Here is a 42,224-nt window from a genome sequence, read left to right as displayed (position 1 = left end):
GAATGAGGGCCGTGCCAGCGCCGAAAGATCGCGAACACTCTGTTATCTCAACACCATCGGTCGAAACTCTCGCCCCGCTTGGAATCGCCGGATCTTTCGGCGCGACCTCATGAAATATCCGGGCTAAGTGCGCCGAGCAGGGGCGCACTTTCTTGCGATCACTCCTGCAAGGGCAATGAACTTGTAGGTGGGCCTGAGGCCCACCATCGTGGCGCCAACGGTGGGCCACCGGCCCACCCTACATCTACTGAACTTCAAGCCGCCGGATCACTACAGACTGACCTTCTTCCGGTTGTCATCCGATACCCGATCGATCAGCTTGTTATAGGGATCGATGCCGGCGTCGTAGGGCTGTTCGTCGACGACGATCTCCAATGTGGTTTGCTCGCTGTCGATCCGGTGCTTTTGCAGGTACAGCACCTTTTCATCTTGCTCCTTGCCACTGTCCGGCCGGGCGAACACACCGATCTCGATCTCATTGCCAAGTGCCAGGGGGGATTCTTTGCCCTTGCCGTCAGCTTCGAACTTGGCTGACTTCAGTTCCAGACTGACCACGTACTTGCCGTCGTCGCGCTTCTTGGCCTCGGCCTTCACCACCCGGTTGTCGTAGAACACGATCTTCTCGAACAGCTCTTCGATCAGCGGGTGGAACTTGGCATCGGTACCCTCGCGCAGATAGCGCAGAAACTCGCGCGAATTGGTGTATGGCGCCGACTGGAACTGGTTGTCCTGCAGGTAGCGCCGCAGCACAGCATTCAAGGCCTGCTCGCCCACCGCTTCTTTCAGCGCATAAAACACCATCGAGCCCTTGCGGTAGTGGATGTACTGCTGGTTCTCGACCAGGGCCAAAGGCAGCTCTTCCACCAACTCCCCGGCCCGGTCGCGCAGGTAACGATCCAGCTCGTACTTGAGGAATCGACGCATCTGCTGCTTGCCGTACTCCTTCTCCATCACCATCAAGGCCGAATACTGCGACAGCGACTCGATCAGCATGGTCGAGCCTTGCTGGTTCGCACCGACCACCTGGTGACCCCACCATTGATGAGCAATTTCGTGGGCGGTGACGTAGAACACGTAGTCGATGTCCTCCTTGTCACGCAGATCGGCGATAAAGCCTATGCCTTCAGAGAATGGCACCGTATTGGCGAAACTCTGAGCGAAGTTTGCGTAACGCGGGAACTCCAGTATGCGCAGCTGGCGGAACTGAAACGGAGTGAATTCACGCGTGAAGTAGTCAAAGCTCTTCTTGCTGGCTTCGATCATCCGATCGACATTCCAGTGATGCGCCGGGTGGTAGTACACCTCGAGAGCCACATCATTCCATTTGTCCTTCTTCACCGCCCAGTCGGCCGACAGCCAGGCGGCAAAGTTCACCATCGGTACGTCCATCTTGTAGTGGAAGTAGCGTCGACCATTCTCTTCCCACTCACGCTGCAGATAGCCCGGCGCCAGGGCAATCTGATCAGGATCGGTCGACACCGTGGTCTCGAACGCGATCCAGTCGGCATTGTTGCCCAGCACCATCTGCTGCCGTGCTGACTCGTCATCGATCTTCGGCATGCGCTCAGGCTCGCCCAGGCCACGCTTGCGGCGAGCACTGCGATCAGTGAGCTGGCGCTGCGCGTTGTAGCCAAAGGAGGGCAAGGCGCCGCTGTTGAAGAAGCTACCGTTGTGCACGACCTGGGTCGGCCCCGCGTCGTTGCCAAAGCCTTGCGGCTCAAACACCAGATCAAAGACGAACAAGCGCTTATCGCCCGGTTGCAGCGGCTGCGCCAATCGGTACTGTGTCAGGCCCTGAGTCTCATCGCGCAGCACCGGCTGCTCGGCCGGATCCAGCAGGTTCTGCTCGCCGATGGCCAGCGCATCGACACGCTGGCCGCCGGCGATTTCCACATGCAGCAGATCGATCGGCTGATCGCTGTCATTTTCCAGCTGATACTCGCCCACGATGCGCACCCGGCGCGGTTTCGGCTCGATATCGACCTGAGTGGTGATGGCGCGGATCTTCGGCTGAACCAGCGACTTGTACTGCGCATACTGCTTTTCATAGTCGGCCAGGCGATCTTCAGCCACATCATCGGGCACATAGGCATTGATCCCGGTCTGCTTCGCCAACACCATGGTGTTGTAGTAGGCAAAACTACCAATGGCCAGGAAAGCAAGCACCGATGCGGTCAGGCCGAATGCAACGGCCGGGCGCAAACGGCGCCGCGCCTCACGCAGGCGCTCTGTCAGGCTGGCACGATTGCCGCGCACCCAGAGCAACAGCCCGGCGAAGAACAGGATGGCCACAAGAGCGCCCCAGTAGGCGCGAAACCACAGGTGGCCAACCAGGAAGTGTCCAAAGCCGTTCATATCCGAGTACGGCAGTGGTGGCGCGCCCATTGGGCGATACAGGTTGTTGCTGTAGTCGAGCAGGTTCAGGGCGGTGCGGCCGGCGATATACAGCAGGGTCAGCAGATAGCCGATCGCCTTGTTATTGCTGAGCACATGCAGGAACAGCGCCAGAATGCCAGTGAGAATGAACGACAGGGTGTCGATCCCCATCCGCTGCAGATACAGGGTCAGCTCGAACTCGTAGTAACCACGCGCAATCTGATTACCAATACCAACCAGGATGCCGACGGAGTAGAACAGGTAGACCACCACGGTCAAGGCCACCGCCTTGGCTGCCAACGGTACCCAGTCGGAGTTGGCGAACGCGTCGGTGACTTCGGCGATTCGCTGCTGGCGCTCGCGAAACACCAGCTCACCAGCATAGAAGCCGACGATGATCAGCATGAACAGACCAAATGAGCCGAGGATGAGATCGGTCATGCGCCCGGTGGTCGGGTAGATCGTGGTGCCGAACAGCTGATCACCAAACACCAAGTTGATGATCAGGAAGAACAGGCCAATCAGCAGCATGGCCAGCAGCGGCACCCCCTTCAGCACGCCCTTGGTGTCGAACCAGGCCTGATGCAGAAACTGCTGCCATTGCGCGGCGAAATCACTGCGCAGGGTCACCCGCGGAATCACCACCGAAGCGGCGGCGGCTGACGCAGGTGCGGCGCCTGTACCGGCGCGCTTGCGTCGCCAGGTCAGCCCCTCGCGATCGGTGCGGAACCAGCGTGCGGTCGCCGCCAACAGTAGCAGACTGATGCCGATCCAGATCAGACGATTGGCGATCAGTACGCCGCCGAGCTCGGGCAATTGCGTGTTGCGTTGCTCGGCGGACCAATAGCGCACCACATCATCGATTGCCTGCTGACCAAACGGATCGAGCATGGCGGCGATCCAGCGCGTATCGAGATCGGCCGTCAGGGTGCCGCCAGCGATGCTGAGCGCAAAGAAGGCGATTACCCCGACATAGGTCATCAAGGTCGAGCGCGTCAGCACCGCCACCGTGAACAGCAAGGCCGAGATGAACAGCAGGTTCGGCAGCACCAATACGCCGAAGGCCCAGGCGTAGGCAGCGATCGGCGTCGGCCCCAGCCGCTCGACATCCACCCAGGGCATGCCGGTGCCGACAAACAGACCAAAGGCCACTGCCAGCATGATGCCGACGGTGCTGCTGTAGCCACCCAGGAAACGGCCAAGCAGATAGTCACGCCGTTTCACCGGCGAGGAAAAGAACAGCTCGGCGCTGCGGGTGTCGAAGTCGCGCAGCGCGGCACCCGCGACAAAGATCACCACCAGCAACATGCCGAATACAGAGAACACATTCAGCTGATTGATCACCACCACCGGCGCATTGCGCAGCACGTTGCCGATCGCGCCGCCGGCTTCCACGGCGTCGGAAGAACTGGCGCCGAAGGCAAGCAGACCGAACACCACGGCCACAATCCAGAACACTGGGTTGCCGAACTGCTGCCGCAGCTCGAAGGCAAAGATATGTTTAAGCATTGAGTTTCCCCGAAGTATGGGCGTGCATCAGGCGCGACGCGCCTCAGGCAGCTGCGCGCAGCTGGCCGAAATACACATCTTCGAGATCCGGCGGAATCGCTTCGAAACCAGCACCGGGATTGGCGTCCGAGAGCACGTGCACCACCGTCTGCCCGCCGACCAGACGAGTCGACAGCAGGGTCATGGTCTTGCCCATGTCCGCCAGCTCAGCCTTCGCCACGGTGCGCTTCCAGACCTTGCCTTCCAGCGAACGAATCGACTCGCGGGGCTCGCCGTGCAGACGCACTTCGCCCTTGCAGATGATCGCCATGCGCGGACACAGGTCGGTGACGTCTTCGACGATGTGGGTCGACAGAATGACCACCACGCTCTCGCCGATCTCAGCCAGCAGGTTGAGGAAGCGGTTGCGCTCTTCCGGATCGAGGCCGGCGGTGGGTTCGTCGACGATGATCAGCTTGGGCTGACCGATCAGCGCCTGGGCAATGCCAAAACGCTGACGCATGCCGCCTGAGAAGCCGCCCAGCTTCTGATTGCGCACCTCCCACAGATTCACCTGCTTGAGCAGTGCCTCGACCAGATCGCGCCGCTCGCCGGTGGCCAGCACGCCTTTCAGCACGGCGAAATGCTCCAGCATGTCGCGCGCACTCTCCTTTGGGTAGACGCCAAAATCCTGCGGCAGATAACCGAGCTGCTTGCGCGCTTCGTGCTTGTTGTTCAGCACATCCAGGCCATCGAGGGTGATGCTGCCGCTGTCTGGATCCTGCAGCGTTGCAATCGTGCGCATCAAGGTTGACTTGCCGGCACCGTTGGGCCCGAGCAGGCCAAACATGCCGGTGGGGATATCCAGATTGATCTGGTGCAGGGCCTTTACGCCGTTGGCGTAGGTTTTGGAGAGTTCACGGATGTGCAGCATGATCGGTCTCGGGTCTGACTAGCCGCGCACCATACTCCTAGTCGCGGCCACCGGCATAGGCCTTAAGGGCTAGTCACACTTTGCCATTCCATGCGTCGCCGCGCCGACTGCCTGCAGGGCAGATGCGCCGGATTCGCGCCGCAGCGGATCAGTGATCAGCCTGTTGCTCGTTTTCCGCTTGCTGGCGCAGCCGATCGAGATCGGCTTGCATGCCCTGCGCGTGGTGCAGAAACTCGGCGATGGTCTGGTTTTCCACCACACGTGAACTGGCTGGGGCGAGTTGGCCCAGGTAGCGCGGTGGAGCGATGCGTTCGGGCTGCTGCCACCAGTCATCGATACCCTGCACCAGCACAGCGGCAGCGGCCAGGCTGACAACGGCGGCGGCCTTGATCTTCAGATGTGCCGGGCTGACCGCGCGCAGATGGCGCCAGCAGACCCAGGCGAACAGCGCCCAGTAGCCAATAAAGGCGATGCGGTGCAGCAGCTCGAAATCGAATGAATAGGCCAACTGGTTGACCAGCAGTAGCAGCACACCGGCAATCGCACTGCCCAGAGCAGCGATCGACAGATGACGCGCGAATCGCAGCTCATGGGTAAACAAGCGGGTGGCGAGGCTCCAGCCAAAGCTCCAGCCCAGGGTCAGGATCAGCGCCATCAGGCTGCCCACGGCCAGAGCCTGATACGGCGGATACGGCGGCTCTCCAGTGACCTTCAGCCAGTCGCCCAGCGCGCCCAGGGCCACCGCCAGCAGCAGCAGGCCGAATGCCGACCAGGCGCTGACCCGACGCAAATCCATTGCCCGCTCCGGCCCCACCACCGGTGCACCGTCGTGAATGCGCAGCCGGGTGTGCCCGATCTGCACTTCCAGGCTGCCACGCACTTCCTGCGCCCCCTGCAAGCGGCGACCGCGGGCATCGCTCAGCCCGTTGCGGCTACCGGCATCCTCCAGCCATAGCCGCCCCTGCTCATCGCGCTTAACGTGCAGATGCAGCGGAGCTACATAGGCGTCGTCGAGTTGCAGATCGACATCGTAGCCGCGACCGATGCGCAGTTGATCATGTTGGCCGACCGTATGGCGTTGTCGCTCGGCCACCTCACCGCCGCGAGCGAAGCGCTCGATGATGACCAAGCGATTGCCCACACTTTGCTCGGTATTCATGGCTGCTCGGCCCAGCGGATGCCGTGCAGAAAGCGCTGCGCCGCAGCCATCGCATTGGGATAGCTGACTCCGCGCATACTCAGTTTGGCCACCAGGGCCTGATGGTTCTGATCCTGGGTGACGGCGGCCACTTCGACTTCGTACAGCTGCTCGAACTCCTTGTAGGCCTGGGCGCAGATCAGCGCCCGCAGCGGTGGCTGCCCGGGCTGTTCGCCGCGCACGAAACTGTCGTGACACTGGGTTGCAGTGAGCCGCTCGCCATCGTAGTAGCGCTGATTACCGGGCGAGTAGATGCGGCTCAGGAACTGTGCGAACTGCCAGTCATTCAGCTCGCTGGTGCGGGCATAGGCGTAGCTGGTTTCGACCAGACCGGTGTCCAGATCGCCGGCCACAAACACGCCATTCTGCATGGTGCAGCGATTGCTCTGAACACGCACTTTCGGCTTCGGTCGCTCGTCACTATTGGTGCTGGCCCAGCAGCTGAACCAGGGCAACTCGCTTTCTTCAACCCGGTAGTCGCCAAACTGCACCGAACGTGGCGATTGATCGGCCAGCAGTTGCTGATAGAGACGCTCCTGCCAGGCCAGCAACTGATTCGAAATCTCGGCCCGCACTTGCGGCAGGGACAATTCAGCCTTGCCCTGAGCCTCGGTCAGCAATTTCTCGGCGTAGCGGGCCGGCACCAGAAAGCTGACCAGCTCACCCGACAACAGCTTGGCTACGTTGATACCGGCCACCCGGCCCGACTCAGTCAGCGCCGGGCCACCGCTCATGCCTGGGTTGATCGCGCCAGAGAAGTGCACGCGTTCGACATAACTCTTCTCGACCAGGCCGTTGTGCACACCTTCCACGATGGTGAAGCCAAGATCGAGCGGGTTGCCGATCGAGTACAGGCGCTCGCCCTTGGCCACTTCACCGCGCAAGGCCGCTGGATCGAACTCCAGATACCGCGGAGCAGCGTCCTCAACAGCGAGTTTCACCACGGCAAGATCGGCCGCAATATCGATCGCCAGCAGGCTGAGCTCACCCTGCTCGCCGTTGGCGTTCAGATACTCGAGCAGATAGCTCTGCGGCTCCAGGGCGAATTGCGACACCACGTGATAGTTGGTAATCGCCAGGCCATCGGCACTGACCAGAAAGCCCGACCCGATGCTGCTTTGCCGCCCGCCTTCGCGCACCAGGGTACGGATCTGCACCAGGGCCGGCTTGGCCGCGGCAAATACCCGTTCGGCACCCGACCCGGCCGACACCGTCGGCAAGATCTGAGCCATCGCGCATGGCGTCAACAGCCCAAGCAGCACCCCGAGCACAGCACCAGAGCGGCGCCATGCCCCGGCCATCAGGCGAAACTGGGTGCTCAGGATGGCAGACGCCGAATCTTGGCGCCCAGCACACCCAGCTTCTCTTCGATACATTCGTAGCCACGATCGATGTGGTAGATGCGATCGACCTGGGTCTCGCCTTCAGCCACCAGGCCGGCCAGCACCAGACTGGCAGAGGCGCGCAGATCGGTCGCCATGACCGGCGCCGCCGTCATCCGCGGCACACCGCGAATGATTGCTGACTTGCCTTCGACGCGAATATCGGCGCCCAGCCGCTTCAACTCCTGCACATGCATGAAGCGGTTCTCGAACACCGTCTCGGTGATCACGCCGACGCCCTCGGCAACGGCATTGAGGGCGGTGAACTGGGCCTGCATATCGGTCGGAAACGCCGGGTAAGGCGCGGTGGTGATGTTCACCGCCTTCGGCCGATTGCCGCGCATGTCGACCTCAATGAAGTCATCGCCACTGTTGATGTGGGCACCTGCCTCTTCGAGCTTGACCAGCACCGCATCGAGGGTGGAGGGCCGCGCGCGCTTGGCCAGGACGCGACCACCGGTCATCGCCCCGGCCACCAGGAAGGTGCCCGTCTCGATCCGATCGGGCAGCACGTCATAGCGACCGCCGTTGAGGCGCTCAACGCCCTCAATCACCAGCGTATTGCTGCCGGCGCCTTCAATCTTGGCACCCATCGCATTGAGGCAGTTGGCCAGATCGACCACCTCGGGCTCCTGCGCGGCGTTTTCAATCACAGTGGTGCCGTGCGCCAGAGCCGCGGCCATCATGATGTTCTCGGTGCCGGTAACGGTCACCAGATCCATCACGATGCGGGTGCCCTTCAATCGCTTGGCCTTGGCGTGGATGTAACCGTTTTCCACCGAGATATCAGCGCCAAGCGCCTGCAGACCGCGAATATGCTGATCGACCGGACGCGAACCGATGGCGCAACCGCCGGGCAGGCTGACCACAGCCTCGCCGAAACGCGCCACCATCGGCCCCAGCACCAGGATCGACGCACGCATGGTCTTGACCAGGTCGTACGGCGCGTAATGCCGGTTGGCCGGTCGTGAATCGGCATGAATGCGCATCTTGTCATCGACAATCAGCTCCACCCCCATTTGTCCGAGCAATTCCATGGTGGTGGTGACATCGTGCAAATGCGGCACGTTGCCGATTTCCATCGGTCCGTCGGCCAGCAGGCTGGCGGCGAGAATCGGCAGCACCGCGTTCTTGGCGCCTGAGATCCATACCTCGCCGTTCAACGGCTCGCCGCCGGTAATCACGATGCTGGCCATCAGCGTGCTCCTGCCTCGTCGGGCGTTTGGGTCTTCAATGACAGCGCATGGATCTCGCCACCCATCTTGTCGCCAAGGGTGGCGTAGACCATGCGGTGCCGTGCCAGGGGCAACTTGCCGGCGAAGCCGGTGAAGATCACCCGCGCTTCGAAATGCACGCCGTCGTCGCCCGCGACTTCAGCCACTGCGCCGGGCAGACCGGCCTCGATCATCTGACGAATAGTTTCTGGATTCATGAAGGTCAAGAGTACCTGACCCGGCCCCGCACGCTGCACTCGGCGTCGGGACAGGGTCGGCTGGGATAGAATGAGGGGCGAATGATAGTCGATTGCGGGCTGCTGCAACGTGAGTCCCGCTCATCCCCTGGTTTTATGGCGTAGTCCCCTGCATGAATGCCCAGCTGTCTCCGGTCGCCCCGCCCAAGCCCAGCACCCCCGTGACTGATGAAGCGCTCAGCCGCAGCGGTCAGCGTGTGCTGGATGTCGAAGTCGAAGGTCTGCGCGCAATGCGCCAGCGAATCGGCCCGGAGTTCGCCGCGGCCTCGCGACTGATCCTGGATTGCCGCGGCCGGGTGGTCGCCATCGGCATGGGCAAATCCGGCCATATCGCGCGCAAGGTCGCCGCCACCATGGCCTCGACCGGCACCCCGGCGTTCTACGTGCACCCAGGCGAAGCCAGCCATGGCGATCTTGGCATGATCACCGATGCCGACGTGGTTCTGGCATTGTCCAATTCCGGCGAAACCGAAGAGCTGCTCACCCTGATGCCGACCCTGCGCCGGCAGGGCAATCGACTGATCGCCATGACCGGCCGCCCCTACTCCACGCTGGCCCGGCATGCCGACGTGCATCTGGATGTCAGCGTACCCGAGGAAGCCTGTCCGCTGGGGCTGGCACCGACCTCCAGCACCACCGCCGCCCTGGTCATGGGCGATGCGCTGGCCGTCGCCCTGCTCGAGGCGCGCGGCTTCACTGCCGAAGACTTTGCCCGGTCACACCCGGCCGGCAGCCTGGGCCGCCGTCTGCTGCTGCACATCAACGACATCATGCACAGTGGCGATGCCGTACCCAAGGTGAGCGCCGAGGCCAGCCTGAGCGACGCTCTGGTAGAAATGAGCCGGCAACGGCTGGGCATGACGGCCGTGGTCGACCAGGACAATCGACTGCTGGGCATTTTCACCGACGGCGATCTGCGCCGGGCACTGGACAACCGTCAGCTCGACATGCGCCATTGCAGCGTGACCGAAGCGATGACTCGCAACCCCAAGACCATCGGCGCCGACCGTCTGGCGGTGGAAGCGGCGCAGCTGATGGAATCGCACCAGATCAACGCACTGATCGTGGTCGATGCCGAGCAGCGTGTGGTCGGGGCACTGAATATTCACGACCTGCTGCGCGCCCGCGTTGTCTGAGCCGGCGAGAGCGCATGCACGACCTGCACCGACACCAGCCACCAAAGCTAAACGACGCGTTAAGGGAGAAGGCTCAGCGAATTCGCCTGATCGGCCTTGACATTGACGGCACCTTGACCAATGGCCAGCTGTTCATCGACGACGAAGGTGAAAGCCACAAGGCCTTTCACGTCAAGGATGGTCTGGGCATCAAACTGCTGATGCAGGCCGACATCGAAGTGGTCTGGATTACCGCCAGGCGCAGCAAGATTGCCGCAGCCCGGGCCGGCGAGCTCGGCGTGAAAGGCCTGATCCAAGGCTGTCGCGAGAAGCGCGATGCACTGGCCGAACTGGCTGATCAACGCGGCCTTGGCGCCGAACAGGTCGGCTTCATGGGCGATGATCTACCCGACCTGCCGGCCTTGGCCTGGGCCGGTTTCGCCGCGGGCCCCGCCGACGCCCACTGGGCCCTGAACTCGGCATTGGACTGGCGCTCGCAGTTCGACGGCGGATATGGAGCGGTGCGCGAATGGGCCGACCTGCTGCTGCTCGCGCAAGGCCGCTGGCAGGACGCAACGCGGGCCTTCCAGCAATGACCGACAGGCGTCATCCCTGGCTCATCGCGGTATTGTCGCTGGCGGTGATCATCACCGGCTGGTGGGCCTGGAGTCTGCATCAGCGCGAGCTGCCGCCCCCTCTGGTCGGCCCGCCGCGCTCGGACTACCAGATCGAACAGTTCGAATTGCTGGTGTTCGATGAGCAAGGCAAGGAGAGCTTCTCGATGCGCGGCCCGCGATTGGCCCGCCACCCCTCGCTCGGCACCCTGGACATCGAAGACCCGCGCATGCGGGCCCCCGACGGCGAAGGCAAGGTCTGGACCGGTCGCGCCGAGCGTGCCTGGGTCAGCCGCGACGGCGACCGCCTGCGCCTGCTGGAGAAGGTCGAACTGCGCGGACCGACCACCGCCGAGCGCGTGCCGATCCGCCTGCGCAGCGAGCAGCTCGACTTTCTACCCAAGGCCGACCAGATCGAGAGCGACGATTGGGTCACCATTACCGCGCCCGGCTCTATACTCCGCGGCAAAGGGCTGAAGGCCGAACTGGCCAGCCGCCGTATCGAACTGCTATCCGAGGTAACTGCACGTTATGAACCGATTGCTCGCTAGTGCGCTCTGTCTGCTGCTTCCGCTGCCCGCCATGGCGCTGAAGAGCGACCGCGAGAAGGAAATGAGTCTGGACGCCGGACACGGCGATATCGTGCTGAGCGACAACGGCCGTGCCCTGCTCAGCGAGGGCGTGAAAATCGAACAAGGCTCACTGCGGATCGAATCGCGCGACGCCGAAATCATCAGCCAGGCCGGCGAGATCAAGCAGGCCATTCTCACCGGCAGCCCGGCCACGGTACGACAGGATCTGGACACCGGCGGCCAGATGCAGGCGCGGGCCAACAGGATCGACTACGACCTGGCCAGCAATGTGCTGCTGCTGACGGGCAGCGTGGTCATCACCCAGCCGGAGGGCGAGCTTCGCGGTGAACGTGTGCGTTATGAGATCGACACCGGCCAGATGGAAGGCGGGGCGCCCGGCAGCCGAATCCAGATGACGATCAAGCCGAAGCAGAAGGCGCCGACCAACTAATGCTGGTTGCCCGCGGTCTGCGCAAGCGCTACCGGCAGCGCGAAGTCGTCAAGGATTTTGGCCTTTCCCTGGATGCCGGCGAAGTGGTCGGCCTGCTGGGGCCAAACGGCGCCGGCAAGACGACCTGCTTCTACATGATCGTCGGCCTGGTGGCCGCCGACGACGGGGAAATCCTGCTCGACGGCACCGACCTGCTGCCTTTGCCGATGCATCGAAGGGCCAAGCTCGGCGTCGGCTATCTGCCGCAGGAGGCTTCGATCTTTCGCAAGCTCAGCGTGGCGCAGAACATCATGGCCATTCTGGAGCTGCGCGAAGACCTCAACCGGCGCAGCCGGGAAACCGAACTGGCCGACCTGCTCGATGAGTTGCAGGTCGCCCATGTGGCCGACCAACTGGGTGCCAGCCTGTCCGGCGGCGAGCGGCGGCGAGTGGAAATCGCCCGCGCCTTGGCCATGAAGCCGCGCCTGATGCTGCTTGACGAGCCCTTCGCTGGCGTTGATCCAATCTCGGTGGGCGAGATCCAGAAAATCGTGCGCCATCTGAAAGCGCGCGGTATCGGCGTACTGATCACCGATCACAATGTCCGTGAAACCCTCGGCATCTGCGATCGGGCCTATATTCTCAATGACGGTCGGGTGCTGGCCCAGGGGGCCCCTGCCGCGGTGCTGGAAAACAGCGAGGTGCGTCGGGTATACCTGGGTGAAACGTTCCGCATGTAGGTCAAAGGCTCGGAATCGGAATCTGTCTTGAAACCCACTCTGCAACTTCGGCTTGGCCAAAGTCTGACGCTGACGCCGCAATTGCGTCAGGCTATCAGGTTGCTGCAGCTGTCCAGCATGGAACTGGAGCTGGAGATCAATCAGGCCCTGGAAAGCAACCCTCTGCTCGAACGCCCTGAAGACAGCGACTACGAGGCGGAGGCTGAGCGCAACGACGATAGTCAGAACGAACCTGAGCCGGTCGAGCACAGCGAATCGGAGGAATTCGAAGCCAGCGAGACGCAGTACGAGGATCTGGCCCCGGACTGGGAGCTGTCGCCCGGCGGCAGTGGTTCGGGCAGCGGCGAAGATGGCGAGCGGCCCGAACTGGGTTCGCCGGAAACCGAAACGCTGCACGACCATTTGCTCTGGCAACTGAATCTCACCCCGATGAACGAACGTGACCGGCAGATCGCGGTCACCCTGATCGACGCCATCGATGACGACGGTTATCTGCGCGCCGAACTGGCCGAATTGATTGAAGCGATCTCGCCTGCGTTCAAGGCGAATGAAGCCGAGATCGAAACCGTTCGCCACCGTTTACAGCACTTTGACCCCATCGGAGTGGCCTCGCGAACGCTAGCTGAATGCCTGCAGGTGCAACTGAATGCCCTGCCGACCGATACCGATGGCCGGGCATTGGCGCTGCGCCTGGCGCATGAGGCTCTGGAGACCCTGGCCAAGCTGGGCCCGGAACGATTGGCCGAGTCCTGGAAGGTCGAATCGCAAGCCATGTCAGTGGCAGTCGATCTGCTGCGCTCGCTCGACCCGAGACCGGGCGCCCAGGTGGCGCCAACTTCGGTTGAGTACGTGGTCCCCGACGCCTTTGCCTTTCGCCACCAAGGCCGCTGGGAAGTGCGATTGGGGCCCGGTTCGACGCCACGCCTGGGCATCAACCGTCACTACCAAGGTCTGATTGCGTCGGCATCGAGACAGGATGCCAACTACATGCGTGGCCAGTTGCAGGAAGCCAAATGGTTGATTCGCAGCCTGGAGACCCGCGCCGACACCTTGCTCAAGGTGGCCGGCTGCATCGTGCGCCATCAGGCCGGATTTCTTGATCGTGGGCCGGAAGCCATGAGGCCGCTGGTATTGCGTGAAGTCGCCGAGGAGGTGGGTCTGCATGAGTCCACCGTGTCTCGCGTGACCACTCGAAAGTACCTGCACACCCCGCGCGGCACCTTTGAATTCAAGCACTTCTTCTCTTCCGGCGTGCCGACCAGCGACGGCGGCGCCGCCTCGAGCACGGCGATCCAGGCGATGATCCGCCGGCTGGTCGACGCCGAAGATCCGAGGTCACCCTTGTCAGATGCGAAATTGACCACAGAATTGAAGGCAATGGGTGTCACTGTCGCCCGCCGAACCGTGGCAAAATACCGCGAAGCGATGAATATTCCCGCCTCCAACGAGCGTCAGCGGATAGGTTGAAGTGAAGTCCCGAATCCGTGCGTCTCTCAGCTCTCGGCGCCCTGCCGACTCTCCGGACACTGATTCCTGCAGGCTGCGTGCCGCCGCGCCTGTCAGTTGTTCCTGCGGCGTGTCATGAAGACCAAGGAGGTCCCCATGCGGATCGAGATCAGCGGTCACCAGATCGACGTTACCCCGGCCTTGCGCGACTACGTGCAGAACAAGCTGTCCAAGCTTGAGCGGCACGCCGACAAGTTGCTCGACGGTCACGTCATTCTCTCGGTCGACAAGCTCGAACAGAAGGCTGAAGGCACTATCAATCTGGCCGGCCGCACCTTGCATGCCGACTCTGTGGCGGAAGATATGTACGCTGCAATTGATCTGCTTGCCGACAAGCTCGATCGCCAAGTGCTGAAGTACAAGGAAAAACTTCACGACCACCACCGCGGCGAATCAGCCGCCCGCAATGCCAGTTTTGGCTGATTCTCTCTCACGCTCATGCATCTGATCGACCTGCTGACCCCCGGCCGCGTACAGGCCGGGGCCAGCGTAACCAGCAAGAAGCGACTGCTTGAACTGCTGGCTACGCTGCTTGGCGAAGGCCAAGGCAATGCCACCGAACGAGCCATCTTCGACAGCCTTTGCGCGCGTGAGAAGCTCGGCTCCACCGCACTTGGTGGTGGCGTGGCGATTCCCCACGGCCGTAGCGCTGAGCTGAGCTCGGCGGTGGGCGCCTTCGTGCGGCTCAGCGAGCCGCTCGATTTCGGTGCGCCGGATGGTCAGCCGGTCGATCTGCTGTTTGCTCTTGGCGTACCTGAGCATTTCACCAATCAACATCTGCTGCTGCTCTCCCAGCTGGCCGAGATGTTCAACGATGGCGAATTCACCCAGCAGTTGCGCGAGGTGGAAGAGTCAAGCAAGTTGTTCGCCCTGCTCAGCGACTGGCAGGCGCACCACGCCGCGGCCTGACCGAAGCCAACCCGGAGCGGGCCGCTGATGCACACTGATCGCTGCGCGCCATCCGATTCACCGTCCACAACACCACTCTTGCACTGAGAGCGACGACCCATGACTGAGGCATTGCAGATCAGGGTCAGCTCCAAGCAGCTGTTCGAACAGCTGCAGGAGCGCTTGCAGCTGCGCTGGATCGCCGGCCAGCGCGGCGAAAGCCGCAGCATTGAGCCCGGAGACAGCTCGGCCCGACGTCCGTCGCTAGCTGGCTATCTCAACACCATCTACCCGAACAAGGTGCAGATCATTGGCACCGAAGAACTGCAGTACCTCGACGGACTGGAGCCCAGGTTGCGCTGGGAGGTGCTGGCGAAGATCTGCCATGCCAAGCCGACCGCGCTGATCGTGGCTCACGACCAGAGTTGCCCACCCGACCTGCGTGATGCCGCCAACGAAACCGATACCCCACTTTGGGTTTCACCACGACGCAGCCACGAGCTGCAGACCTACCTGCAGTATCACCTCGCCCGGAATCTGGCGCGTCGCACCACCCTGCATGGCGTGTTCATGGAGGTCTATTCGATCGGCGTGTTGTTGACCGGAGACAGTGGCGCCGGCAAGAGCGAGTTGGCACTGGAACTGGTCACCCGCGGCCATCGCCTGGTGGCCGACGATGCCCCGGAGTTCACCCAGATTGCACCGGACGTGATCGACGGGACCTGCCCTGAGCTGCTGCAGGACCTGCTGGAAGTGCGCGGCCTTGGCATTCTCAATGTCAAGGAAATGTTCGGCGACACCGCGGTCAAGCGAAACAAGTATCTGCGCCTGATCGTGCACCTGGAGCAGCAAGAGCCGCAAACCAATCCCAAGCCGATCGATCGACTCTACGGCGACCAGGGCTCGCGTCGGGTGCTGGAACTGGATGTTCCGAAGATCACCCTACCGGTGGCCGCCGGGCGCAATCTGGCGGTGCTGGTCGAGGCCGCCGTCCGCTCGCATATCCTGAAGGGCAAGGGCATCGATGCCGCGCAAACCTTTATCGATCGTCAGGCGCACCAGATGCGCCGGCATAGTCCCTGGTGAAACGGAGCATTCGATTCTGGCGGGGTTTGCGGTAGAGTGACTCGGCGGTCGAGCGAAGCATCATGTCTGGCCGGTGCGTCCAAGACGCACCCTATCCGTGGACATGGGGTGCGCCTTGGACGCACCGATATCGATCTCACACACGGTCGTGCCCACCATGAGCAAAACGCATAGTTCCACTGCTCACGACGACACTCCCAAACTCGGCGGCGCCCCACTGATCATCGTCTCCGGGCTTTCCGGCTCGGGCAAGAGCATCGCGCTGCGCACCCTGGAAGATCTCGGCTGCTACTGCGTCGACAATCTGCCCTCCGACTTGTTGCCGGAGTTCGTCGCCAGCGTGTTGGGCGGCAGCAATCCGCCGAGCCGATTGGCCGTCGGCATCGACGTGCGCAACCGTGCCGAGGATCTCAGCCATCTGCCGCACGCTCTGTCCGAAGTCGGCAAGATGGGCCTGCAGCACCAGCTGATCTTTCTCGACTGTCGCGACGAAGTACTGCTCAAGCGCTATGCCGACACCCGCCGTCGGCACCCGCTCGGCCGTGAAGGCACCCGGCTCGCTGAAGCGATCGCGCTGGAGCGCCGCCTGCTCAAGCCGCTGGCCGCCATCGCCGACAAGGTGATCGACAGCAGCGATCTCAATGTCCATCAGCTGCGGCGCCTGATCATCACCGAGCTGGAGCTCAGCCTGCAGCAGGGACTGTCGATCCTGATCGAGTCGTTTGCCTTTCGGCGCGGGGTTCCCACCGATGCCGACTTCGTCTTCGACGGCCGCTGCCTGCCCAACCCGCACTGGAACCCGACCTTGCGCCCCTTGAGTGGCAGAGATGCAGCGGTGCGCGATTTCTTCGCCAGCGAAACCACCGTCGAAGCCTATTTTCAGCAAGTGGCGGACTTCATTGAAAACTGGCTGCCGCGGTTCGAAAGTGAAACCCGCAGTTACATCACCATTGCCTTTGGCTGCAGCGGTGGCCGGCACCGTTCGGTGTATCTGGCCGAGCGGCTGGCCGAACGGCTGCGCACCAACGGCCGCGATCACACCCTGACTTTTCACCGCGAGATCGAGTGATCGCCCTCAGGTGAACATCACCTGCCAGAGCTGGGCCAGGCAGGCCAGCACGAAACCGCTCAAGAAGAATACGTAGGCCCAGCGCAGATACGGGTACTTGTGCTGGGCCAGGTACTGGCCCAGCCCATAGACATCCATCAACACGGTTTCGTAGGCCTTGCCGGGCATCATGCGTTCGGCCATCTCGCGGATATAGCGCTCCGGTGGCAGCGCGGTGAAATGGCCAAAAAACATCATGTTGAAGCCGGGCGGAATCGGCCCATCGAGCCGCTTGACGCCGCGAAACTTCGGCAGCACGGCCATAATGGCCATCAGCAGTGCGAGCATGGTGAAAATGGTCAGCACGATCAGCGCAATCCGGTACTCGGAGTCGTGCAGGCGCCCGAGCGCAATGGTCAGCACAATCGAAGAAATGGTAATAATCATGCTGGCCTTGGTATCGGCCATGGTAGAAAGTTGAACGTGATGTTGTTGAAACAGGCGCAACAGGTGATCCGAGCTGCTCCGCTCAGGAATGGCGGCAGCCGGCGACACGTCGTCCGCATCTTGCGGCGCAGATGAAGGCGTAGTGCTCATGACTCCCCCGGCGAACATAGGGTCAATGGACAGACTAGCAAGCTTCCGAATCAAGATGGGATGGCGCCTCGTGCAACGCGCTGCCTTGGTCTGGGCAGTGCTGTTCGCCACCGGCTGCACGCATCTGTATTTCCTGGCGCTGAATGGCAGAGCCGATGCGCAGGAGGTGAGCACGGTGCAACCGATCGAGGGCCTGCCCTTGGGCATGGACATCTACCGGCCAGCGTCGACCGACACGCCAGCACCGGTGCTGGTGTTCTTCTACGGCGGCCGCTGGCAGGATGGCAACCGTGAGGACTATGCCTTCGTTGGTCGACGCCTGGCCGCACGCGGTCTGCTGGTCATGGTGCCGGACTACCGACTGTATCCAGAGGTGCGTTTTCCCGCCTTTGTCGAGGACGCCGCAGCGATCGCGGCCTGGGCCAAGGCCAATGCCGCCCGATTTGGCGGCGACCCCAATCAGATCCATCTGGCCGGACATTCCGCTGGCGCCCATATGGTGGCCCTGGTCGGCACCGATGCCCGCTACCTGGCCGCGCACGATCTCAAGCCATCCGACCTCGCCGGGGTGATTGGATTGGCCGGACCGTATGATTTCCTGCCGCTGACCGATGACGATCTGATCGACATCTTCGGCGACGAGCCGCAGGCCCAACAGGCCTCACAGCCGGTCAACTTCGCCGACGGTGACGAGCCGCCCTTCCTGCTGCTGCACGGCGGCAGCGACCTATTGGTCTGGCCACTCAATAGCGAACATCTGAAAGCCAAGCTGGAAGCGGCCGGCAGCCCGGTGCGCTACATCGAGTACCCGGGCGTCGGTCATATCCGAATCCTCGCTTCGCTGCGTTACCCGGGACTGGCCCCGACCCAGCAGGACATCCTGCAGTTCATCCGCCAACGGGATTCACTGGCGGTCGAACAAACGGCTGGGCCGCAGCAAGCCAGGGTGCTCAGCGCGCGCCACAGCGCTCCACGCGATGCGCCCCGCCGCGATTGAGGAATTGACCGGTCGATTGCGCCGCACACTCATCGACATCGACCAGACCGTGCCCGGTGATCGGCAGCCGCAGCCACTGAACATGGGGGTACGACTCAAGGGCCGCCACGCCTGGTTGAACCGGTGTGCGCGGGTCGAACTCGGCCGCCAGGGCCAGTACCGGAATATCGAATTGCGCTGCCGTCAGCGGTCTTGGCGACACACCGAGCTGCTCACACAACACAAAACTTCGCTTTGGGCTGCGGAGCGCACTGGCCCAACTCGGCTGCCGCGCCAGGGCAGCCGCTTCGACAGCCGGGTCCAGCGGCGGATTATCGCGACATTCAACCGCGTGCAGGGTGAGCATGTCGAAGTCGGGGTCCATGCTCACCCACAGCCACTCTTCGATCACCTCGCGCCAGGGCTCGAGATTACCCTCGGCGGAACCGCTCAGCATGTCGTGCAGATCGGCCAGATCCCAGGCGGCATACATGGCGTGTTCGACCAAGGTGATCATCACCGCATCATCGATCCTCAGGGTCACCGGTTTCTGCAGCCACGCCGCATTTACCGTGAATCGCTGCGGATGATCGCCGAGTCGCCTCAGTACGCGATCGAGCAGCTCCCGCAACTGCATCGATCCAGCGCAACGCTGCTGCTCGATGCAGTGCCGACCGGCAGCGTCGATGACCGCGGCAAAATGGTCGGCAAACGGGGCCACCAGATCGAGTCCCGGCGGGTACAGTGAATCCAACACCACAGCGTCCACCGAGACAGCCGCATCGGCCAGGGCGGTCATGGCGAGCCGGGTGCCGTAGGAAACGCCATAGACACTGATCTGCTGATAGCCCAGATCGCGTTTCAGGCTGGCGATCAGCTCACGCAGGTCACGGGCATTGGTGGCGGTCGAATACAGGCCCGCGGCCCGATCCGCGCTCGGAATCTGCTCGGCGCAGCCCTTGATCACCCGCTCGTATTCGGCCCACAGAGCATCACGATCGGCATCGGAATCCAGCTGATCCCATCCCAGCGACTCAAGTTCGGGGCACTCCAGCGGCGGCTGGCTGTATCCCGTGCCGCGCTGGTCGTAGAGCACCAGATCGTGGTCCAGCCCGAGCCGATGCGACCAGTCGGTCCAGCCGACAATTCCTTCGCTACTTAACCAACTACTCCCTCCTGGCCCACCCATCACGTAGACCGTGGCGCGCGAGGTGGGACGGCGAAAGCGTTGCTGATGCAGGATCACTACCGGCAGCGCAGCGCGTTGTCCCAGACTGTCGCGCGTGCTCGGATACAGCCAGCCGCAACTGCTGCGGGCAAAGCTGAGCCGGTCGATCCAGCTTTCCTCGAACCAGCAGTCGGCCCCCAGCCAGTCGACATCGAGCAGCGGATCGAACGAGCCAGAGGCCGGCACAGCAGGGGGTGGCGGCGGTCCTGAACCTGGGGTTCGCCACGCCCCGCCCCAGAGCAAAAGGACCAGAACCGCGGCGATCACCACGCCGGCTGCATTGCGCTTCCCCATCACGGCGCTCCGATCGCTTAGAGCTTCGATGCCGGCGGCACCCGCGGCGCCCGCGGCAAGCGTCCGGAAAGCAGCAACTGCACGGCAATACCGGCGTCACCGATATCGACTTTCTGGCCACTCAGGGCGGTGGCGTAGACAAACGACTCGCCCAATCGGGTCAGCAAGTAGGCCAGGGTGTCGATTGCCAAGGGCGGCGTCCATCCACGCCTGACTTCGGATTCCAATAGCTCGCGAAAGGTGGCGATGATTCGGCCCTGCACCGGGCTGGCACGCGAGGTCAACACACGTAGTGCCAGCTCGCCATCCTCTGCCACGAAGCGGCGAAAGCGCTCGAATCGCGAGATATCGCGCACCACCCGCTCACAGACCTCGGCGATCCGCGGCACGCCCTCGCCGCGCGATTCGGCCTTGGCCATCTGAATGGTCGGCTCGAACAGCGACCACAGCACTTCCGCGAGCAGCGCATCGCGGCTGCCGACCCAGCGAAAAAGCGTGGCCCGGGATACGCCGAGTTCGGTCGCCAGTTGGCCGATATCGAGCCGGTCGCCCTGCAGCCATTTCGATCGAGCGAGGCTGAGTGCGTCCTGCATGGTGGCTTTCGAGCGTCCACGTTTGGCTGCCGGGCTGACCGCCGCCGCTGCCTTGAGGTCTTTGGATGTTCTGGAACTTGGACTCATGTGCGAAGTGTAAAGCCAGTCAGGGCACTTGACTCCTGGTGAGTCATTTTGAATAAATGACGCATTACCGCATGGGAGTCTACCGTGAGCGATAGCCCGCTGCTCGATCGCCGCCACCTCGACCTGCTGCTCAACGAGATGCTTGATATCGAGGCCCTATTGGCCCTGCCGCGCTATGCCGGACAGGACCGCGAGACCCTGAACCAGACCATCGAGGCCGCCCATCAGCTGGCGCTGGATCAATACTTGCCGCACAACCGCAAGTCCGACTTGCAGGAACCGCAGATGGTCAACGGCAAAGTCGAGCTGATCCCGGAGATCGCTGCGGCCGTCGCGGCATTCAATGATGCCGGCTTCATTGGCATGTACGCCGACACCGACGACGGTGGACTGCAGATGCCCTTTCTCGCCACGTCGATCTGCGACGCCATTTTCGCTGCGGCCAACCCGGGCACGGTGGCCTACCCGTTGCTTGCCCGCGCCGCCGCCAATCTGCTCAAGGCGCATGCCAATGCCGATCAGCAGGCGCGTTACATGCGACCGATCATTGAAGGTCGCTTCTTCGGCACGATGTGTCTGTCGGAGCCGCAGGCCGGCTCTTCCCTCGGCGATATCAAGACCCTGGCCGAACCTATCGGCGATGGTCGCTACAAGATTCGTGGTGCCAAGATGTGGATCTCGGCTGGCGATCACGAACTGGGCGAAAACATCGTTCACCTCGTGCTGGCCAAGATCGTCGGGGCGCCACCTGGGGTCAAGGGCATCAGCCTGTTCATCGTGCCACGCTTTCGGCTCGATGACGAAGGTCGACCGGCCGAACGCAATGACGTAGTTCTGGCCGGACTTAACCACAAGATGGGTCAGCGTGGTAGCGTCAATACCTTCCTCAAGTTCGGCGAGAACGACGACTGCACCGGCGAACTGGTGGGCGAGCCGCATCAGGGCCTGGCCTACATGTTCCACATGATGAATGAAGAGCGCATCGGCGTTGGCATGGGCGCGGTGATGCAAGGCTATGTCGGCTACCGCTACTCGCTGCAGTACGCGCGCGAACGCCAACAGGGCCGCCATGCCGACCAGCGCGATCCCTCGGCAGCACCGGTGGCCATCATTGAGCATGCTGACATACGCCGCATGCTGCTGGCACAGCGCGCCGCCGTGGAAGGTTCGTTCGCGCTCGGCCTGTACGCGGCCTGGCTGGTTGATCGTACTGAACATGCCGGTCCATCCGAAGGTCGCGATGAAGAGGCCGAGCTGCTGGATCTGCTGACACCGGTGATCAAGGCCTGGTGTTCGGATCATTGCCTGCGTGCCAACGAGCTCGCCATCCAGATCCTGGGCGGCTACGGCTACACCCGCGAATATCCGGTCGAGCAGTGCTATCGCGACAACCGGATCAACCCGATCCACGAAGGCAGCAATGGCATCCAGGCCCTCGACCTGCTCGGCCGCAAAGCCGGACAGGCCAATGGCCGCGGCCTGCGTGCCCTACTGACTCGCATCGAGCAGTGCTGCGCCACGGCCAGCGAGTTCGACGACCTCAGGGCCCATGCCGAGGCTCTGAAGCGCTACGCAGCGGCACTCGGTCGCACGTCGGCAACCTTGCTGCAGGCAATGGCTGCCGGCCAGATACGCAGCACCTTGGCCAACGCCCACCACTATCTGCAGGCAGTCGGCGATCTTTGCATCGGCTGGATGTGGCTGTGGCAGGCCCTAGCCTTGAAACGCAGCCCTCGGCAACAGGAGCCCGGCTTTGTCGCCGGCAAACTCGGCACGCTGCGCTATTTCTTCCAGGTGGAACTACCCCGCATCGAGCATGCACTGGCTCTACTCGCCAGTGCCGATGACAGCGCACTCAGCATGCCTGTCGACGGCTTCTGATTACCGGAGATCATGCATGACCAATGCTGCGCTGACCGTCGAACGCCATGGCCATCTGCTGCTGATCGGTTTCAATCGCGCCGACAAGCGCAATGCTTTCGGCCTCGACAGCTACCGCGAACTGGCGCTGGCCTACGGCGAGCTGGATCGCGACCCCGAGTTGCGGTGCGGCGTGCTGTTTGGCCACGGGCCGCATTTTACTGCCGGGCTGGATCTGACCGCCTGGGCGCCCGAACTGGCCAAGGGTCGAATGCCTGATCTGCCCGAACAGGCGATCGAGCCGTTCGGTCTCGACGAACAGCGACGCCTGTCGAAGCCGATGGTGGTGGCGGCCAGCGGCGTGTCCTACACCGTAGCGGTCGAATTGATGTTGGCCGCCGATGTGCGAGTGGCGGCCAGTGACTGTCGCTTCGGCCAGTTGGAAGTGCGACGCGGCTTCTTCGCCTGTGGCGGTGCCACGGTTCGGCTGTCTCAGGAAATCGGCTGGGGCAATGCCATGGACGTACTGCTGAGCGGGCGTGAATTCAGTGCCGAGGAAGCCCATCGCTGGGGATTGGTGCAGCGTGTTTGCCCACCCGGCGAGCACTTGCCGCTGGCGATCGAAATCGCCAGCGGCATCGCGGCGGCAGCGCCGCTGGGGGTGCAGGCCAGTTTGCGCCTGGCACGGCTGGCGCGTCGCGATGGCCCGGAAGCCGGCATTGCCGCCCTGTTTCCGGCCCTCGATAAGGTCATGCGCAGTGAAGATGCCAGCGAGGCTGTGCGGGCGTTCGAACAGCGTCGTCAGGCCGTGTTTCGCGGCCGCTGAGGCCTGCGCTGCCTTTCCCTCAGTGCAGCCGAAGACGTCCTGAATTGGCAACACGGCATCTGATAGTCTTGATCTATCGGACACTGCCCTAGGCCAGCCATGAACATTCGTGATCTGCGTTATCTGGTGGCCTTGGCCGATCTCAAGCATTTCGGCCGCGCCGCCGAGGCCTGTCATATCAGCCAGCCCACCCTGTCGACCCAGCTGAAGAAGCTGGAGCTGGAGCTGGGTGTCGCCCTGATTGAGCGCGCGCCGCGTCGCGTGATGCTCACCGAAGCCGGCAAAGAAATCGCCGAGCGCGCGCGCAAGATTCTCAGCGAAGTCGAGCAATTGCGCGAAGCCGCCCGCCAGGCGGCTGACCCTGAAGCGGGCAGCATCCGTCTGGGCCTGTTTCCCACCCTCGGTCCCTACCTGCTGCCGCATGTGGTGCCGCGGCTGAAACTGCGCTTTCCGAGGCTCGAGCTGCTATTGGTGGAAGAAAAGACCGAAGTCATCTTGCGCATGCTGCGCGAGGGCAAGCTCGACGCAGGGATCCTCGCCCTGCCGATCCACGCCGATCAGCTGCATGTGGAGCCCTTGTTCGAAGAACCCTTCCTGCTCGCCGTTCCCGAGCATCACCGGCTGGCACAACGCAGCCATCTGCAATTGCGCGACCTAGCCGAGGAGAGCCTGTTGCTGCTGGAGGACGGCCATTGCCTGCGTGACCAGGCACTGGATATCTGTCATCTGGCCGGGGCCGGCGAGAAGCCGGGGTTTCGCGCCACCAGCCTGGAAACGCTGCGGCAGATGGTGGCCGCCAATGTCGGCATCACCCTGTTGCCCGTACTTGCCATCAAGCCACCGGTACCGCGCTCGGACAGCATTCGCCTGCTGCAGTTCGATGATGCCAAGCCGAGCCGTCAGGTCGCCATGGTCTGGCGCAAGAGCTCGGCCCTGGAGCCCTTTCTGTTCAAGCTGGTCGAGGTGCTGCGGCAACTACCCGAGCAGCTGCTCAGTGCCACCGCCGAATGCGGCAAGCCGGTCAAGGGTGCGCGTCGAGCGGGGCGTTCGACGTCGAACTATTGATCTCGGCAAGGCAGCCGATGCTGGACCGGCGACTCCGCCGTCGCCCGATCGGCGGCGGACCGCGATCGGCGACCGCTGATCCGTCGTTCTCTACCTGACGTCGATCAGGTCACTTTCTACCGCTCGTCGGATTGTGAGCCTATGCACGGATTTCACATCGAGCTGCCCCCTTGCGTCAGTTGTGACGTCTGGGTCACACTTCAGCGCCGCCGCTAAGCGTACAAAAGTGACGTGAGCTGTCAGCGGCAATGGGGTTTCGCAGAACCTGAATACCCAAAACCGAGTACAGCCACGGTAGTCGCTGCAGGGGAGCGATCTGCCCGTCGGTGTTGAGATTTTTTGACGAGGTGGAGCATGAAATACCTGACGCGCATGTTGGCACTGACCCGTTTTCTGCTGCTGCGCAAGCAGTGGAAAGACATCCGTGGCGTGCTGAATCTACTCACCCGCGATCAAGAGAACGTGCTGGGCGCGATGGTCTACGGTGAGCTGCAACGCGCCGCCAAGCACCCGGTGCCGCGGTTCTATGCCTCGCAGCAAATGGAAGCCTACAGCCCGTGGGGCGATGCGCTGACCGCGGCCTGGGACAAGATCTGCAGTGACGAGCCGCAGGTTCAGCTGCGTGGTCTGGCCGTATGGCTGGCCGTGGCCTTTCACGAGACCCACAACGCGGCGCTGCCGATGTTGTCGCGACTGAACAGCGAGATTTCCGACAGCGTCGCGCGCTATCGTCAGTTGCACGAACGCCTGCTGGCCATTCGCGCCGCGGCTTGACGATCTCGGAAGGGGCGAAAGCTACGAGCCTTTGCTCTCGCGGTTTCAGGCGATATCAGGTGCGGCCGCGCCGCACCCCCAGCAACTATCCGTAGGCAGCAACGAGCTATACGGTGCGCCTCGGCGCACCGAACGGGATCACCGCCGGGCACTCGCGCGAATTTCGGGAGCAGCGCGCACGATCATTGCGCCGCTCAGGCGACCCAATAGCGTTGAGCGATCGCGCGATATAGCCCCGGCAATGCCTCCAGAGCGGCCAGGTCGATCGCTTCATCGATCTTGTGAATGCTGGCATTGACCGGTCCGAGTTCGACCACCTCGGCGCCCAGCGGGGCCACAAAGCGGCCATCCGACGTGCCGCCACCGGTGTTCTCGTCGGGCACGCGACCCAACTGCTCGAGCAAGGCCTCGCGGACCGCGGTGCGCAGACGTCCTTCGCCGGTATAGAACGGCTCGCCCGAGCGATGCCAGTGAATCTCGAAGTTCAGGCCGTGCGTGCGCAGTAAGGTTTCGATCTCGGCGATCAGGGTGTCGGCGCGCCAATGTGGCGAATAGCGCAGATTGAACTGCACCTCGGCGCTACCCGGAATCACATTGCTGGCACCGGTACCGGCATTGAAATTGGCGATCTGCAGGCTGGTGGGCGGAAAGTCTGGATAGGGCTTCGGGTCCCACTGCCGCTCACACAAGGCCTGCAGCGCCGGCAAGGCGCGGTGGATGGGATTGACTGCCTTGTCCGGGTAGGCCACATGCCCCTGTACGCCCATCACGCGCAGATTGGCGGTCAAGGAGCCGCGTCGGCCGATACGCACCACATCGCCGAGCTCCTTGGCCGACGAGGGCTCACCGACCAGACAGGCATCGATGACCTGGCCTCGATGTCGGAACTCCTCGCACACGCGACGCACGCCATCCAGCGCGTCGCCCTCTTCGTCCGAGGTGAGCAGCAGGGCCAGGGTGCCCGGATGATCGGGCTGATCTCGCAGCAGGGCCTCGATCGCCAGCACGAAAGCCGCCACACTGCCCTTCATGTCGGCCGCACCTCGGCCGTGCAGCACCCCGTCACGAATGCTGGGCATAAACGGCGGAGAGGCCCAGTCCGAGGCCGGTCCGCTCGGCACCACATCGGTATGACCAAGAAAGCAGAGCACGGGCGATCCGCTGCCATGGGTTACCCACAGATTGCGCACCGCGCCGAACGGCAGATGCTCGATCGTGCAGCCAGCCGCTTCCAGACGCCGCGCAATCAGCTCCTGACAGCCGCCGTCTTCCGGCGTCACCGAGACGCGCCCGATCAGCTCCGAGGTCAGTGCCAATACATCTGATGCTGTCGACGCCACCATCAGCTCCGCAGCGAGAAGCGCAGTTTATAAGCCTTGTCGCTGAATCCCACCGCCACGGCGCCGCTCGCGTCAACCGCGACAGGCCGTTTCACCAAGGCCGGATACTCCTTGATCAGCAGTGTCCATTCGGCCGCCGTACCTGGGGATTTTCTGCTCTCGGGCAGGCCACGCCAGGTCATGGAAGCGCGGTTGACCAATTTCTCGAAGCCGCCCAGCTGCGCTGCCCATTCCTTGAGCGTCGCCGCGGCAACCGGATGTTCCCGGTAATCGACGAAACTGTGCTCGATCGTGTTGCGGTTCAGCCAGTTGCGCGCCTTCTGGCAGGTATCGCACTTGTTCAGCCCATAGAGTGTCAGGCTCATCGCATCTCCTTGCGTTGTCGTGGCCGGTCGCCGCCTTGCTCTTAACGCGGCGCTTCCTCACGGAGCAATTCGTTGATCGAAGTCTTGCTGCGGGTGCGCTGGTCGACCTGCTTGACGATCACCGCGCAGTACAGGCTGTGGCTGCCATCCTGGGCCGGCAATGCGCCCGACACCACGACCGACCCGGCCGGCACGCGACCGTAGCTGATCTCGCCGGTCATGCGGTTGTAGATCCGCGTACTTTGTCCGAGGAACACACCCATGCCGATCACCGAGCCGCGCTCGACAATCACGCCCTCCACCACTTCTGATCGTGCACCGACAAAGCAGTCGTCTTCGATGATGGTCGGGGCCGCCTGCAATGGCTCAAGCACACCGCCAATGCCCACTCCGCCGGACAGATGGCAGCGCGCGCCGATCTGCGCGCAGGAACCGACCGTGGCCCAGGTATCGACCATGGTGCCGGCGCCGACGAAACCACCGATGTTGATGAAACTCGGCATCAGCACCACATCGCGACCAATATGCGCACCGCGTCGCACCACCGCTCCCGGTACTACCCGCGCGCCCAGGGCGCGGAACTCCGCTTCGTCAAAGCCGGCAAAGCGCGCCGGCACCTTGTCCCAGAACGGCGCCGGGTCGGCATCGATCAGCTCCATGTCATTGACGCGGAAATACAGCAGCACCGCTTTCTTCAGCCATTGATTGACCTGCCACTGACCGGCTGCCAGCGGCTCGGCGACACGCAATTGCCCGGCCTCCAGCAGGGCCATCACGGTTTCCACCGCGGGCCGGGTGGAACCCTCGATCTCGGCGCTGGTCAGTTCGGCACGACGATCGAATGCACTCTCGATCAGGGGTTTGAGTTCGTCGGTGGGCGACATGCGGCCTCCTTGCTGTGGGTCGCTCGTATCAGTGAAACAACATGTTCGGCAGGCAGGCCGTCGGTGGGCGGCACGCCCACCCTACGAGATCGTCAGATTCAAGGCGAATCGTAGGGTGGGCCTGTGGCCCACCAGCCATGACGATGGGGTGATGAGACGATCTCACTGCCCTATCCGCGCGTCCGGTCGGCTTCGATCACCGTCACCATCGCTTCGCGCAGGCGCTGTTGCGCGGCCTCGTCGAGCGGTTCGTCGGCCTCGTTCGAGAGTTGGAAGAAGTCTTCCACCCGTTCACCGAAGGTAGCGATGCGCGCGTCATGGACCCGCAGCTGCTGTTCGCGAAACACCGCACTGACCATGGCCAGCAATCCCGGTCGATCGGCACAGACCAGACTCAACTCGCTGCGTCCACTGCCATTCTCGCTGAACTCGATGCGCACCGGCACGCGGAAATGCTTCAGCTGACGCGGAATGGCGCGGCGCACGGCAGGCGCCGACAGCGGCGTCTTTGACAGCACCTCGGTCAGCGACTCGGCCACGGTGGCCGCTCGACGCTCCGGCGAGATGAACTCGCTGCCGGCATCCAGCACCTGAAAGGTGTCCAGGCTCATGCCCTGAGTCGAGGTCAACACACGCGCTTCCACCACGTTCAGGCCGAGCCGATCGAGGGTGGCGGTGACCGCGGCAAACAGTCCGTCGCGATCAGGGGAGTACACGAAGACTTCAAGCGCCCCGGGCCGATGATGCGGTCGCACCAGCACCCGCGGCTGATCCAAGGGGGCATCGACGATACCCATGGTCTGCCAGACGATCTGGGCGGGCCGATAGCGCAGGAAGCTTTCCTCGGGAAAGCCGCTCCAGACGCGGTCGATCTGTGCTTCGCTCAAACCGTGCGAAAGCAGCACGGCACGCGCTTCCTCACGCGCCTCACCGACCCGCTCCTCGCCATGGGCGATATTGCGAATCCCACGACGCAGAGCAAAGCGGGTGGACCCGTACAGATCGGCCAGCAGGCGATCCTTCCAGGCATTCCACAATTTGGAGTTGGTGCCGGCGATATCGGCCACGGTCAGTAGATAGAGGTAGTCGAGCCGTTCCCGCTCTCCCACCACGGCGGCGAACTTGCTGATCACTTCGGGATCGGCGATGTCCTGCCGCTGCGCGGTGATACTCATGGTCAGGTGTTCGCGGACCAGCCACGAGACCAGCTCGGAGTCAGCCGCCGACAGGCCATGTTCGCGACAGAAGTCCAGCGCGTCGTCGGCGCCCAGCTTGGAATGATCGCCGCCGCGACCCTTGGCGATGTCGTGAAACAGCCCACCGAGCAGCAGCAGCTCGGGCTTGCGCAGCCGCGGCCAGACTTCGTAGGCCAGGCTGAAACGCTGCTTCGATGCCTCGTCGCGGAAACTGTCGATATTGCGCAGCACGGTCAGCGTGTGCTGATCCACCGTATAGACGTGGAACAGGTCGTACTGCATGCGCCCGGAGACTTTGCCAAACGCCGGGATATAGCGCCCCAGCACCCCCAGATGCGCCATCCGGCCCAAGGTGAGCGCCGCATGATCGTGGCGAATCATGCGCATGAAGAGATTTCGCGCATCGGGCTCGTCGCGCAGCGATTCGTTGACCAGATCCAGCGCTTCGCCCAGCGCCCGCGCCGTATTGGAATGCAGCCCACGCAAGTCGGCGGTGTTCTGCCAGACGTCGAACAGGCGCATGATCAGCAGCGGCTCGGTGGTGAAACGCTCCGGCTGCTTCAATGCCAGATACCCGCCGAAGGCTTCAAAGTCGCCATCGATTTCAACATGGCTGACATCGCCTGACAGGCTTTCCTCGAAGCGCTGCATCAGCCGCTCGGACAATCTCAGCACCAGGGCAGCACTGCGAAAATAGCCTTGCATCAGCTGTTCGACGGCCAGATTTTCCTTGTGCTCGTCCTTCAGCCCCAGGCGTTTGGCCAGGGTGGTCTGGTGCTCGAACAGCAGGCGCTCTTCACGCCTGCCGGCGACCAGATGCAGGCCAATGCGCAGTCGCGCCAAGGACCACAGCTCGCGCTGCAGTGTGTCGGCCTCATCGCTACCGAGCAGGCCAATGCCCTGCAGATCACATACGCGATCGACGCCACTCAAGCGCTTGCTCAACCAGGCCAGGGTATGCAGATCGCGCAACCCGCCCGGCCCCTCCTTGAGGTTCGGTTCCAGGTTGTAGGCAGTGTCGTTGTAGCGCGCGTGGCGCTGCCGCAGTTCGCCGCGCTTGCCTTCGAAGAAGGCCTTGGGCGGCCAGAACTCGGGCGCATTCAGCGCCGCCTTCAACGACTCCAGCTCACGGCGTTCGCCGACCAGCAATCGCGTGTCGAGCAAGGCGGTGGCCACGGTGAGGTCTTCACGCGCCACCTCGATGCATTGGCGAATGCTGCGCGCCGCGTGCCCGGGCGCCAGCCCGGCATCCCACAGACCAGCGAGGAATTCCTGAATGGCCTGCTGGGCAGCATCCTGATGCGCCGGTTCGCCGAGAATCAGCAGGTCAATGTCGGACTGTGGATACAGCTCGCGACGGCCATAGCCGCCGGTCGCCAGCAAGGTCAGCCCAAAGGGCTCGCCGGCGACGATGCGCCAGCCCGTCCTAACCACCTGATCCACCGCGCGACAGCGCAGCAACAGCAGCTCTTCGGCCTCGGCGCCCATGTCGAAACGCTCGGCCAGCAGCCGATGGGTTTCGTTCAATAACTGTCTTGCGGTGTCACGCCATTCGTCGACACCGACGCTTGTGAGGTCGATACTGAAATCCTGAGCTGGCTGAGTTCGAACCATTTGAGCCCTAGCTCTTGGAGGCCCCTTAAGTTAAGGGGCCGGCTGTGTGCAACGCACACAGTGGGGTTGTGGAAGCGAGATCCCGTTGATCGCAGCCGACATCCTGGCCGGCTGTAGGCCTGGTCTCGCCAGCCTTAGTTGCGTAGCCACTCTTCGTCGTCTTTGCGCAGGGTCAGCACGTCGAAACCGTCTTCGGTCACCGCGATGGTGTGTTCCCACTGCGCCGACAACGAGCGATCGCGCGTCACCACCGTCCAGCCATCAGGCAGCAGCCGCGTGTGACGCGCGCCGGCATTGATCATCGGTTCGATGGTGAAGGTCATGCCCGGCTTCAGCACCAGGCCGCTGCCAGGCTCACCGTAGTGCAGCACCTGCGGTTCCTCGTGATAGACCTGGCCGATCCCGTGGCCGCAATACTCGCGCACCACAGAAAAGCGCTCACCCTCCGCGAAGCGTTGGATGGCATGACCGATGTCGCCCAGGGTGGCACCGGGCTTGACCATCTTGATGCCGCGCCACATTGCTTCGCGCGTCACTTCAACCAGTCGTTTCGCCAGCACCGAGCCCTCCCCGACAATGAACATGCGACTGGTGTCGCCGTGCCAGCCATCGCGGATCACAGTGACATCGATATTGATGATGTCGCCATCCTTAAGCACCTTGGCCGCACTGGGGATGCCGTGGCAGATGACATTGTTGACTGAGGTACAGATGGTCTTGGGAAAACCGCGGTAGCCGACATTGGCCGGAATCGCCTTCTGCTCATTGACGATATGGCGATGGCAGATATCGTCCAGTTCCTCGGTGCTGACGCCAGCCTTGACATGCGGCGCAATGATTTCCAGCACCTCGGCCGCCAGCCGACCGGCGACACGCATGGCCTCGATTTGCTCGGGGGTTTTGATGGTCACAGACATGCGCGGCAGTGTCCCATACTTGTGTCGATCAAGGCCAGCCGCTATGATTCGCCGGCTTTGCCATAAGTTCATGCGTATTTCATGAGCCAAGGCGGCCGCCACGTCGAGCGTATCGACGAATCCACACCCGCGTCGATCAGCCGTGCCGGGGTGCCAGGAACCTCTGATTTTGCAGAGTTTTTGGTTCGTCACGGTAGCCGCGGGGAGGTTTAACCCCGGAGCCAGTGCGTCCCTCACACCTATCTCATAGGGCGTGGCTCCCTTTCGCAAAGGACACATCAATGCCTCAAGTCACCATGCGCCAGATGCTGGAAGCCGGCGTGCATTTCGGTCACCAGACCCGTTACTGGAACCCGAAGATGGGCCCGTACATCTTCGGCGCCCGCGGCAAGATCCACATCATCAATCTGGAAAAGACCCTGCCGCTGTTCACCGACGCGATGAATTTCGTCTCCGGCCTGGCACAGAAGCGCGGCACCATCCTGTTCGTCGGCACCAAGCGTTCGGCCCGCGAAGCGGTGAAAGACGAAGCGATCCGCTGCGGCATGCCGTTCGTGTCGATGCGCTGGTTGGGCGGCATGCTGACCAACTTCCGCACCGTCAAGCAGAGCGTGGCTCGCCTGAAAGAGCTGGACGCGATGGAAGCCGAGGGCAACTACGGCAAGCTGGTCAAGCACGAAGTGCTGGGCCTGCAGCGCGAGCGCGCCAAGCTGGAAGCCTCGCTGGGCGGCATCAAGGCCATGGACCGTCTGCCGGACGCCCTGTTCGTGATCGACATCGGCCACGAGAACATCGCTGTACAGGAAGCCAAGAAGCTCGGCATTCCGGTGATCGCCGTCGTTGACACCAACTACGACCCCAACCTGGTCGACTACGCCATCCCGGGCAATGACGACGCCATCCGCGCCGTACAGCTGTACACCCGCGCCGTGGCCGACTCGGTGCTGGAAGGCAAGGCCGCTGCGCCGATCGTGGCAGAGACCCAGGACGAGTTCGTGGAGCTCGACGCCGAAGGCAACCCGGTGGCCGGTGACGCTGGCGACGGCGAGCGCAAGAAGTCGAACGGTAAGGGCCGCGAGCGCGCCCCGGGCGGTGCCAAGCGTGGTGCCGGTCGCCGCGACAAGTAAGTCGCTGACATGAGGCGGTCACCCGGCGCACGGATACTGAGGCGCCGGGTGTGGTGCAAGCCAACCGCCTCGCTCCTGCCGCCTAGCGGCACGTTTCATTCACGAGGTGACCCACGGTCACCCGAAGCCTGTTGAGGATCCCATGGAAATCACTGCAAGCCTGGTCAAGGAACTCCGCGAGCGCTCTGGCGCTGGCATGATGGAATGCAAGAAGGCGCTGGCCGAGAACGGCGGCGACATCGAAGCGGCCATGGAGTTTCTGCGCAAGACCGGTCTGGCCAAGGCCGACAAGAAGGCAGGCCGCGTGGCCGCCGAAGGCCGGATCGCGATGGCACAGAGCGGCGGCAACGCCGTGCTGGTCGAAGTCAATTCGGAAACCGACTTCGTGGCTAAGGACGAGAACTTCGTCGCTTTCGCCAACAAGGTCGCTGAAATCGCCCTGGCCAGCGGCGCTGCCGACGCCGAAGCACTGAAGGCGGCTGCCTATGACGGCGGCACGGTGGAAGAAGCCCGCGCGGCGCTGATCGCCAAAGTGGGCGAGAACGTGCAGGTGCGTCGTCTGGTGCGCGTCGCTGGCGACAACAACGTCGCTGCCTACGTGCACGGCGGCCGCATCGGCGTGCTGGTCGAAGCCAAGGGCGGCTCGGAAGAGCTGGTCCGCGGCGTCGCCATGCACGTGGCGGCGATGAACCCGCAGTACCTGGCTCCGGCTCAAGTGCCGGCCGAGTTCGTGGCCAAGGAAAAGGACATCGCCCTGGCCCAGATGAGCGACAAGGACAAGGCCAAGCCGGCGGAAATCCAGGAGAAGATGATCGCTGGCAAGATCAACAAGATCCTGTCGGAGATGTGCCTCACCGGTCAGGCCTATGTGCTCGACACCAATATGACCGTCGAAGCGGCGGCCAAGAAGGAAGGCGCGGAGATCCTCGGCTACACCCGTATCGCTGTCGGCGAAGGCATCGAGAAGGTGAAGGAAGACTACGCCGCGGAAGTGATGAAGCAGGCCGGCCTGGCCTGATTCCACCCTCAGCATCGCGTTTCGACAAGACCCCGGCACTGCCGGGGTTTTGTTTTTGCGCTCAGCGCCAGCCCACCGAACAAGAATCTCGCACGGCAAACCGGGACCCAACTACTTCGCCCGTGCGGCGCGCTGCACGATGCCACCCTGGTGCAGGACAACGGCGACCACCTTGCCGGCGCCGTCGCGTTCAAACTGCAATTCGGCGTCGACGATCTTGTAAAAGAAGCGATCTTCGCCGCGGGCAAACACCGGAAAGGCGGGTTGGCCAGTCAGCTGGGCCATCAAACCCTCAGCACCAAGTTTCACCGACAAGGTGGCCCCTGGCGCGAAATCGAAGGCGCCGACAAAAGATTCCAGTACTGAGCGTTCCACCGCCACTTCCTGTTTTGCCTGGCTGACAGCCAACTCGGCCGAACGCTCGGCTCGCTGAACCACACCGTTCTGCACCAGTTCCAGGCCAATCACAGCACCCGCTTCGCGCAGGAAGTGCAGCGCGGCATCGACTTCGCCGAATGCGTACCAGTCCTTGTCGACTGGGTGCAGACCGAACGCAGGTTGACCAGTTGCCTGGGCCACCAGTACACCTTGTTCCACAAAGACGCCAATGCCGAACTGCTGGTTCAACTGATACTGGCCGAAAACCGACTGATCAACAGCTTCAGACGGCGGTTCGATCGGCGCGACACCGAGCGCGGCGAGCCCGACATTGGTCGGATCGGCATCACCGCTGATCAGGATCGCCACGCCCCTGCCATTGTCGGGCCGAAACCCAACAAAGCTGTGGAATCCCGCGGTGCCACCGTTGTGCCAGAACACCGGTTGACCGGCGGCACGGGCGACATGCCAGACACGGGTGATTTCGAACGCATCGGCCGGACCGGTAATGTGCAGATCCGCGTCGAGCACGTGCTTCAATTGATGCGGATGACTGCCGAGATAGCATTGCACCAAGCGCGCCAGATCGCTCACGCTGCCCCATAAGGCACCGGCGCCAGCCAGGGCATCTTCGAAGCCCCAGGCCGGCACTTGCGTGCCGCCACTGAATGCCATGGCCGCATTGGCGTCGCCGACGAAGGCAGTGCGCTGCATGCCCATCGGCTTCAATACAGACTGTTCCACTGCCGCGTGATAGCCGTCGCCGATGGCCCGACCGAGCAGATGTCCGAGCAGACCGACACCAAAATTGGAGTAGGTGTAGAAGCGGCCCAAGGGCTGCTTTGCGCGCGCCGTCGCCACGCCCTGGTAGAGCTCGGTCTCGCCATACCCAGCGTAAGGATCAGCACTGTTCGCCAGTGACAGATTCGCCGGCAGACGTGGTAGACCGCTGTGATGGGTAGCGAGGGACTCCAGGGTGATGGTTGCCACCGCCGTGTTGCTTGGCTTCCAGGTCGGCGGCAGCAGGCTGGCAATGGTGGACTCATAGCGCACCTTGCCATCCGCCACCGCTTCGGCCAGCAGCAGGTTGGTGAACACCTTGCTGATCGAACCAATCTGAAATTGAGTGTCGCGGTCGGGAGCGGCCCCTTTTGCGCCATCGATGGCGCCGAACGCTTTGAACGCGACCTGGCGACCGTCGATCTCGGCGACGCTGGCAGCGGCGATCTTGCCTTGCGCGTGCTGGGTGTTGATCCAGCTTTCAAGATCGGCGGCGGCGAAGGCAGCTTGGTTCATCCACAACAGGGCTCCAAGACTCAGGGTGAATGCGCGAGCACCACTGAAAGGGCGGGTCATACACCATTCTCCTTGTTCAGAACTTGCAGTTGCCGGCCGATATCCTCGGCCAGAGCACGGAATCGGGTGCGCGCGGCCACCTTGTTGGCCTTGCCGATCAACGCACAGAAACCAAGTACGACCGCGATGTAGATCCAAGTACCGAGAGTTGGCGCGCGCACCGACAGCACCAGACCCAGCACGCCGATGGCGCAGGGCGCCAGATACCAGATCCAGATCGATTCCAGCATGCGCGCCTGAGCCAGCATGGCCTCGCGTTCTTCACCGAGGTACTCAAGCAGCGGTCGATCGGCGTGCAGGGTCGGCATCTGGCGTCGCGAGTACCACAGCCGCAGGGGCACGAATCCGCCCCATAAGGCGATGAACAGCGCAAAGCCAGCGCGCAGCAGGTGGCCCTCGGCTGCCGAGTCCCAGGCGACCCAGACAAACAACGGCGCAACCAGCAGTGCCACCGCGGTCTCAAGGCGGTCGCGGCGCTTGACGGTGGCGCGCAATTGGCGGTCGCGCTCGCGCAGCGCCTCCACATCGGCCGGCGCCTGGATGGTTTCAGCGGCGCTCTGCCAGCGCTGACGTAGAGTGTTCCAATCCATTAGACGTGCTCCAGAAATTGGGCTTCAAAGCGTTGCCGCAGACGGGTCATGCGCACCGCTACGGCGTTCTCGCTGAGGCCGAGCACCTCAGCGACCTGTCCACGCGACAGACCCTCCAGATCAAGCAGAAGCAGGGCACGCTGCACAGGATCAAGACCGGCCAGAAACGCCTCAAGCAGTTGCATCTCGTCCAGAGCACCACCGGCATCCGCACTTTCGGCAACGCTGTCCAAGGACTGGTGCAGCGGCGTCGGCTGACGGCGAAAGCTCAACGCCGTGTTCAAGGCGACCCGGTAGACCCAGGTTGAGCGTTCGCTGCGTCCTTCGAAACGGTCGAAGCTGCGCCATAGTTGCAGGTGGATCTCCTGCATCAAATCAGGCACATCCTGCGGCGCTGCGTAATGGCGGGCCAGGCGCGACAAGGCAGCTCGATTGTGCTGCAGCATCTCGGCGAAGGCGGATTCAGGGTCGGACATCGAGGCGCCGAGTTAGGGGTTCAGAAAGATTAGTCGCAACAAGTGGCGAAAATTTTCATCGCTGCGAAATCTGCCCCGCAACACTCAGCCCATCCTCGGCATGCACTGAGCGCTGGGCGCGCCCAGGTCCGTCAACGATCAGATCAGTCGCCCAGCCACTGGCTACAGGCGATCTCCACTGCGGCCCGGCAAGCGGTCGGCGCTGCCGCAGTCGCCGTTCAGCATCCAGTTCCGCCGCCTGACCTGATCAATGATGGTCCACTCACGAAGGCACTGTTAATCTGCCACTGCCTAACGACTCTCGTTGCAGCAGAGGTTGCCATGCGATCGATACTCTTCGGCCTGATCACTTGCCTGATCCTGAGCGCCTGCAATGCGGCCACCAATGGCAGCAACGGCCCGCAATCGGCGGCCAATGAGGACACTGCGTCCGGCCAGAGTTTGCCGCCCACCAGCGTCTCCAGCCAGATCGGCAAGCTCAAGCTGCAAACCCTGACTACCGCCCTTTCCCACCCCTGGGGCATGGCCTTCCTGCCTGATGGCAGCGTGTTGATCTCCGAGCGCGCCGGCCGGCTGCGCCACTACACTGCCGAGGGCGGCCTGTCAGCCCCGCTGCAAGGCGTGCCTGCGGTGAAAGCCGAAGGTCAGGGAGGTCTGCTCGATGTCGCCCTTTCGCCGCAATTCGAGAGCGATCGACTGGTCTATCTCAGCTACGCCGAGCCCGGCGATGACGATAGCTCCGGCACCGCCGTAATTCGCGCCAAATTGGACGGCCAAGCGCTGACCGATGCGCAGGTGATTTTTCGACAATCGCCGAAGATCGTCAGCGGCCACCACTACGGCTCACGACTGATCTTCGATCGCGATGGATTCCTGTTCATCAGCCTGGGCGATCGCGGCCAGCGCCCGATGGCGCAGGAACTCAACAACCACATGGGCACATTGATCCGGCTGAATGCCGATGGCAGCGTGCCAGCCGACAACCCCTTCGTTGGTCGCGACGATGCCCTGCCGGAGATCTGGTCCTACGGCCACCGCAATCAGCAGGGAGGCGCACTCAACCCGTGGACCGGCGCCGTGTGGACGCACGAGCACGGCCCGCGCGGCGGCGACGAGGTCAATGTTCCGCAAGCAGGCAAGAACTACGGCTGGCCAATCATCACCCATGGCATCAACTATTCCGGATTGCCCATTCCAGAAGCCGAGGGCAAGGCAAAGCCGGGCCTGGAATCACCACACTACGTTTGGGAGGTCTCGCCGGCCGTCAGCGGCATGGCCTTTTATGCCCACGACAAGGTGCCAGCCTGGCAACACAGCCTGTTTGTCGGCGCCATGGCGCAGCGGGCGCTGATTCGCCTCAGCCTGGAGGGCGATACCGTGGTCGCCGAAGAACGGCTGCTGGAAAAGCAGGGCTGGCGCATTCGTGATGTCGAGGTCGGCCCCGATGGCGCGCTGTACCTGCTGACCGATGAGGAACAAGGGCGGTTATTGAAGCTGGAACCCTAGCTAGCGAACGCCGCCCCTAGATCGGCGGCACGTCTCAGCTGTGGCTTTTCCCCGAACATGGCCTGGTACTTGCTGCGGCGAGCAACTTGACCAACCTCGACTACGGCGACCTATTGCCGCAACTGCGCGCACTGTTCGCCAGTCACGCCGAGCATCGCCCAGCCCGCGTTGCAGACGACCCAGCGGAGCAGGCTGAGACGAACGGAGTCACCACTCAACCCGCCCCGGCAGCAGAGCTCGCAGTTCGACGTCGGTGAGATTGCGCCATTGCCCAGGCTTGAGGGCACCCAGTTTAAGGTTGTCGATCCGCACCCGTCGCAGTTGGGTTACCCGGTAGTCGAATGCGGCTGCCATCAAGCGAATTTGCCTGTTAAGACCCTGGGTCAGCACAATTCGAAAGCCGAACTTGGCCAGCTTGGAAGTGCGGCACGGCAGGGTCATCTGACCGTGCACGCGTACGCCACGCGCCATGCCACGCAGGAATTCATCTGTCACCGGTCGATTGACCCCAACCAGGTACTCCTTCTCATGCTTGTTCTCGGCACGCAGGATCTCATTGACGATATCGCCATTGCTGGTCAGCAGGATCAGGCCTTCGGAGTCCTTGTCGAGCCGGCCAATCGGGAAGATGCGCTGCTGATGGCCAACGAAATCCACGATATTGCCCTTGACATCCGACTCAGTCGTGCAGGTAATGCCAACCGGCTTGTTAAGTGCGATATAGACGTGACGGCGGCCGCGCTTCTGACTGCGCTCGGGTAGAGGACGACCGTCCAGCAGCACCTCACTGCCCTCTTCCACCTGGGTACGGTAGGTGGCCGTCACTCCATCCACGCTGACCCGGCCCTGCGAAATCAACTCATCCGCCTCGCGGCGTGAGCAGTAGCCAGTGTCGCTGATGTGTTTGTTCAGGCGCATGCGGGGTGGCTCAGTGGGTTTCAGAAGCAGGGGGAAGATCGGGATCCGCCAGCGCGATGTCCGGCGTCTCCGGCGTCAGCAGGCGCTGCCAGCCAGCCTCACCGAGTTGGCGCAGGGTACGCATGTTCTGTCGATAGATCTCATCCGGATCGTCGAGCGCATCGACTACCCGAGAAATGCTCGCTTCGCGCAACAGATGCAGGATCGGAAACGGTGAGCGATTGGAGTAGTTCTCGATGGCGTTCTCCTCGCTATCGGCAAACTGGTAGTGCGGATGAAAGCTGGCCACCTGCAGCTCGCCAACCAAGTCGAGTTGTTCCAGGCAGCCGTCCGCCGCATTCAAGAACTCGTTGTAGTCGAGAAAGTCGTTCAACGCCCAGGGATGAATCAGCAGCACGGTCTCCACCTGATCAGCCGACACCGCACTCAAAGCACGCAGTTCCACCTCCAGATCGGCCAGCAGCTCTTCATCATCTGTGGCGTGGCTGACACGAAAGCGTACTCGCTTCTGCACATAGGGCGCGCGGGCGAAGGGACACAGATTCAACCCGATCACCGCCCGTTCCAGCCAGCGCCGGGTCTGAGCGATGATCTCCGCATCGTCGAGATCCGGGCCTTCCGTACTCACAACGCGCTGACCCGAAACTTGCGGCCCTTGATCTTGCCCTGCTGCAGGCGCTTCAGCGCCACGCCGGCCTGTCCGCGATCCACCGCCACGTAGGTACGGGTGGCAAACACATCGATCTTGCCAATCGCCTTGGCCGGCAGACCGGCATCACCCGTCAGCGCACCCAACACATCGCCGGGGCGCAGCTTGTCGGTCTTTCCGGCATCGATGCGCAGACTGCGCATGCTGGCTGGCAAATTGGAATCTCCGCTGGGTACCGGCAAGCGTCGCCACTGCAATTTGCCGCGGCACGATTCCAAGGCCAGGGCGCGCGGCATTTCCTTTGGCGTGACCAAGCTCACCGCCAGGCCGCTGCGCCCGGCACGACCGGTGCGGCCGATCCGGTGTTGATAGGCATCGGCATCGGTGGGCAATTCGTAGTTCACCACCATGGCCAGATCATCGATATCCAGGCCACGCGCCGCGACATCGCTGGCCACCAGTACCCGGCAGCTGCGATTGGCAAACTGCAGCAGCACCTCATCGCGATCGCGCTGCTCCATTTCGCCGTGCAGCGCCAATGCCGAACACCCCGCTGCCACTAGCGCATCCGCTACGTCGGCCACATCGCGACGGGTATTGCAGAACACTACGCAAGATTCAGGCCGCTCACTGAGCAGCAGCCTGCTCAGCGCCTCGGGCTTCTGCGACAGCACGGTTTCGATAAAGCTTTCCTCGATCGACGGCGCGTGCTGCTGCCCTTCAACTTCGACCCTGAGCGGCTCACGCATGAAGCGGCCCAGCTCGCTTTCCAGTTCTGCTGGCCAAGTGGCCGAGAACAGCAGGGTCTGGCGCTTCTCCGATGTCTTGCCGACGATCTCCCTTAACACGTCGATAAACCCCATGTCGAGCATGCGATCGGCTTCATCCAGCACCACACTGCGCACGTGACTGAGGTGCAGATGCTTCTTGCGCAACAGTTCCTGGATTCGCCCCGGCGTGCCCACTACCACGTGCGGATCGTGCTGCTCCAACGACGCGATCTGCGGTCCCAGCGCCACTCCGCCGTAGAGCAGACTGAGCTTCAGATTGGGCATGCCCACTGCCAGCTTGCGCAGCTGCTTGCCGACCTGATCGGCCAGCTCGCGAGTGGGACACAGCACCAGACCCTGCACCCGCGACAGACCGATGTCGACCCGGTTCAGCAAGGCCAGACCAAAGGCCACCGTCTTGCCGCTGCCGGTCGGGGCAATCGCCAGCACATCCTTACCGGCCAGCGCCGACGGCAGGGATTGCGCCTGCACCGGCGTGAGACGTTCGAGTTTCAGCGCATCCAGGCCGGGCAATAGGCTGGCCGGCAAGCCAAGTTCAGCAAAGCTATTCATCAGCGAATGATCGCCTGTTTGCGCATGCAAGGCGACTGATATCAGCATTGCTCGGCGAGAACCAGACCGAGGCGTCAAGGATTGGACCGGTCGGAACAAGGGATGCGGCTGGCGTTCCCCATTCCAGCTCGTATCATGCGAGTACCAACAGTCGATAGGAGTACGCCATGGGTGTGTTTGACGAATTGCTCGGCGGAGCCGGCGGCAAGCACAGCCCGCTGGAGTCGCTGCTGGGAAATCTGGGAGAGCACCACGGCAGCAATCCGCTGGGCGATCTGGTCGGGCGCGCTCTGGGCGGCGACCAAGCCAAGTCGGCCGCGTTGATTGCCGCTGCACTGTCCCTGGTCAAGCAGATGGGGGGCTTTGAAAAAGTGCTGGAGATGTTTCAGCAAAAGGGGCTCGGCGGACTGACCAAGACCTGGCTGTCGAAAGGCAGCAATGCGCCGCTGGCAGCCGACGAAGTGACGCGGGTGTTCGGCAAGGATGCGATCCATGTCGTGGCACAGAAGGCTGGCGTCAGCAACGATCAGGCCAGCTCGGCCCTGGGTGAAATGCTGCCCGAGCTGCTCAACCAGCTAAGCCCCAACGGCTCCTTGCTCGATACCCACGAGCAACTGCTCAGCAAGGGACTTGACCTGCTGTCCGGCCGCTGACTTAACATTTCAGTTGATCAAATGACTGAGCAAGCGAACAGTTCAGAAGCCTGCGAGCCATCCGGCCCGACCATCTGGGTCGACGCCGACGCCTGCCCGCGGGTGATCAAGGACATCCTGTTCCGCGCCGCCACCCGAACCGGCGTCGAGCTGCGCCTGGTCGCCAACCAATCGCTGGCTACGCCGCGACTGGCCAATATTCGCAGCATCACCGTGCCCTCCGGCCTCGACGTCGCCGACTCGGCCATCGTCGAACGCAGCCAACCCGGCGACCTGGTGGTCACCGCCGACATCCCCCTGGCCGCCGAAGTGGTGGCCAAGGGCGTCACCGCGATCAATCCACGCGGCGAGCTCTACACCCAGGAAAGCGTGCGCCAGCACCTCTCCATGCGCAACTTCATGGACAGCCTGCGCGGCGCCGGCGTACAAACCGGCGGCCCGGCCAGCTTTCACCCGCGTGATCGACAGGCGTTTGCCAACCAGCTGGATCGGTGGCTGGCGCGACTGCCTCACTCACACACGCACAACTTAAGGAAGGTCTGAACAAGTCCATCCTGGACTCTCAGACACGCCGAGCCCGGCACAGGTCCGGACTCAGTCTGGCCGCGAGGTCGAGCTTCGCTCTAACCCGGATATTTCATGAGGTCGCGCCGAAAGATTCGGCCATTCCAAGCGGGGCCAGAGTTTCGACCGATGGTGTTGAGATAACAGAGTGTTCGCGATCTTTCGGCGCTGGCACGGCCCTC

General features: G+C 62.9%; 39 protein-coding genes and 1 pseudogene. 20 read left to right on the top strand and 20 right to left on the bottom strand.

The features are described from left to right. Positions 1 to 270 precede the first annotated feature (270 nt). From IFO71_RS15655 to IFO71_RS15630, 6 genes are all read right to left on the bottom strand, one after another. Positions 271 to 3,885 carry an ABC transporter permease/M1 family aminopeptidase gene (locus IFO71_RS15655; protein WP_192030597.1) on the bottom strand — a complete coding sequence of 1,205 codons (3,615 nt, stop codon included), beginning with the start codon at positions 3,883 to 3,885 and terminating at the stop codon, positions 271 to 273. 43 nt (positions 3,886 to 3,928) lie between these two features. Further along, a complete protein-coding gene (locus tag IFO71_RS15650; protein WP_192030596.1) occupies positions 3,929 to 4,798 on the bottom strand; it encodes an ABC transporter ATP-binding protein in 870 nt (289 codons plus the stop codon). Between the two features lie 148 nt (positions 4,799 to 4,946). Next, positions 4,947 to 5,957, bottom strand: a complete 1,011-nt coding sequence (locus IFO71_RS15645) for an FHA domain-containing protein (protein WP_192030595.1) — start codon at positions 5,955 to 5,957, stop codon at positions 4,947 to 4,949. Beyond that, positions 5,954 to 7,228, bottom strand: a complete 1,275-nt coding sequence (locus tag IFO71_RS15640; RefSeq protein ID WP_192030594.1) for a S1 family peptidase — start codon at positions 7,226 to 7,228, stop codon at positions 5,954 to 5,956. Before IFO71_RS15640 ends, IFO71_RS15645 begins: the two co-directional genes overlap by 4 nt. A gap of 86 nt (positions 7,229 to 7,314) precedes the next feature. Next, positions 7,315 to 8,574, bottom strand: a complete 1,260-nt coding sequence (murA, locus tag IFO71_RS15635; protein ID WP_192030593.1) for a UDP-N-acetylglucosamine 1-carboxyvinyltransferase — start codon at positions 8,572 to 8,574, stop codon at positions 7,315 to 7,317. Then, positions 8,574 to 8,810 carry a BolA family protein gene (locus IFO71_RS15630; protein ID WP_192030592.1) on the bottom strand — a complete coding sequence of 79 codons (237 nt, stop codon included), beginning with the start codon at positions 8,808 to 8,810 and terminating at the stop codon, positions 8,574 to 8,576. The genes murA and IFO71_RS15630 overlap by 1 nt, the downstream gene beginning before the upstream one ends. 152 nt (positions 8,811 to 8,962) lie before the next feature. Here IFO71_RS15630 and IFO71_RS15625 point away from each other — a divergent pair, with 152 nt between their 5' ends. From IFO71_RS15625 to rapZ, 10 genes are all read left to right on the top strand, one after another. Next, the gene (locus IFO71_RS15625; RefSeq protein ID WP_192030591.1) at positions 8,963 to 9,985 is read left to right on the top strand and encodes a KpsF/GutQ family sugar-phosphate isomerase; all 1,023 of its coding nucleotides are present in this window, start codon (positions 8,963 to 8,965) and stop codon (positions 9,983 to 9,985) included. A 14-nt stretch (positions 9,986 to 9,999) separates the two neighbouring features. Continuing rightward, on the top strand, positions 10,000 to 10,560 hold the full coding sequence (locus IFO71_RS15620) for a KdsC family phosphatase (protein ID WP_192030590.1): 561 nt from the start codon (positions 10,000 to 10,002) through the stop codon (positions 10,558 to 10,560). Next, a complete protein-coding gene (gene lptC, locus IFO71_RS15615) occupies positions 10,557 to 11,129 on the top strand; it encodes an LPS export ABC transporter periplasmic protein LptC (RefSeq protein ID WP_192030589.1) in 573 nt (190 codons plus the stop codon). Before IFO71_RS15620 ends, lptC begins: the two co-directional genes overlap by 4 nt. After that, positions 11,110 to 11,601 (top strand): lipopolysaccharide transport periplasmic protein LptA, encoded by a 492-nt coding sequence (lptA, locus tag IFO71_RS15610; RefSeq protein WP_192030588.1) that lies wholly within the window; start codon positions 11,110 to 11,112, stop codon positions 11,599 to 11,601. Before lptC ends, lptA begins: the two co-directional genes overlap by 20 nt. Beyond that, positions 11,601 to 12,320 (top strand): LPS export ABC transporter ATP-binding protein, encoded by a 720-nt coding sequence (gene lptB, locus IFO71_RS15605; protein WP_192030587.1) that lies wholly within the window; start codon positions 11,601 to 11,603, stop codon positions 12,318 to 12,320. The genes lptA and lptB overlap by 1 nt, the downstream gene beginning before the upstream one ends. Positions 12,321 to 12,347: 27 nt before the next feature. After that, a complete protein-coding gene (locus tag IFO71_RS15600) occupies positions 12,348 to 13,787 on the top strand; it encodes an RNA polymerase factor sigma-54 (protein ID WP_192030586.1) in 1,440 nt (479 codons plus the stop codon). Positions 13,788 to 13,922: 135 nt separating this feature from the next. Continuing rightward, the gene (hpf, locus tag IFO71_RS15595) at positions 13,923 to 14,249 is read left to right on the top strand and encodes a ribosome hibernation-promoting factor, HPF/YfiA family (RefSeq protein WP_192030585.1); all 327 of its coding nucleotides are present in this window, start codon (positions 13,923 to 13,925) and stop codon (positions 14,247 to 14,249) included. Between the two features lie 15 nt (positions 14,250 to 14,264). Next, positions 14,265 to 14,735 carry a PTS sugar transporter subunit IIA gene (locus tag IFO71_RS15590; protein ID WP_192030584.1) on the top strand — a complete coding sequence of 157 codons (471 nt, stop codon included), beginning with the start codon at positions 14,265 to 14,267 and terminating at the stop codon, positions 14,733 to 14,735. 111 nt (positions 14,736 to 14,846) lie between these two features. Beyond that, a complete protein-coding gene (gene hprK, locus IFO71_RS15585; protein ID WP_192030599.1) occupies positions 14,847 to 15,800 on the top strand; it encodes an HPr(Ser) kinase/phosphatase in 954 nt (317 codons plus the stop codon). Between the two features lie 157 nt (positions 15,801 to 15,957). Next, positions 15,958 to 16,869 carry an RNase adapter RapZ gene (gene rapZ, locus IFO71_RS15580; RefSeq protein WP_192030583.1) on the top strand — a complete coding sequence of 304 codons (912 nt, stop codon included), beginning with the start codon at positions 15,958 to 15,960 and terminating at the stop codon, positions 16,867 to 16,869. 6 nt (positions 16,870 to 16,875) lie between these two features. Here rapZ and IFO71_RS15575 read toward each other — a convergent pair whose 3' ends face one another. Further along, on the bottom strand, positions 16,876 to 17,499 hold the full coding sequence (locus tag IFO71_RS15575) for a Pycsar system effector family protein (RefSeq protein WP_192030582.1): 624 nt from the start codon (positions 17,497 to 17,499) through the stop codon (positions 16,876 to 16,878). Position 17,500: 1 nt separating this feature from the next. On the opposite strand from IFO71_RS15575, the gene IFO71_RS15570 reads away from it, so the two are divergent. Then, complete coding sequence (locus IFO71_RS15570) at positions 17,501 to 18,442, top strand: alpha/beta hydrolase (protein WP_192030581.1); 942 nt, start codon at positions 17,501 to 17,503, stop codon at positions 18,440 to 18,442. Here the strand turns inward: IFO71_RS15570 and IFO71_RS15565 are convergent. Next, the gene (locus IFO71_RS15565) at positions 18,396 to 19,943 is read right to left on the bottom strand and encodes an alpha/beta fold hydrolase (RefSeq protein WP_192030580.1); all 1,548 of its coding nucleotides are present in this window, start codon (positions 19,941 to 19,943) and stop codon (positions 18,396 to 18,398) included. The two genes, IFO71_RS15570 and IFO71_RS15565, sit on opposite strands and share 47 nt — an antisense overlap. A 17-nt stretch (positions 19,944 to 19,960) precedes the next feature. Next, entirely contained in the window at positions 19,961 to 20,623 is a 663-nt protein-coding gene (locus IFO71_RS15560) for a QsdR family transcriptional regulator (RefSeq protein ID WP_192030579.1), read from the bottom strand. A gap of 84 nt (positions 20,624 to 20,707) precedes the next feature. Here IFO71_RS15560 and IFO71_RS15555 point away from each other — a divergent pair, with 84 nt between their 5' ends. The 4 genes from IFO71_RS15555 (at position 20,708) to IFO71_RS15540 (ending at position 25,148) form a co-directional block, all read left to right on the top strand. After that, on the top strand, positions 20,708 to 22,504 hold the full coding sequence (locus IFO71_RS15555; protein ID WP_332309386.1) for an acyl-CoA dehydrogenase family protein: 1,797 nt from the start codon (positions 20,708 to 20,710) through the stop codon (positions 22,502 to 22,504). Positions 22,505 to 22,520: 16 nt separating this feature from the next. Next, positions 22,521 to 23,309 (top strand): crotonase/enoyl-CoA hydratase family protein, encoded by a 789-nt coding sequence (locus tag IFO71_RS15550; RefSeq protein ID WP_192030578.1) that lies wholly within the window; start codon positions 22,521 to 22,523, stop codon positions 23,307 to 23,309. 99 nt (positions 23,310 to 23,408) lie between these two features. Next, positions 23,409 to 24,374 (top strand): DNA-binding transcriptional regulator OxyR, encoded by a 966-nt coding sequence (oxyR, locus tag IFO71_RS15545; protein WP_192030577.1) that lies wholly within the window; start codon positions 23,409 to 23,411, stop codon positions 24,372 to 24,374. 354 nt (positions 24,375 to 24,728) lie between these two features. Further along, a complete protein-coding gene (locus IFO71_RS15540) occupies positions 24,729 to 25,148 on the top strand; it encodes a hypothetical protein (RefSeq protein ID WP_192030576.1) in 420 nt (139 codons plus the stop codon). Between the two features lie 194 nt (positions 25,149 to 25,342). On the opposite strand, the gene dapE is transcribed toward IFO71_RS15540, so the two are convergent. The 5 genes and pseudogenes from dapE to map form a co-directional block, all read right to left on the bottom strand. Next, positions 25,343 to 26,491 carry a succinyl-diaminopimelate desuccinylase gene (gene dapE / locus IFO71_RS15535; protein WP_192030575.1) on the bottom strand — a complete coding sequence of 383 codons (1,149 nt, stop codon included), beginning with the start codon at positions 26,489 to 26,491 and terminating at the stop codon, positions 25,343 to 25,345. After that, on the bottom strand, positions 26,491 to 26,853 hold the full coding sequence (locus tag IFO71_RS15530; RefSeq protein WP_192030574.1) for a Spx/MgsR family RNA polymerase-binding regulatory protein: 363 nt from the start codon (positions 26,851 to 26,853) through the stop codon (positions 26,491 to 26,493). Before IFO71_RS15530 ends, dapE begins: the two co-directional genes overlap by 1 nt. A 41-nt stretch (positions 26,854 to 26,894) precedes the next feature. Beyond that, positions 26,895 to 27,728: pseudogene (gene dapD / locus IFO71_RS15525) on the bottom strand (2,3,4,5-tetrahydropyridine-2,6-dicarboxylate N-succinyltransferase); the annotation flags it as partial. A gap of 179 nt (positions 27,729 to 27,907) precedes the next feature. Next, positions 27,908 to 30,547, bottom strand: coding sequence for a [protein-PII] uridylyltransferase (glnD, locus tag IFO71_RS15520; RefSeq protein WP_192030572.1), 2,640 nt, complete (start codon positions 30,545 to 30,547; stop codon positions 27,908 to 27,910). A gap of 134 nt (positions 30,548 to 30,681) precedes the next feature. Continuing rightward, a complete protein-coding gene (gene map, locus IFO71_RS15515) occupies positions 30,682 to 31,464 on the bottom strand; it encodes a type I methionyl aminopeptidase (RefSeq protein ID WP_192030571.1) in 783 nt (260 codons plus the stop codon). A 281-nt stretch (positions 31,465 to 31,745) separates the two neighbouring features. Between map and rpsB the strand changes: the two genes are divergently transcribed. Beyond that, a complete protein-coding gene (gene rpsB / locus IFO71_RS15510; RefSeq protein WP_192030570.1) occupies positions 31,746 to 32,591 on the top strand; it encodes a 30S ribosomal protein S2 in 846 nt (281 codons plus the stop codon). 142 nt (positions 32,592 to 32,733) lie between these two features. Continuing rightward, positions 32,734 to 33,609 carry a translation elongation factor Ts gene (gene tsf / locus IFO71_RS15505; protein WP_192030569.1) on the top strand — a complete coding sequence of 292 codons (876 nt, stop codon included), beginning with the start codon at positions 32,734 to 32,736 and terminating at the stop codon, positions 33,607 to 33,609. A 111-nt stretch (positions 33,610 to 33,720) separates the two neighbouring features. Here the strand turns inward: tsf and IFO71_RS15500 are convergent, their stop codons facing one another. From IFO71_RS15500 to IFO71_RS15490, 3 genes are read right to left on the bottom strand one after another with little or no spacing between them, the layout of a single operon-like run. Continuing rightward, positions 33,721 to 35,343, bottom strand: coding sequence for a serine hydrolase (locus tag IFO71_RS15500; RefSeq protein WP_192030568.1), 1,623 nt, complete (start codon positions 35,341 to 35,343; stop codon positions 33,721 to 33,723). After that, positions 35,340 to 35,933, bottom strand: a complete 594-nt coding sequence (locus IFO71_RS15495) for a hypothetical protein (RefSeq protein WP_192030567.1) — start codon at positions 35,931 to 35,933, stop codon at positions 35,340 to 35,342. The genes IFO71_RS15500 and IFO71_RS15495 overlap by 4 nt, the downstream gene beginning before the upstream one ends. Further along, entirely contained in the window at positions 35,933 to 36,409 is a 477-nt protein-coding gene (locus tag IFO71_RS15490) for an RNA polymerase sigma factor (RefSeq protein ID WP_192030566.1), read from the bottom strand. Before IFO71_RS15490 ends, IFO71_RS15495 begins: the two co-directional genes overlap by 1 nt. 321 nt (positions 36,410 to 36,730) lie before the next feature. Between IFO71_RS15490 and IFO71_RS15485 the strand changes: the two genes are divergently transcribed. Continuing rightward, a complete protein-coding gene (locus IFO71_RS15485; protein WP_192030565.1) occupies positions 36,731 to 37,915 on the top strand; it encodes a PQQ-dependent sugar dehydrogenase in 1,185 nt (394 codons plus the stop codon). A gap of 207 nt (positions 37,916 to 38,122) precedes the next feature. On the opposite strand, the gene IFO71_RS15480 is transcribed toward IFO71_RS15485, so the two are convergent. Genes IFO71_RS15480 through dbpA form a run of 3 tightly spaced genes read right to left on the bottom strand, consistent with a single transcriptional unit; the run spans position 38,123 to position 40,825 of the window. Continuing rightward, the gene (locus IFO71_RS15480) at positions 38,123 to 38,833 is read right to left on the bottom strand and encodes a pseudouridine synthase (protein ID WP_192030564.1); all 711 of its coding nucleotides are present in this window, start codon (positions 38,831 to 38,833) and stop codon (positions 38,123 to 38,125) included. Between the two features lie 10 nt (positions 38,834 to 38,843). Beyond that, positions 38,844 to 39,461, bottom strand: a complete 618-nt coding sequence (locus IFO71_RS15475) for a DUF1415 domain-containing protein (protein WP_192030563.1) — start codon at positions 39,459 to 39,461, stop codon at positions 38,844 to 38,846. Beyond that, positions 39,458 to 40,825 carry an ATP-dependent RNA helicase DbpA gene (gene dbpA / locus IFO71_RS15470; RefSeq protein ID WP_192030562.1) on the bottom strand — a complete coding sequence of 456 codons (1,368 nt, stop codon included), beginning with the start codon at positions 40,823 to 40,825 and terminating at the stop codon, positions 39,458 to 39,460. The genes IFO71_RS15475 and dbpA overlap by 4 nt, the downstream gene beginning before the upstream one ends. Before the next feature lie 167 nt (positions 40,826 to 40,992). Here dbpA and IFO71_RS15465 point away from each other — a divergent pair, with 167 nt between their 5' ends. Further along, the gene (locus IFO71_RS15465; protein ID WP_192030561.1) at positions 40,993 to 41,478 is read left to right on the top strand and encodes a YidB family protein; all 486 of its coding nucleotides are present in this window, start codon (positions 40,993 to 40,995) and stop codon (positions 41,476 to 41,478) included. A 21-nt stretch (positions 41,479 to 41,499) separates the two neighbouring features. Further along, positions 41,500 to 42,021: a YaiI/YqxD family protein gene (locus IFO71_RS15460; protein ID WP_192030560.1), complete on the top strand. Its 522-nt coding sequence runs from the start codon at positions 41,500 to 41,502 to the stop codon at positions 42,019 to 42,021. The last annotated feature ends 203 nt before the right edge of the window (positions 42,022 to 42,224 follow it).

The organism is Pseudomarimonas arenosa, from assembly GCF_014841215.1.
Taxonomy (GTDB): Bacteria; Pseudomonadota; Gammaproteobacteria; order Xanthomonadales; family Xanthomonadaceae; genus Pseudomarimonas; species Pseudomarimonas arenosa.
This window is presented reverse-complemented; position numbering and strand designations above follow the sequence as displayed.

Excerpts from the sequence above, each read along its gene's own strand:
- IFO71_RS15655 (WP_192030597.1), bottom strand. The coding sequence starts at position 3,885 with ATGCTTAAACATATCTTTGCCTTCGAGCTGCGGCAGCAGTTCGGCAAC.
- IFO71_RS15650 (WP_192030596.1), bottom strand. The coding sequence starts at position 4,798 with ATGCTGCACATCCGTGAACTCTCCAAAACCTACGCCAACGGCGTAAAG.
- IFO71_RS15645 (WP_192030595.1), bottom strand. The coding sequence starts at position 5,957 with ATGAATACCGAGCAAAGTGTGGGCAATCGCTTGGTCATCATCGAGCGC.
- IFO71_RS15640 (WP_192030594.1), bottom strand. The coding sequence starts at position 7,228 with ATGGCTCAGATCTTGCCGACGGTGTCGGCCGGGTCGGGTGCCGAACGG.
- murA (WP_192030593.1), bottom strand. The coding sequence starts at position 8,574 with ATGGCCAGCATCGTGATTACCGGCGGCGAGCCGTTGAACGGCGAGGTA.
- IFO71_RS15630 (WP_192030592.1), bottom strand. The coding sequence starts at position 8,810 with ATGAATCCAGAAACTATTCGTCAGATGATCGAGGCCGGTCTGCCCGGC.
- IFO71_RS15625 (WP_192030591.1), top strand. The coding sequence starts at position 8,963 with ATGAATGCCCAGCTGTCTCCGGTCGCCCCGCCCAAGCCCAGCACCCCC.
- IFO71_RS15620 (WP_192030590.1), top strand. The coding sequence starts at position 10,000 with ATGCACGACCTGCACCGACACCAGCCACCAAAGCTAAACGACGCGTTA.
- lptC (WP_192030589.1), top strand. The coding sequence starts at position 10,557 with ATGACCGACAGGCGTCATCCCTGGCTCATCGCGGTATTGTCGCTGGCG.
- lptA (WP_192030588.1), top strand. The coding sequence starts at position 11,110 with ATGAACCGATTGCTCGCTAGTGCGCTCTGTCTGCTGCTTCCGCTGCCC.
- lptB (WP_192030587.1), top strand. The coding sequence starts at position 11,601 with ATGCTGGTTGCCCGCGGTCTGCGCAAGCGCTACCGGCAGCGCGAAGTC.
- hpf (WP_192030585.1), top strand. The coding sequence starts at position 13,923 with ATGCGGATCGAGATCAGCGGTCACCAGATCGACGTTACCCCGGCCTTG.
- IFO71_RS15590 (WP_192030584.1), top strand. The coding sequence starts at position 14,265 with ATGCATCTGATCGACCTGCTGACCCCCGGCCGCGTACAGGCCGGGGCC.
- rapZ (WP_192030583.1), top strand. The coding sequence starts at position 15,958 with ATGAGCAAAACGCATAGTTCCACTGCTCACGACGACACTCCCAAACTC.
- IFO71_RS15570 (WP_192030581.1), top strand. The coding sequence starts at position 17,501 with ATGGGATGGCGCCTCGTGCAACGCGCTGCCTTGGTCTGGGCAGTGCTG.
- IFO71_RS15565 (WP_192030580.1), bottom strand. The coding sequence starts at position 19,943 with ATGGGGAAGCGCAATGCAGCCGGCGTGGTGATCGCCGCGGTTCTGGTC.
- IFO71_RS15560 (WP_192030579.1), bottom strand. The coding sequence starts at position 20,623 with ATGAGTCCAAGTTCCAGAACATCCAAAGACCTCAAGGCAGCGGCGGCG.
- IFO71_RS15550 (WP_192030578.1), top strand. The coding sequence starts at position 22,521 with ATGACCAATGCTGCGCTGACCGTCGAACGCCATGGCCATCTGCTGCTG.
- oxyR (WP_192030577.1), top strand. The coding sequence starts at position 23,409 with ATGAACATTCGTGATCTGCGTTATCTGGTGGCCTTGGCCGATCTCAAG.
- IFO71_RS15540 (WP_192030576.1), top strand. The coding sequence starts at position 24,729 with ATGAAATACCTGACGCGCATGTTGGCACTGACCCGTTTTCTGCTGCTG.
- dapE (WP_192030575.1), bottom strand. The coding sequence starts at position 26,491 with ATGGTGGCGTCGACAGCATCAGATGTATTGGCACTGACCTCGGAGCTG.
- IFO71_RS15530 (WP_192030574.1), bottom strand. The coding sequence starts at position 26,853 with ATGAGCCTGACACTCTATGGGCTGAACAAGTGCGATACCTGCCAGAAG.
- glnD (WP_192030572.1), bottom strand. The coding sequence starts at position 30,547 with ATGGTTCGAACTCAGCCAGCTCAGGATTTCAGTATCGACCTCACAAGC.
- map (WP_192030571.1), bottom strand. The coding sequence starts at position 31,464 with ATGTCTGTGACCATCAAAACCCCCGAGCAAATCGAGGCCATGCGTGTC.
- rpsB (WP_192030570.1), top strand. The coding sequence starts at position 31,746 with ATGCCTCAAGTCACCATGCGCCAGATGCTGGAAGCCGGCGTGCATTTC.
- tsf (WP_192030569.1), top strand. The coding sequence starts at position 32,734 with ATGGAAATCACTGCAAGCCTGGTCAAGGAACTCCGCGAGCGCTCTGGC.
- IFO71_RS15500 (WP_192030568.1), bottom strand. The coding sequence starts at position 35,343 with ATGACCCGCCCTTTCAGTGGTGCTCGCGCATTCACCCTGAGTCTTGGA.
- IFO71_RS15495 (WP_192030567.1), bottom strand. The coding sequence starts at position 35,933 with ATGGATTGGAACACTCTACGTCAGCGCTGGCAGAGCGCCGCTGAAACC.
- IFO71_RS15490 (WP_192030566.1), bottom strand. The coding sequence starts at position 36,409 with ATGTCCGACCCTGAATCCGCCTTCGCCGAGATGCTGCAGCACAATCGA.
- IFO71_RS15485 (WP_192030565.1), top strand. The coding sequence starts at position 36,731 with ATGCGATCGATACTCTTCGGCCTGATCACTTGCCTGATCCTGAGCGCC.
- IFO71_RS15480 (WP_192030564.1), bottom strand. The coding sequence starts at position 38,833 with ATGCGCCTGAACAAACACATCAGCGACACTGGCTACTGCTCACGCCGC.
- dbpA (WP_192030562.1), bottom strand. The coding sequence starts at position 40,825 with ATGAATAGCTTTGCTGAACTTGGCTTGCCGGCCAGCCTATTGCCCGGC.
- IFO71_RS15465 (WP_192030561.1), top strand. The coding sequence starts at position 40,993 with ATGGGTGTGTTTGACGAATTGCTCGGCGGAGCCGGCGGCAAGCACAGC.
- IFO71_RS15460 (WP_192030560.1), top strand. The coding sequence starts at position 41,500 with ATGACTGAGCAAGCGAACAGTTCAGAAGCCTGCGAGCCATCCGGCCCG.